The 55,775-nt window shown below is 58.6% G+C and carries 57 protein-coding genes, 4 tRNA genes, 1 pseudogene and 1 riboswitch (2 of these 63 only partly in view); of the genes and pseudogenes, 29 read left to right on the plus strand and 33 right to left on the minus strand.

Features of this window, described 5'->3' with window-relative positions; translation table 11 throughout:
• Positions 1–900 carry the 5' portion of a chemotaxis protein CheV gene (locus D109_RS0104455; RefSeq protein WP_017475858.1) on the minus strand. It extends 33 nt beyond the left edge of the window, so only the first 900 of its 933 coding nucleotides appear in the window; the start codon lies at positions 898–900; its stop codon lies off the left edge, out of view.
• An 80-nt stretch (positions 901–980) separates the two neighbouring features.
• Between D109_RS0104455 and flgA the strand changes: the two genes are divergently transcribed.
• The 4 genes from flgA (at position 981) to D109_RS0104475 (ending at position 3,572) form a co-directional block, all read left to right on the plus strand.
• On the plus strand, positions 981–1,745 hold the full coding sequence (gene flgA / locus D109_RS0104460) for a flagellar basal body P-ring formation chaperone FlgA (protein ID WP_032868211.1): 765 nt from the start codon (positions 981–983) through the stop codon (positions 1,743–1,745).
• A 142-nt stretch (positions 1,746–1,887) separates the two neighbouring features.
• On the plus strand, positions 1,888–2,211 hold the full coding sequence (gene flgM / locus D109_RS0104465; protein ID WP_003214254.1) for a flagellar biosynthesis anti-sigma factor FlgM: 324 nt from the start codon (positions 1,888–1,890) through the stop codon (positions 2,209–2,211).
• A gap of 48 nt (positions 2,212–2,259) precedes the next feature.
• Positions 2,260–2,727 (plus strand): flagella synthesis protein FlgN, encoded by a 468-nt coding sequence (locus D109_RS0104470; protein WP_017475860.1) that lies wholly within the window; start codon positions 2,260–2,262, stop codon positions 2,725–2,727.
• A gap of 95 nt (positions 2,728–2,822) precedes the next feature.
• Positions 2,823–3,572: a flagellar brake protein gene (locus D109_RS0104475; RefSeq protein ID WP_017475861.1), complete on the plus strand. Its 750-nt coding sequence runs from the start codon at positions 2,823–2,825 to the stop codon at positions 3,570–3,572.
• 61 nt (positions 3,573–3,633) lie between these two features.
• Here D109_RS0104475 and D109_RS0104480 read toward each other — a convergent pair whose 3' ends face one another.
• On the minus strand, positions 3,634–5,019 hold the full coding sequence (locus tag D109_RS0104480; protein WP_017475862.1) for an MFS transporter: 1,386 nt from the start codon (positions 5,017–5,019) through the stop codon (positions 3,634–3,636).
• 512 nt (positions 5,020–5,531) lie between these two features.
• Between D109_RS0104480 and D109_RS0104485 the strand changes: the two genes are divergently transcribed.
• On the plus strand, positions 5,532–6,743 hold the full coding sequence (locus D109_RS0104485; protein ID WP_017475863.1) for a site-specific integrase: 1,212 nt from the start codon (positions 5,532–5,534) through the stop codon (positions 6,741–6,743).
• Here D109_RS0104485 and D109_RS0104490 read toward each other — a convergent pair.
• The gene (locus D109_RS0104490; protein ID WP_017475864.1) at positions 6,736–7,275 is read right to left on the minus strand and encodes a hypothetical protein; all 540 of its coding nucleotides are present in this window, start codon (positions 7,273–7,275) and stop codon (positions 6,736–6,738) included. The two genes, D109_RS0104485 and D109_RS0104490, sit on opposite strands and share 8 nt — an antisense overlap.
• Positions 7,276–7,391: 116 nt before the next feature.
• Here D109_RS0104490 and D109_RS0104495 point away from each other — a divergent pair, with 116 nt between their 5' ends.
• From D109_RS0104495 to D109_RS0104510, 4 genes are all read left to right on the plus strand, one after another.
• The gene (locus tag D109_RS0104495; RefSeq protein ID WP_017475865.1) at positions 7,392–7,598 is read left to right on the plus strand and encodes a helix-turn-helix domain-containing protein; all 207 of its coding nucleotides are present in this window, start codon (positions 7,392–7,394) and stop codon (positions 7,596–7,598) included.
• A gap of 95 nt (positions 7,599–7,693) precedes the next feature.
• Complete coding sequence (locus D109_RS0104500) at positions 7,694–7,966, plus strand: hypothetical protein (protein WP_017475866.1); 273 nt, start codon at positions 7,694–7,696, stop codon at positions 7,964–7,966.
• A gap of 62 nt (positions 7,967–8,028) precedes the next feature.
• The gene (locus D109_RS01000000131700; protein ID WP_032868238.1) at positions 8,029–8,229 is read left to right on the plus strand and encodes a helix-turn-helix domain-containing protein; all 201 of its coding nucleotides are present in this window, start codon (positions 8,029–8,031) and stop codon (positions 8,227–8,229) included.
• A 63-nt stretch (positions 8,230–8,292) separates the two neighbouring features.
• Positions 8,293–8,697, plus strand: a complete 405-nt coding sequence (locus D109_RS0104510; RefSeq protein ID WP_017475868.1) for a hypothetical protein — start codon at positions 8,293–8,295, stop codon at positions 8,695–8,697.
• Between the two features lie 468 nt (positions 8,698–9,165).
• Here the strand turns inward: D109_RS0104510 and D109_RS0104515 are convergent, their stop codons facing one another.
• The 5 genes from D109_RS0104515 to D109_RS0104535 all read right to left on the minus strand — a co-directional run bounded on the left by D109_RS0104515 (position 9,166) and on the right by D109_RS0104535 (position 10,732).
• Positions 9,166–9,495 (minus strand): hypothetical protein, encoded by a 330-nt coding sequence (locus tag D109_RS0104515; RefSeq protein WP_017475869.1) that lies wholly within the window; start codon positions 9,493–9,495, stop codon positions 9,166–9,168.
• Entirely contained in the window at positions 9,492–9,779 is a 288-nt protein-coding gene (locus tag D109_RS0104520; RefSeq protein WP_017475870.1) for a hypothetical protein, read from the minus strand. The genes D109_RS0104515 and D109_RS0104520 overlap by 4 nt, the downstream gene beginning before the upstream one ends.
• A complete protein-coding gene (locus D109_RS0104525) occupies positions 9,776–9,961 on the minus strand; it encodes a hypothetical protein (RefSeq protein ID WP_017475871.1) in 186 nt (61 codons plus the stop codon). The genes D109_RS0104520 and D109_RS0104525 overlap by 4 nt, the downstream gene beginning before the upstream one ends.
• Before the next feature lie 121 nt (positions 9,962–10,082).
• Complete coding sequence (locus D109_RS0104530) at positions 10,083–10,307, minus strand: hypothetical protein (RefSeq protein WP_017475872.1); 225 nt, start codon at positions 10,305–10,307, stop codon at positions 10,083–10,085.
• 221 nt (positions 10,308–10,528) lie between these two features.
• Positions 10,529–10,732 (minus strand): hypothetical protein, encoded by a 204-nt coding sequence (locus D109_RS0104535; RefSeq protein ID WP_017475873.1) that lies wholly within the window; start codon positions 10,730–10,732, stop codon positions 10,529–10,531.
• A gap of 348 nt (positions 10,733–11,080) precedes the next feature.
• Between D109_RS0104535 and D109_RS0104540 the strand changes: the two genes are divergently transcribed.
• The 9 genes from D109_RS0104540 to D109_RS0104580 all read left to right on the plus strand — a co-directional run bounded on the left by D109_RS0104540 (position 11,081) and on the right by D109_RS0104580 (position 16,073).
• Positions 11,081–11,533, plus strand: a complete 453-nt coding sequence (locus tag D109_RS0104540; protein ID WP_017475874.1) for a DUF2280 domain-containing protein — start codon at positions 11,081–11,083, stop codon at positions 11,531–11,533.
• 603 nt (positions 11,534–12,136) lie between these two features.
• Positions 12,137–12,553, plus strand: a complete 417-nt coding sequence (locus tag D109_RS0104545; protein WP_017138405.1) for a DUF5681 domain-containing protein — start codon at positions 12,137–12,139, stop codon at positions 12,551–12,553.
• The gene (locus D109_RS0104550) at positions 12,550–12,981 is read left to right on the plus strand and encodes a hypothetical protein (protein ID WP_017475875.1); all 432 of its coding nucleotides are present in this window, start codon (positions 12,550–12,552) and stop codon (positions 12,979–12,981) included. Before D109_RS0104545 ends, D109_RS0104550 begins: the two co-directional genes overlap by 4 nt.
• Positions 12,968–13,186: a hypothetical protein gene (locus D109_RS0104555; protein ID WP_017475876.1), complete on the plus strand. Its 219-nt coding sequence runs from the start codon at positions 12,968–12,970 to the stop codon at positions 13,184–13,186. Before D109_RS0104550 ends, D109_RS0104555 begins: the two co-directional genes overlap by 14 nt.
• Positions 13,183–14,016, plus strand: a complete 834-nt coding sequence (locus tag D109_RS0104560; protein ID WP_017475877.1) for a hypothetical protein — start codon at positions 13,183–13,185, stop codon at positions 14,014–14,016. The genes D109_RS0104555 and D109_RS0104560 overlap by 4 nt, the downstream gene beginning before the upstream one ends.
• A 69-nt stretch (positions 14,017–14,085) precedes the next feature.
• Complete coding sequence (locus D109_RS0104565) at positions 14,086–14,430, plus strand: hypothetical protein (RefSeq protein WP_017475878.1); 345 nt, start codon at positions 14,086–14,088, stop codon at positions 14,428–14,430.
• Positions 14,431–14,438: 8 nt separating this feature from the next.
• Positions 14,439–15,017 carry a tail assembly protein gene (locus tag D109_RS0104570; protein WP_017475879.1) on the plus strand — a complete coding sequence of 193 codons (579 nt, stop codon included), beginning with the start codon at positions 14,439–14,441 and terminating at the stop codon, positions 15,015–15,017.
• On the plus strand, positions 15,014–15,598 hold the full coding sequence (locus D109_RS0104575) for a tail assembly protein (RefSeq protein ID WP_017475880.1): 585 nt from the start codon (positions 15,014–15,016) through the stop codon (positions 15,596–15,598). Before D109_RS0104570 ends, D109_RS0104575 begins: the two co-directional genes overlap by 4 nt.
• 43 nt (positions 15,599–15,641) lie before the next feature.
• Positions 15,642–16,073, plus strand: coding sequence for a hypothetical protein (locus D109_RS0104580; protein WP_017475881.1), 432 nt, complete (start codon positions 15,642–15,644; stop codon positions 16,071–16,073).
• 108 nt (positions 16,074–16,181) lie between these two features.
• Here the strand turns inward: D109_RS0104580 and D109_RS0104585 are convergent, their stop codons facing one another.
• Positions 16,182–17,300 carry a TIR domain-containing protein gene (locus D109_RS0104585; RefSeq protein WP_017475882.1) on the minus strand — a complete coding sequence of 373 codons (1,119 nt, stop codon included), beginning with the start codon at positions 17,298–17,300 and terminating at the stop codon, positions 16,182–16,184.
• Between the two features lie 199 nt (positions 17,301–17,499).
• On the opposite strand from D109_RS0104585, the gene D109_RS0104590 reads away from it, so the two are divergent.
• Positions 17,500–18,117, plus strand: a complete 618-nt coding sequence (locus D109_RS0104590; protein ID WP_017475883.1) for a recombinase family protein — start codon at positions 17,500–17,502, stop codon at positions 18,115–18,117.
• Here the strand turns inward: D109_RS0104590 and D109_RS0104595 are convergent.
• Together D109_RS0104595 and D109_RS0104600 are read right to left on the minus strand one after the other, a co-directional pair.
• Positions 18,107–18,946 carry a hypothetical protein gene (locus D109_RS0104595; RefSeq protein WP_026077781.1) on the minus strand — a complete coding sequence of 280 codons (840 nt, stop codon included), beginning with the start codon at positions 18,944–18,946 and terminating at the stop codon, positions 18,107–18,109. The genes D109_RS0104590 and D109_RS0104595 overlap by 11 nt on opposite strands.
• A gap of 138 nt (positions 18,947–19,084) precedes the next feature.
• Positions 19,085–19,161 (minus strand) — tRNA-Arg (locus tag D109_RS0104600).
• A 337-nt stretch (positions 19,162–19,498) separates the two neighbouring features.
• Between D109_RS0104600 and D109_RS0104605 the strand changes: the two genes are divergently transcribed.
• The 3 genes from D109_RS0104605 (at position 19,499) to D109_RS0104615 (ending at position 20,691) form a co-directional block, all read left to right on the plus strand.
• Positions 19,499–19,726 (plus strand): hypothetical protein, encoded by a 228-nt coding sequence (locus tag D109_RS0104605; RefSeq protein ID WP_026077782.1) that lies wholly within the window; start codon positions 19,499–19,501, stop codon positions 19,724–19,726.
• Between the two features lie 20 nt (positions 19,727–19,746).
• The gene (locus D109_RS0104610) at positions 19,747–19,926 is read left to right on the plus strand and encodes a PA3371 family protein (protein ID WP_017475886.1); all 180 of its coding nucleotides are present in this window, start codon (positions 19,747–19,749) and stop codon (positions 19,924–19,926) included.
• A 438-nt stretch (positions 19,927–20,364) separates the two neighbouring features.
• Complete coding sequence (locus D109_RS0104615; protein ID WP_003175643.1) at positions 20,365–20,691, plus strand: Arc family DNA-binding protein; 327 nt, start codon at positions 20,365–20,367, stop codon at positions 20,689–20,691.
• A gap of 109 nt (positions 20,692–20,800) precedes the next feature.
• Here the strand turns inward: D109_RS0104615 and mgtE are convergent, their stop codons facing one another.
• The 8 genes from mgtE to ltaE all read right to left on the minus strand — a co-directional run bounded on the left by mgtE (position 20,801) and on the right by ltaE (position 28,550).
• On the minus strand, positions 20,801–22,243 hold the full coding sequence (mgtE, locus tag D109_RS0104620; RefSeq protein ID WP_017475887.1) for a magnesium transporter: 1,443 nt from the start codon (positions 22,241–22,243) through the stop codon (positions 20,801–20,803).
• 339 nt (positions 22,244–22,582) lie between these two features.
• Positions 22,583–22,659: transfer RNA gene (locus D109_RS0104625), tRNA-Arg, on the minus strand.
• 72 nt (positions 22,660–22,731) lie between these two features.
• Positions 22,732–22,808 (minus strand) — tRNA-Arg (locus D109_RS0104630).
• A 108-nt stretch (positions 22,809–22,916) separates the two neighbouring features.
• Positions 22,917–23,007, minus strand: a tRNA-Ser gene (locus D109_RS0104635).
• A 62-nt stretch (positions 23,008–23,069) separates the two neighbouring features.
• Positions 23,070–23,258, minus strand: a complete 189-nt coding sequence (gene csrA, locus D109_RS0104640; protein ID WP_002554426.1) for a carbon storage regulator CsrA — start codon at positions 23,256–23,258, stop codon at positions 23,070–23,072.
• Positions 23,259–23,443: 185 nt separating this feature from the next.
• Complete coding sequence (locus D109_RS0104645; RefSeq protein WP_003214308.1) at positions 23,444–24,685, minus strand: aspartate kinase; 1,242 nt, start codon at positions 24,683–24,685, stop codon at positions 23,444–23,446.
• Positions 24,686–24,780: 95 nt separating this feature from the next.
• Entirely contained in the window at positions 24,781–27,399 is a 2,619-nt protein-coding gene (gene alaS, locus D109_RS0104650) for an alanine--tRNA ligase (protein ID WP_017475888.1), read from the minus strand.
• A 146-nt stretch (positions 27,400–27,545) separates the two neighbouring features.
• The gene (gene ltaE, locus D109_RS0104655) at positions 27,546–28,550 is read right to left on the minus strand and encodes a low-specificity L-threonine aldolase (RefSeq protein WP_017475889.1); all 1,005 of its coding nucleotides are present in this window, start codon (positions 28,548–28,550) and stop codon (positions 27,546–27,548) included.
• A gap of 190 nt (positions 28,551–28,740) precedes the next feature.
• A riboswitch (FMN riboswitch) is annotated at positions 28,741–28,910 on the plus strand.
• A 111-nt stretch (positions 28,911–29,021) separates the two neighbouring features.
• Here ltaE and D109_RS0104660 point away from each other — a divergent pair.
• A complete protein-coding gene (locus tag D109_RS0104660; protein ID WP_017475890.1) occupies positions 29,022–29,531 on the plus strand; it encodes a 6,7-dimethyl-8-ribityllumazine synthase in 510 nt (169 codons plus the stop codon).
• Between the two features lie 130 nt (positions 29,532–29,661).
• Here the strand turns inward: D109_RS0104660 and astE are convergent, their stop codons facing one another.
• The 7 genes from astE to D109_RS0104695 form a co-directional block, all read right to left on the minus strand.
• Positions 29,662–30,666 carry a succinylglutamate desuccinylase gene (astE, locus tag D109_RS0104665; RefSeq protein WP_017475891.1) on the minus strand — a complete coding sequence of 335 codons (1,005 nt, stop codon included), beginning with the start codon at positions 30,664–30,666 and terminating at the stop codon, positions 29,662–29,664.
• 11 nt (positions 30,667–30,677) lie between these two features.
• Positions 30,678–30,968 (minus strand): hypothetical protein, encoded by a 291-nt coding sequence (locus tag D109_RS0104670; protein WP_003214319.1) that lies wholly within the window; start codon positions 30,966–30,968, stop codon positions 30,678–30,680.
• Between the two features lie 23 nt (positions 30,969–30,991).
• The gene (gene astB / locus D109_RS0104675) at positions 30,992–32,338 is read right to left on the minus strand and encodes an N-succinylarginine dihydrolase (protein ID WP_017475892.1); all 1,347 of its coding nucleotides are present in this window, start codon (positions 32,336–32,338) and stop codon (positions 30,992–30,994) included.
• Between the two features lie 158 nt (positions 32,339–32,496).
• Entirely contained in the window at positions 32,497–33,966 is a 1,470-nt protein-coding gene (gene astD / locus D109_RS0104680) for a succinylglutamate-semialdehyde dehydrogenase (protein WP_177325500.1), read from the minus strand.
• Positions 33,963–34,988, minus strand: a complete 1,026-nt coding sequence (gene astA / locus D109_RS0104685; protein WP_003214325.1) for an arginine N-succinyltransferase — start codon at positions 34,986–34,988, stop codon at positions 33,963–33,965. Before astA ends, astD begins: the two co-directional genes overlap by 4 nt.
• A 49-nt stretch (positions 34,989–35,037) precedes the next feature.
• Complete coding sequence (gene aruF / locus D109_RS0104690; RefSeq protein WP_017475894.1) at positions 35,038–36,057, minus strand: arginine/ornithine succinyltransferase subunit alpha; 1,020 nt, start codon at positions 36,055–36,057, stop codon at positions 35,038–35,040.
• A gap of 245 nt (positions 36,058–36,302) precedes the next feature.
• Complete coding sequence (locus D109_RS0104695; protein WP_017475895.1) at positions 36,303–37,523, minus strand: aspartate aminotransferase family protein; 1,221 nt, start codon at positions 37,521–37,523, stop codon at positions 36,303–36,305.
• A 292-nt stretch (positions 37,524–37,815) separates the two neighbouring features.
• On the opposite strand from D109_RS0104695, the gene D109_RS0104700 reads away from it, so the two are divergent.
• A complete protein-coding gene (locus tag D109_RS0104700) occupies positions 37,816–42,780 on the plus strand; it encodes a leucine-rich repeat domain-containing protein (RefSeq protein ID WP_017475896.1) in 4,965 nt (1,654 codons plus the stop codon).
• Here the strand turns inward: D109_RS0104700 and D109_RS0104705 are convergent.
• The 7 genes from D109_RS0104705 to acs all read right to left on the minus strand — a co-directional run bounded on the left by D109_RS0104705 (position 42,777) and on the right by acs (position 50,796).
• The gene (locus D109_RS0104705; RefSeq protein ID WP_003214334.1) at positions 42,777–43,757 is read right to left on the minus strand and encodes a GlxA family transcriptional regulator; all 981 of its coding nucleotides are present in this window, start codon (positions 43,755–43,757) and stop codon (positions 42,777–42,779) included. The genes D109_RS0104700 and D109_RS0104705 overlap by 4 nt on opposite strands.
• A 248-nt stretch (positions 43,758–44,005) precedes the next feature.
• Positions 44,006–44,770, minus strand: a complete 765-nt coding sequence (locus D109_RS0104710) for an ABC transporter ATP-binding protein (protein ID WP_003214336.1) — start codon at positions 44,768–44,770, stop codon at positions 44,006–44,008.
• A gap of 27 nt (positions 44,771–44,797) precedes the next feature.
• Positions 44,798–45,910: a succinylglutamate desuccinylase/aspartoacylase family protein gene (locus tag D109_RS0104715; RefSeq protein ID WP_017475897.1), complete on the minus strand. Its 1,113-nt coding sequence runs from the start codon at positions 45,908–45,910 to the stop codon at positions 44,798–44,800.
• A gap of 1 nt (position 45,911) precedes the next feature.
• Positions 45,912–46,610, minus strand: coding sequence for an ABC transporter permease (locus tag D109_RS0104720; RefSeq protein ID WP_017475898.1), 699 nt, complete (start codon positions 46,608–46,610; stop codon positions 45,912–45,914).
• On the minus strand, positions 46,607–47,296 hold the full coding sequence (locus tag D109_RS0104725; RefSeq protein WP_003214341.1) for an ABC transporter permease: 690 nt from the start codon (positions 47,294–47,296) through the stop codon (positions 46,607–46,609). Before D109_RS0104725 ends, D109_RS0104720 begins: the two co-directional genes overlap by 4 nt.
• Positions 47,297–47,387: 91 nt before the next feature.
• Positions 47,388–48,173: an ABC transporter substrate-binding protein gene (locus D109_RS0104730; RefSeq protein WP_017475899.1), complete on the minus strand. Its 786-nt coding sequence runs from the start codon at positions 48,171–48,173 to the stop codon at positions 47,388–47,390.
• 667 nt (positions 48,174–48,840) lie between these two features.
• The gene (gene acs, locus D109_RS0104735) at positions 48,841–50,796 is read right to left on the minus strand and encodes an acetate--CoA ligase (protein WP_003214346.1); all 1,956 of its coding nucleotides are present in this window, start codon (positions 50,794–50,796) and stop codon (positions 48,841–48,843) included.
• A gap of 394 nt (positions 50,797–51,190) precedes the next feature.
• On the opposite strand from acs, the gene D109_RS0104740 reads away from it, so the two are divergent.
• The 5 genes and pseudogenes from D109_RS0104740 to D109_RS0104765 all read left to right on the plus strand — a co-directional run.
• The gene (locus D109_RS0104740) at positions 51,191–51,460 is read left to right on the plus strand and encodes a DUF2790 domain-containing protein (protein ID WP_026077783.1); all 270 of its coding nucleotides are present in this window, start codon (positions 51,191–51,193) and stop codon (positions 51,458–51,460) included.
• Positions 51,461–52,205: 745 nt separating this feature from the next.
• A pseudogene (locus D109_RS01000000131705) lies at positions 52,206–53,181 on the plus strand (ribonucleotide-diphosphate reductase subunit beta).
• A 172-nt stretch (positions 53,182–53,353) separates the two neighbouring features.
• Positions 53,354–54,337 (plus strand): ParA family protein, encoded by a 984-nt coding sequence (locus tag D109_RS1000000132545; RefSeq protein WP_081585317.1) that lies wholly within the window; start codon positions 53,354–53,356, stop codon positions 54,335–54,337.
• The gene (locus D109_RS0104755) at positions 54,337–55,023 is read left to right on the plus strand and encodes a hypothetical protein (protein ID WP_017475902.1); all 687 of its coding nucleotides are present in this window, start codon (positions 54,337–54,339) and stop codon (positions 55,021–55,023) included. The genes D109_RS1000000132545 and D109_RS0104755 overlap by 1 nt, the downstream gene beginning before the upstream one ends.
• Before the next feature lie 378 nt (positions 55,024–55,401).
• A protein-coding gene (locus tag D109_RS0104765) for a Bro-N domain-containing protein (RefSeq protein WP_017475904.1) crosses the window boundary here: on the plus strand, positions 55,402–55,775 show its 5' portion. The gene runs 157 nt beyond the window's last position; only the first 374 of its 531 coding nucleotides appear in the window; its start codon is at positions 55,402–55,404; its stop codon lies beyond the right edge, outside the window.

Consider the following 55,775-nt stretch of genomic DNA (forward strand, 5'->3'; position numbering starts at 1 on the left):
TACCCGGGATGCCAGGTCATCAGGGCGGAATTTGGCCAGGAAGTCATCGGCACCGACCTTCTTGACCATCGCCTGATTGAATACACCCGACAACGAAGTATGCAGGATGATATGTAGTTTTTGCATGCGTGGGTCGTTGCGTATCTCGGCCGTAAGGGTGTAGCCGTCCATTTCCGGCATCTCGATGTCGGAAATCATCATCAGGAATTCTTCTTCCGGCTTCTTGCCCTCATCCACCAGCTTGCGCAGGTAATCCAGGGCCTGTCGACCGTCATTGAGCGCCACCACTTCAACGCCAACCGTCTGCAGGCAACGGGACACCTGTTTGCGCGCCACCGAGGAGTCGTCCACCGTCAGCACCCGCAGCGAGATCGCCTTGTGCGCGGTTTCGGCGTCTACCACACCCACCGATATCGACTCCGAGGTCGGAGCCACTTCGGCGAGGATTTTCTCCACGTCGATGATTTCCACCAACTGGTTGTCGACCCGCGTCACTGCCGTGAGGTAGTGATCGCGGCCGGTGCCTTTGGGCGGCGGATGGATCTCTTCCCAGTTCATGTTGACGATGCGTTCCACCGAGCGCACCAGGAAGCCCTGGGTCTTGGTGTTGTACTCGGTGATGATCACGAACGGACTCTCGCGATCCTGCAAACCCGACGAACCGGTGGCCATGGCCAGGTCAAGAATCGGGATGGTCGCGCCACGGATATTGGCCACACCGCAAACCACCGGGCTGGACTTGGGCATGATTGTCAGCTTGGGACACTGCAGTACTTCTCGAACCTTGAAGACGTTAATCCCGTAGAGCTGCTTGCCGTCCAGACGGAACAGCAGCAACTCCAGGCGATTCTGCCCCACCAGCTGTGTGCGCTGGTTCACTGAATCCATTACACCGGCCATGCACAGACTCCTACGCTAAAACTTAGGGGTACGACGCGTACCCAACACTAAACGGCACGAGCTTTGCTTTTTTATTGGCCATGGACATCAAAACGACAGTTTCCCGACGCCTCCGATCCCCACAGTACCGCAGATTGCTCTGCGTCTCGATGGCGTTGCTTGCCTTGGCTACGGGCCAGCCGGCCCGCGCCGATAACGTCACCTTGCCTGATCTACTTATCGGCGTCACTCAAGGCTTTCTTGAGTTCACTGTAGAAGATTATCTGGCGACGACGCAGACACCGGGCCGCTATGAAATCCAGGTCAACCAGTTGGATCCCCGCTTGCGCATGCCCATGTGTGACAGAGAATTGACAGCTTCCCTGGAAAGCCCCGCCCAGCCCATCGGGCGCGTGACCGTGAAGGTGCGCTGCGAAGGCGCCTCGCCCTGGACAGTGTTTGTGCCGGCCCAGGTCAAATTGTTCCGCGACGTCGTGGTGGTGACACGCCCGCTGAAACGCACCGGAATCATTGGTGATGGGGACATAGCGATGCGCGAACGGGACATCAGCCTGATCAATCAGGGCTATCTCACCTCCCTGGATCAGGCGCTTGGGCAGAAACTTACCCGACCAATGGTCACCGACCAGGTGATTACCCTGGTCCATCTTGAACAGGCCGAAGTGGTGCGCAAAGGTGACCAGGTGGTGATCTCCGCCAGCAGCGGCGGCCTGAATGTAAAAATGCCGGGGGAAGCCCTCTCCAATGGCGGCATGAGTGAACAGATTCGCGTGAAGAACCTCAACTCCAACCGTGTGATCAAGGCCCGAGTGACAGCACCGGGGCAAGTTGAGGTGGCTTTATAGATCACTGGCATCGGACGCCGGCTTTTCCTACACTGTGCGCAAAGCGGCATCGCGTATAGGTTTATTGTCAATCGAGCCTAAAGTTTGTCCGGGTATGGCCGAAAACATGGCAAGCGTCCAAATACCCAGAGGTTTTTTTAACATGGTCATCGATTTCAGTCGTTTGAATAACGCCCTGCCAACGCCCGGCTCTTCGCGCACCAACGGTGCCAAAGACAGCGTTGAAGCCAAGTCCCAGCCTCTGCCTGCCAAGACAGAACAGGCCGGTGCGAGCCAAAGCGGGGAATCGGTACACCTGAGCAATGAGGCTCAACAGTTGCAGAAGGTCACTGACTCGCTGAGCGATCAGCCAGTTGTCAATAAAGCCCGCGTGGCTGAATTGAAGCAGGCGATTGCGGATGGCAGCTATAAGGTCGACAGCAACCGTGTAGCCAGCAAGCTGCTTAACTTCGAAGCCGAGCGCTAGGCAAAGGCCTGCGCCAGGCTTTTGGACGCTTAAAACCCAAGGCCAGCCATGCACGACGAAAACTTGCTACAACTGATCATTGAAGACCTGCCTCCCGCACAGCAGTTGCTGGAGCTACTTCGAGAAGAGTCCCTGGCCCTGTTCGGGCGGGACATGCGCATGCTGGAAGAAATCCTGGCGCGCAAGCAATCGCTGATCGTCCTGCTGGAGCAGCACGGCAAGAAGCGCAGCCAGATTCTCGTCAGCCTGGGCCTCCCGGCCGACCACAAAGGCCTGGAACAACTCGCCAGCCACTCCACGGTGGGCGACCAGTTACTGGCCCAAAGCAAAGAACTCAACCAATTGCTGACCCTGTGCCAGGAAACCAACCTCGTCAACGGCCAGGCGATCCAGCTGCAACAAGCCACCACCGCCAATCAGTTGCGTATCCTCCACGGCGGCGAGCCTCCGGCCCTCTACAACGCTCAAGGCTCCACTTCACGCCTGGCCAAGCCAAGCACCCGCAGCCAAGCCTGAAACCAGCTCACGCGCGCCCTATCCAAGGCGCGCTACATGCTGGCAAAATGAAAGCACTTGCGTGTAGTCGTATTTTGTCTGGAGATGGAAGAACCGTGTTCAACGCCCCTAACGCGGAAGATGCTCCGCAGCCACCCAAGGTACTCACCACGCCGCTGGAAATCGCGGGCACCTTGCGGATGCTACAAGAGAGCCATGATCCGCTGATCATCACCTTCCACGAACGCAACCAACGCTTTCAAAGCTACCTGGTGGAAATCGACCGCGACAGCAAGACGCTGGCCCTGGACGAAATGATCCCGCGGGACGGCGAACGCTACCTTGAGAATGGCGAAGCTTTCCGCATCGAAGGTTTCCACGATGGCGTGCGAGTGGCCTGGGAAAGCAACGGCACCCTGACCATCGACGAAGCTGGCGGCCACCGCATCTACCGCGGCAGCATGCCCGACGAAGTGATCTACCATCAGCGTCGCAACGCCTTCCGCGCCGCCCTGAAGCTGGCGCAACTGGTCAGCGTCGAACTGGGTGGCGAGAAACTCAAGGCCCCCATCAGTGGCAAGTTGCTGGACATTTCCGCCACCGGCTGCAAATTGCGTTTCGAAGGGGACATCTCCGAGCGCCTGCAACTGGGCCAGGTCTACGACCGCTTTATCGCCGCCCTGCCCTTTGGCAGCATGACCACCTCGGTGGAACTGCGTTACCTGCACTTCGAAGAAAGGATCAACACCACCTTCGCCGGCGTACGCTTTCATAACATGAGCGGGCTGGTGCAGCGTCAGGTCGAGCGGTTTGTGTACCAACTGCAGCGTGAAGCTCGCCGCTTCGACAAGGACGATGATTTTTAAACCCTAAAGATCGCAATAAAAAAACGGGCAGTTCCTCAAGGGAACTGCCCGTTTTTTGCTGTCAGGGGCGCGCCCTGCTCAGGTCATGGGGGTGCTCATCCGGGTCCGGATGCTCCGGGGGCTCGGTGACCGGTGATGGCTCCTCCACCTCGGGATCGACTTCAGGCTCAGGGCCCTCCGGAACGGCGGTCTGCATCTGCTCCTGCACCACCTGCTCGTCCACTCGTGGGTCGAGACACGCCACCAGCGGCGAGCTGGACATGCTGTCAGGCATCGCCACGTGATGCAGCGGTGCATCGTCCACCTGATGCAGGTTGGTGACGGCCTTGGGCCGGATGCGCCACACCAGGATCAGCGCACACAGGCTGAAAAACGCATACAGCATGTGGCTGCCGAACAGCTTCATCACCACACCGGCCAACAGCGGGCCTACGCTGGCGCCGACACCGTAGGTCACCAGCAACATCGCGGTAAGCGACACCCGGCGATCACCCTCGACGTGGTCGTTGGAAAACGCCACGGCCAGCGGGTAAAGGCAGAACTGCACCAGGGAACAGAGAAAGCCTGCGACAAACAGCACTTCCAACGGCACCTGGGTCATGATCGCCAACGGCAACGCAGCCACCGCCAGGCACAAGGCGAAGCAGCGAATCAACAGCGCGCGGTCATACCGATCAGACAGCCAGCCCAACGGCCACTGCACCAGCAGCCCGGCAAAAATACAGCTGCCCATGAACAGACCGACCTGCTCGGTAGTCAGCCCCTGCTGAGAGGCGTACAGCGGCGCCAAACCATAGAAGGAACCCACAATCAGCCCGGCCCCCAACACCGTACTGAGGGACTGCGGCACCCGCTTGATGAAGAAGCGCGGTTCCATCGGCGCCGGATGCAGGGGGGCCGGGTGAATACGGCGAGTCATGGCCACCGGCACCAGGCACAGCGCAAAACACAGCGCGACCAGCATCAGCAACTCAAGGCCCAACTCAGGGTGCATCACAAGGATCAGTTGGCCCAGCACCAGGCCCAGGTACGAAGCAATCATATAGCCGCTGAACACCGCCCCGCGTTGCTTGGCTTCAGCCTGCTCGTTAAGCCAGCTCTCGATGACCATGTACTGACACATCATGCCCAGGCCGACAATCATCCGCAGCACAATCCAGGCTGGCAGCCAGTTGATCAGCCCGTGGCCCAACACCGCCGCACCGACGATCCCGGCACAGGTGGCGTAGGCCCGGATATGCCCGACGCGGCCAATCAGGCGGTGACCGATCTTGCCCCCCAATACCAGGCCAAAATAGTTGGCGGCCATCAGCGCACCCACCCACAGGCTGTCGACGTGATCTGCCGCCAGGCGCAAGGCCAGGTAAGTACTGAGCAGGCCGGAGCCGATCAGCATCATCAGGGAAGCAAAATAAAGGGCTCGAAAAGGTTTCCAGATCTGGCGCATCGGCGTTCCGAGCGGCTCCTTGCTGTGGGTGTCAGGACTACCGGAATGATAGTCCCGGGTCGTCGGGTCCGGACAGCCAAAACACGCGGTTGCCGGGGAATATTTTGCTCATGCCAATTGGCTACGTGTCAGACGCTCGACAGTGACCTGCGAGGTACACGATGTAGACGAATACTTGCTCCGCCCCGCCCAAGCCTCCCGTGTGAACCTCAAACGCGGGCAAGGTTCGGTTGGTGTTTGAAAAGACTGCCGCACTCAAACGCCCGGGCACAAAAAAGCCCCGCCAGATAAATCTGATCGGGGCTTGCTGACGTATCGGCCGCGGGGGCAGGAACGATTATGTGGTGTCCCAGGGCCGGTTCGAACGGCCAACCTTCCCCTTAGGAGGGTCAAAAGACAGCCAGCAAACAAAGGACGGCACCAGTAAATCAGGGGCTTTACGTTCCGTTGAGTACAGCGGAACACAACGGTATAGTGTTTTTTGCTGTCACCCTGCTGTCACGGTCGAGACCTTGAAAACCAAAATCACTCAAAAGCTGATCGGCAGCCTGGCCGCCGATCCGAAAGCATACCGCGTGCATGACACTGTGCAACCAGGTTTCTTCATCCGCGTGCTGCCCAGCGGGCACAAGTCCTACATGGTCACCTGGGGGCGCAACAAGAACGCCACCCTGGGGCGCGTTGGCGTTCTCACGCTCGATCAGGCCAGAACCGAGGCCGCCCAGTACTTGGCCGACGCGCACGCCCACGGCGAGCCCCTGGCAGTCGCCCAAGGCCGAAAGGGCATAGCCCTCCCCTCTCTGCGTGAATTCATCGACGACACCTATATGCCGTGGTTCAAGGCCCACCACAAAGGCCATGAAAAGACCCTGCACACGCTCAACAACAACTTCGACGCGATCATGCACCGGCGCCTCGGCGACATCACTGGTCGCGACCTTGAGCAGATCCGCACCGGATGGATGCAGGCCGGAAACAAACCTTCAACGGTGAACCGCAAAATGGGCTCTATCAGCGGCGTATTCAGTCGCGCGGCAGAGTGGGACTACATCGCGGATCACCCTCTGGCCAAGCTGAAACAGCTCAAGGTCGACTCCAACGGAGTTATCCGATACCTGAGCACGGAGGAAGCCAAGCGCCTGCGGGAAGCACTGGACGCCCGCCAGGATGAGGCGCGCGCAGAGCGCGAGACGGCGAACAAGTGGCGCGCAGATCGGGGCAAAAAGCAGTTGGCCAGCCTGCTGCAGATGCCATACACGGATCATCTGAAGCCAATGGTGCTGGTGTCCCTGAATACGGGCATGAGGCGCGGCGAGCTGTTTGATCTGAAATGGCCGGCCGTGAACTTCGACACAAGGACAATTACGGTCGCCGGAGACACCACCAAAACAAGCGACACGCGACACATCCCGATGAACAAGGAGGTGTTTGGAGTGCTGGACGAGTGGAAAAAGCAGAGTGGGGATTCCCAGTATGTGTTCCCAGGGCAGGACGGCGGCCGCTTTGAGGATGTGAAAAGCGCCTGGCTCAAGCTGCTGGAGCGGGCACAGATCGAGGCGTTCCGCTGGCACGATATGCGGCACGACTTCGCATCGCGCCTGGTGATGGCCGGCGTGCCCCTCAACACAGTGCGGGACCTGCTGGGGCACGCCGATATCAAAATGACTCTGCGCTACGCCCACTTGGCGCCCGGCACAAAGGCTGCAGCAGTCGAGCTTATTTAGCCTTCGACTGCTGGTGCATCCTTTTGTAGTCCTCATAGGAAGGCTCGAAGGGCTTGTTGCTTTCAATGAAGCTGACGTAACCCTCGATCAAGGGCCATTCCGACCTGACCTTTTCCAAGTCCAAGAAGTAGTTGTATTCAGCTTTATAGCCCCACTTCTCACTGAGCCCGTTCAAATCCCCATATAGGTCATCAGCGCCTTTGAAATAGTGGTCACCAGTGACAACCATTGCTTGGCGCCAAGCAGTCTCCCCTGCGTACTGAGGGCCGAGCACACCAGCCCTCAGTTTATAAACGACCTCATCGTCGCTCCATATGGCCGTAAATACATTCATGAAGCTGGTTTTTTCTGCCTCACCACCTTTCGGCAGGAATGGATTCACCACATAAAAATCGTGCATACCGTTTTCAAGAAACGTCTCCAGTAACTTCACGATCTTCTCTTTTTGCGAAGCCGCCAATAGCTCCAGAGCCGCCTTCAGGTAAGGGTCAACTCTGGCCGACAGAACGACCTTGTTTGAGCGGTTTGCCATCTAAAGACTCCTCGCGTCTACAAACTTTTTGCTTGCAGATCGTGTTACTTACAAATACGATGTTTACGTTCCATTCAGTATCATACAGACCAACGGAACGATCAAGGGGAAACACAATGAATGCAGCGCTACAGTTTGACCCGTCTCAAATTTCCATCGGGGTTGATGAGGCGGCACGAATCACGGATTGCACCCGGACCGGCATCTATAAGGCCATCGCCGCCGGCGACCTGAAGGCTTTCAAGATCGGTCGTCGTCGCCTGATTCTGGTGTCGGAGCTAAAGGCTTTTGTTGAGCGCGCCGCTAAGGCTGGTGCTCGGTGAAGGCTCGGCCTGGGATGGCCTTAGAAGGGGTTGTCGAACCGGTGCTACCAACACCGGCCCGACGTATCGCATCGGAATGCTTTGGGAAGCCACAGATGAGACTGATCAATTCTACTGCCAGCGCCGCCAATAGCGCCAGCGAGGCACACAACCTGATCAGCGGCCGACGCGCGCTGATCCTGACTCCGGAACGCGCCAACCTGATTGGGCGATCCGGCATCCTGCTACACGCCGACGGCGACTACTGGCTGATGGTGGTCGAGGGCAAGCGGTACCGCGTCCTCACTCGCAGCCTCATGCAATTGCCTGATGACTTCACGCCGCCGCCAAAGGCTGCAGCATTGTGGAGGGCTGCCAAATGCGCGTAGAGCCAATCGAACCCGGACAGCCAGACCCGGACAGCCACTCAACAGAGGCGCAAGCCCTGAGGATGATTCAGGCCCTCAAAGTCGGGCCGGTGTCCTCCATCGACGCGGCACGCTCCCTTGATATTGTTCACCCGCCCTCCACGATCCGACACCTGAGGCGCAAAGGCTGGGCAATCATGACGGAGTGGTGCTACCAGACCGCCGCACCAGGCAGGCGCCCGCACCGGGTTGGCCTGTACGTCCTTACCAAGGAAAGCCAGTAAACGAGCCGCGTAGACGCCCTCATTCCCGAGGGCGTCGCTGCGCGCCTGCCTGCGAGTTGCCGAATGGCCAGAAAGACTAAATACAAGGTCGACTTCGGCGGTGGTCGAGTATTGGCCTTGCCCTATCGACTGCTGATCAGTGACGCCTTCGACAATCTGTCGACAAAAGCCGTGACCGTGCTGATCAAGCTGGCCAGGAACTACAACGGCCGCAACAACGGCGACCTGTCATGCACTGCCTCAATGATGGCAAAGGGGAAGCCCATGGACGCCAAGACGCTTTCCTCTGCCTTGGCCGAGCTGATGGACGCCGGGTTGATCATTCGCACCAGGGAGAACCGCAAGGGAGGCAGGGAGCAGGGAATGGCTCGTTGCGCGCTGTACGCGATCACCTGGGCAGCGATAGACGACTGTCCTGGCAAGGATCTGGAAGTAGGGCCTGGCCCGCCACGATTCAGGTTCGTGTAATTCGAGTTTTTCGGTGGGAATTTTTCCGTCGAGTAGTGGGATTTTTTCCCAGTCATCGACCTTTAGCTGTCCCGTTGCGTCCCGTTAGTTTTCTTGAGTGGCGGGGTACTGGGATTTTTTCCCACTACCTTTCAATAAAACCGGGGTCTCCAGCGGTGTAGCTGGAAGGAAAATATCCCACCCTTATTAAATTACCACCACCAGGGGTTTATAAGATGGGACCACAGACGTACCAACAGGCCCGATGCACCCATGGGTATGCAGGGAAATGTAAGCGTATCGGAGGCTTCACTTTCCTTGTTATCGACTGGTTGCCTTGGACAAAGATCGGAATGTGCAGACCGTGTGCCGAGGAAGTGAGGAAGGACCTTATCTACCTCGCGGAGAAGGCACCCACCGCCAACAAATGAAAAAGGGCACCACCCTGTGACGGGGTAGTGCCCTCGATAACGCGAAAGTTTCGTTGTTTCAGGCTTGGTCGGACAGCAGCCTGTATTGCGTCATGTAGGTCTCGTCGTCGATCAAGCCGCAGTTGAGTAGCGCCGATAAGTTCCCCTGTGCGATCCCGTACTTAGAATCGGCGAGTGGGCCTCTTGCTTTGGCGGCCTTGATCGCATCATCCACCGCCTTCTCCACCAGCCGCTTTCCAGTCCAGTACACATCAAACTTTGAAGCGTCAGTGAAGTCGATCAGGCCCGCACCCAGGGCGCGGTACCGAAGTCCAAGCAGGGCCAGCTCGGCGATCCGCTCACTGTCCAGCCCTTGCAGCGCTTGGTGATTGGCAAATGAGACAGTCATTGGTCACCCCCAACGTCTACAGCAGCGTGCACAGCGCCAGAGTAACGATGCTGGTAGAGAAAGTTACGGCTGGCGAGAGTGACAGTTTCGAGACGGCGCTCGATCTCAGTGGCGACCGGGTTATCGAAACCGCCAAGTGCCGGGATCACATGACCCATGAGTATTGCGCGCAGCTCTTTGAAAGTGGCGCGAGCCTCATTCATGCGCGCCATTTCTTCGGAGCTGATGAACACGTCGCGCAGGACCTCGCCTTCAAGCACCAAAACAGCCGGGAGGTTGTTCATACGACACCCCCTAAGCAGATCCCGCGTGATGGGGCGGCGCCCGGCAGAACCTTGAAGCTGATGTCGCCCAGGATCTTCAACGGGGCCAGCTCGGTGAGCTTGATGTTGGCCGGCAGCGCCATGATGGCGATGATTTGGCCGCGCGCATCCAGAATTTGGATGGTATTCTGTTTAAATTGCATGACGTGTACCTTCAAGTTGTGTCGTGCGATAGCCGGGCCACTGTTCGCGCAGCGGCCTGGCACCTCTTCTGCGATGGCTCAAATACGAGCCATCGATCCAATCGGCGAAACATTCCGCCGGTTACTGCTTACCCTTCTCGCTGATCCAGCCCGCCGCCCAGCTCAAGGGGTCTTTCGACTCCATCGGCTTGAGTGGCTTCCCGTCGCGTGCTGCCTGCTTACCCTCCTGCTCCGTCTCTTCGTGAATCCACACGGCTGTGAGCTTGTAGCCGGCCGCGCGTTGGCGTTCTTTGTAGTCCCGCTGCCTGGCGGCTGCTGAGCGCGGGGGCTTGGCTTGATCTGTCATCTGTCCTCCCTGTTACTAGTTACGATGGAGTAAAGGTATATCACCGTTACTAGTCACGCAATAGGTGGGGGGTGCAAAATAATTGCAGCCCCCAAATCTGGGGCGAGTGCACGACCGAGATATCCCGAAATTTTGGGGCATCTACCGGAATCCCGGTAGTTTCGCGAGCAAGTCGTAAAAGGGGTCTCGTTCCTGGAAACGACTCCCTCAATCTGAGGAAGTTACAGCCGCATTTGCCGGATGACCTGGCGAGGATCGGCGCCGGCGGATATCGCTGAAATTGCGTCCTTGGTCAACTGGTCCAGGGCCTGCTGTTCGAACGCCTCGGCCATGGATGCAGCCTTGCGTACTATCAGCAGCGCCAGTTCTGGCGGGAATGCGGTCTTGGATGGGTCGGGCAGGTAATCGCAGTCGATGACTGACATAGGGGTTCCAGAGATGTCCTGACTTCTCAGGGTATCTCGACACAGCGCCAGGTGAAAACTCTACATAAACGCGAAAAGGCAGGGGATTATCGTGCTGTGTGACGATTTGGTCTCACTGAGACGGTTTGGTCTATCTGGCAGATCGGGAGTGGTTCCGATTTTCTCGGTACTCAGCCCAGGCGTTGCGAGACAGACCATATGAGCCGAATCGGACCGTATGGCCTGACTGGTCGGTAACGCTACTAACGTTACTTTACCGTTACCTAACGTGCGCTCACCGGCATTGCCTTTGCGTGCCGCCTGGGCAAGCATGAGGATTCTTGACAGACCCTAGACAGATTCCAGCCCATGGCCGCGCTCAGCAACGAAATCAAAGCCTTTATCGTCCAGTCCCTGGCGTGCTTCGACTCGCCCTCACAGGTTGCGACCGCCGTTAAGGATGGCTTCGGCGTGGTCGTGTCGCGCCAGCAGGTCGAGACCCACGACCCGACACGCAAGAGCAGCAAGGGCCTGGCAAAGCGCTGGGTGACGCTGTTCGAAGACACCAGGGCCGGTTTCCGGTCTGAGGTGGTCAAGGAGCCGATCGCCAACCGATCCATGAGGTTGCGCGCGCTTGGGCGGATGCTTGAAGAGGCCGAGGCGCGCGGGCACCTGGTGATGGCGATGAAACTGATGGAGCAGGCAGCCAAGGAATGCGGCGACATCTACATCAGTCGCAGGGCCAGGACTGACGCCGGCAAAACCGAGCCGGCAGACCGCGTGGCGGTTGAATTCGTCCTGGCGCCGCAAAAGGACGCCTGACAGCAGGTCGGAGCAGGTATTCCACCACTGGTGGGGAACATATCGACGACCATTCGACGACTGCTCGACGACCGCTCAGCGAATACCGAGATGCGTCCAAAGCTGGACACATCAAATCCGCGCCACGTTTTCAAATCTCGCAAAACGTGGCGCGGAACCTGACCTCCCGAAATGGTATGTCAGCCCTCCCCGCTCCATCCTCAATCTGAGTTCGGACTGAGCCGGAAACCCGGCCATGTATCATTTTGGCTGCTGCCGACTTAATGCAACAAAATCCCCCTCTCCAATCCTGCCAAAGCCAACTATTTCAGTCCCATTCAATCCCGTTCTGTGTAGCACCTGAGGTGCACCTAAAAAGCACTGGATAAATGATCAGATCATGCCTAATGTGAGTTTTTGAGCCACTCAAAACCCATTCGAGGCAGCACCTATGAACACAGCTAAGCCCGCCCGAGGACGCCAGCACAAACCTACTCGCTCCGAAGTTGCTGCCGCCTGGGGCCGCCTTCGCGAAGCCGCAGCAGACGGAAGCGTTCAAGCATCCGCCCTGCTGATAGCGCTCGCTGAAAACAAACCGGTCATCGCTATGGAATCGCCCACCGCATGACTGATCGCGATAAAGCCGGCAAATGGAAGCCGGGGCAGTCAGGTAATCCCGGTGGTCGCTCTGGCCAAACGCAGGAGCTGCGCGCCCGGCTCGCAGAAGGTGCGGACGCCGTGACAAAAAAGGTTCTGACAGCAGCCAAGAAGGGCGATATGCAGGCTTGCCGACTGATCCTTGAACGCCTGGTGCCGCCAATCAAGCCAACTGCCGAGACAGTGTGCTTCGAGCTCGACGATACCGACCTACCCAGCGCAGCCAAATCAATCCTCCGCGCAGTTGCCGCCGGCGAGCTGCCGCCCGACCAGGGCAAAGCATTAATCGAAGGGCTGGGCGCTGTTGCCCGGGTTATCGAAGTTGCAGAGCTACAGAAGGCCGTCGAAGAACTCCGCGAACAGATGGAGGGAATGCGGCAATGAGCATTAAGTGGATGCGGGCCGAGCTCAAGCGAATTGCAGAGAAGATCGGCACCGACGACGAAGAGACAGTTCTCGTTATGTTGACGGTGGTGGACTGCCGGGTTGACGCGGTTGAGGACGAGATGGACTACCCCAAGACAGTGGGCCATTCGTTCAACTATCCCGTCTTGGGCGTACAGACGGTGATGCACTTCCCACTGTGCACCATGAACAGCAATGACGCGGCCAATCTGGCAGAGGCGTTCATTCTCCACGTCCGCGCAATTGAAAGCCTCCGCCGTCCCGCTCCGGTAGGTGTGATGGATATGCGGCCATTCCCAAGTCCTGGTGCCTGGATCTTCCCGCCACTGGCTGCTGGGCAAGACATCAAAGATCACGTCGCAAAACAGTATCAACTGATCATCGAGGCCCGCCATGAACATCCGTAGCCAGGTGGCTAAGTTGCGCCAGCAATCCGGTCTCACCCAGTTCAATCGCGACGTGCGAGAGATAAGCGCCCTTATGGACGAGTTGCACGCAGCAGCAGCCGGCGGCGGCACCCAAGAGAGCGTGTCCCTATTCGAGATCCTGAGCGAAGCCTCAGACCAAAAAACGGTCGAACCACGGCCAGACAATCAAAAGGTAACCCAATGAAAATCGGCAAACGATCCGTCCTCAAAGTTGGCTTGGCCAACCTCCATTACTCCGAATACGAGCACTCCCAGGTAGAGGCAAGAACATTCAATATTCAGCGACCCGATGGCACCAAAGGCACCTGGCAGGCCGGTGGCTTGCTGAAGTCTGTCCGCCATTTGCAGGGCTTGTCGCTGGAGGCGTTCAAGGACCTCGGAGAAGAAATCCTCTCGATTCGCGAGAACAAGGACCTCAACGCCGCTGCCATTGAGCGCAAGGGCAAGGAGCAGATTGATGGAATCATCCCCGCCCTGATGCCGGCGATGGAGAAGGCGGCAAAAGATATGCTCACGTTGGCCCAAACAGTGGCCAGTGGATTTGCAGCGGTCACGCCCCGCGCTAGCTCGGACGTTGTTGGTTTCCTGGCTGATCAGGAGCTGCGATCCATCGTGCGAGGCCTCAAGCCTGAAGAGCGTCAGCGACTAGTCGCTGAGGCGCGAGCAGGCAGCCACCCCGACGTTGTAGAGGCGGTGCTCAGGGCAAACCCAATGCTCTCCGGGCTATCACCAGAGGCGGCTGACAGCCTCTCTCGTGCAGGCATTGCCGCGTCGCGCGCTGAAGACATCGAAGGGCTCAAGCAGATGCTAGCGATCTACGATGACGTGCTGGCCACCGCCTCCAATGCCGGTGTTGCACTGAGCGGCATGGTTGCCAATTCGAATGGTTACACGGGCCGATTTGAGAAGTGGCGATCGGGCTGCGAGGGCTCCGAAGCGCTTCGCGAATGGCTGGCGAAAATGCCCACTCGCACCTCTGCAAAAGCGACCCCTGATCAATCCGAAGCGGCCTAACTGCCCATACGTGCGCTGCGCAAGTATTGGTAGCGCCGATCAGCCGGCTGATTCTTTGAGTAAGAAGACATGACGTTTCAAGAGCGCTTTACCGAGGCGTGCAAAACGCAGAAATTCAAACCCTACGAACTGATCCAGGGGCCGAACGCCGGCTACACAGTGTGGGAGGTGCAGCACGTCAGTGGTGGGCAGCAAGTGACCATCGACGGCCCCTTCTTCACCGAGGACGAGGCCAGGGTTTCGGCCGACCTGCTGAGGGGCACATTCCGAGGCGCCCGGGCCAGCGAGGCTATCTACAGCCGGGTGTGGAACTACGACCCGCGCCAGGAGCAATTGACCATCGATCAGGCGCGTATGTCGCGCGCAGTGCTCGCCATTCGCCTTGGGCTTCCTGCCCCTTCCACCAATCCATAGGAGGCCCCATGGCCGCTACAGCATTCGATAACTCCCCTATGACCACCGTCAAACTCTACGGCCAGCTCCGGCAGTTCGGCCGGTCCTACGACCTTGCCGTGCGGACGCCGGCGGAAGCCTTGAAAGCACTGTGTGTGCAGATTCCCGGCCTGGAGCGCTTTATCTCAAACGCCAGGTCGCGCGGGTTGGTGTTCGCCGTTTTTCGGGGCAAGAAAAACATTGGGGAGAGTGAGCTCAACTACCAAGGCCAGGGCGACATCATCATCGCTCCCGTGATCGTTGGCAGTAAGCGTGCGGGCATCTTGCAGACGATCATAGGGGCTGTACTGATCGTTATGAGCCCTTTCACAAGCGGTGCAACTCTTGCGCCGGGCATCGCCTTGGCTGCCGGCGGCGTGATTCAAATGCTGAGCCCTCAAGCCCAGGGGTTGAAGTCCAGCGCCGCGCCCGAGAACACACCCGGCTACGCCTTCGGCAGTGCGAAAAATACTGTGGCATCGGGCTTGCCCGTACCTCTCTGTATCGGCCACCGTCGCTGGGGTGGCGCCATCATCAGCGCTGCTATTTACGCTGAGGATCGGGTATGACTGCCATCGAATATTCACCGCGCACAACCATTCTGCTCAGTGGCTCACTGGCCAAAAAATATGGCCGTCGACATACCTATGCCCTGTCCGCTCATGGCGATACAAGGGAGGCTTTAAGGGCAATCGATGTGAATCACCCGGGCTTCCTGAGCGACATCGCGCGAGCAAGGTCTATCGGCCTGGAGTTCGCAATTTTCCGCAACAGGAAGAACGTAGGCGAATCCGAGTTGACTCTCGGCGGGGCCAGGGAAATAAGGGTGGTTCCAGTGATCACCGGGAGCAAGCGCGCCGGGATACTTCAGACCATCGTCGGCATCGTGCTGATCGTAGCCAGCGCATTTACAAGCGGCGCAACGCTTGCTCCAGGGATTGCGCTCGTGGCCGGCGGCGTAATCCAAATGCTCAGCCCCCAGGCCGGCGGTCTAAAGACCAGCGCAGCCCCCGAGAACACGCCCGGCTACGCCTTCGGCAGCGCCAAGAACACCACTGCATCAGGCAACCCGGTACCGCTCTGCTACGGCAAGCGGCGGGTAGGAGGCGCGATTATCAGTGCCGCGATCTACGCCGAAGACCAGATGTAGCCGGACTGGTATAAAGTCCCCCATCAACCCACGAGGAAGAAATATGCACAGGATTTTGCTCACTGCCGCAGCCCTGTTGCTGGCCGGCTGTTCTAGCACACCGGTAGAGCCAGGTTCGGCCAAGCGCGTCCCAACTGATCGGGTCTACGCCTACCAGTCCGCCGTCCCTGGTGGTGCGACGCTGGTGGTAAGCCGAGATAACGGCTTTTGGGCGTCTGGCGGCTGCCTGGCCACCGTGCTCATCGATGGCAAAAAGGTCGCCAGAATCAACACCGGCGAAGTGGTGAAATTCCAAGTCAAGCCAGGCCGACATATCGTCGGCATCGCCGGCGACGACGAGGGCAACGGCCTTTGCGCAATGCAGATTGGCCAGCCAATGAAAGAGACGGCCTCAGAGGTGGCGGCGGGCGAGGTTCAGAAGTACCGAATCTCTGGCACGCAGAACGGCACGGATATTCGCCCCAGCTCGCTTTGACCCGCCACCGCGTCGAAAACAACACAGTGTGTTGAAACCTACACACTATGGCGCCCACCCCGCTCTAGCTGGTCTTTTGCACCCGTTTATTTAGAAAAAAAAAATAGTTCAAGGCTCAATGATTTTTTCGCGCTCAAGTACCTGGCGGATCTCCTCAAACTTGGCTTTGATGTTGCCTTTGGGGAATCGGATCTGCCCTAGTCCCTGGATATTCGAAAATTCTTCGCACCCCTCTTCCAGAAGCACAATCGCTCGAGTGAATCCAAGGCGACCTTGAAAAAGTCCGACCTCATGTATTACGTTCGTTCGAGCTTCCATCTTACCGTCTGCCTGTTCATCTTCAGCGGTCATGACGATGAAAGCGACTGCTGCTGAATCAAGCATTTCCGCAAGTCGTGCAATGTTTGTAATACCTGCTACAGGGACACGGTTAAATTCATCAAAGGGCAGTTTCAGTCGCTCAGTGACAAAATCCTTTAAGTCACGCCACACGTGGGAGCGGCCATGACCGATGAAAATATTTGTTCCCACTAGAGCCTCCTTAGCCTGAGTTTTTTCAAATCTTGATAGGTACGAGTACGCCTTTTTGATCACAGGAAGCAGACGACTTATAGCTTCGTAGGGGGCCCTGTACACAAAGCAGTCAGACATAACTTTTATATGTGGGGGCGTCAAAAAACCTTGACTGAGGGCTAGAGAATCACGGGTCATGACCTGCCCTTTGGGTTGTAAAAGGCCTAGAAAAAGCGCACGAGTCCCGACCTTCTTACCTGAAACGTCCTCGAGTAACTGAGATGCGTAAGAATCTCCTGTATCTCTAACAAATATCCGCAACACAACTTCGAGTTCATCGATAACACTTGCAAATAGTGCCTCGCCCTGCTCGCGATATGCATCAGCATCGGCGAGATCCGGGTTGCCGGCCATTTCATAAATTGCATTCACTACGTCGTCAAACGCGCACTCATGCCAATCGCCATAAGTACCTTGACCGAAATGCTCCTGCATGCCCCACTCTTTGCTGAAGTTGTGCCCGGCAAGTGGGGGACGAAAATCTCTGTAATAGACTCTTGAATGATATCCCAACCAAGAGCCCCCGAAGGACCGCGAGACATCTTCTGCGACTGCTCGGATAGCCTCCGCAGCGCGTAGCTTTTCCTCTGCCCCCTGCTGGTATGCCTCCAGTTTTTTTATGGCAAGCCCTATCTCGTCGATTGCGCTACTCATAACCCCTTCCCCTGAAAATGAGCCGCTTGTAGCAAGCCGCTTGTCCGTTCAATCGAGTATGCCTTACCCAAATCGCCCCAAAAAGGTATGCCTATCCAGATACAGGCTTATTTCGCCTTTTTCGTGCTTTTCGCTTGATAAGTGACACCCATAGTGCAACAGTATTAGTAGAACGCCCTAACTGATACAGGCACCCATCATGTTCATCCGCGCATACCTCCGAGCATCCACCGAAGAGCAAGACGCCGGCCGCGCCCGCGCCTCGCTCGAGCAGTTCGCCAGCGACCATAACAAGGTCATCGCCAGCGTGTACCTGGAGAACGCCAGCGGCGCCACCGCCGACCGGCCGGAGCTGCTGCGCCTGCTGAAAGATGCGCGCAAGGGTGACGTGCTGCTGGTGGAATCCATCGACCGGCTATCCCGTCTCCCGGTAGAGGATTGGCAAAAGCTCAAGACCGCTATCGACTCCAAGGGCCTGCGTATCGTCGCGCTCGATCTGCCGACCAGCCATCAGGGAATGCAGGACACGAAGGGCGACGAGTTCACCGGTCGGATGCTGGGGGCCATCAACTCAATGCTGGTGGAAATGATGGCAGCCATCGCCCGCAAGGATTACGAGCAGCGCCGTGACCGACAGGCCCAGGGCATCGAGAAGGCCAAGGCCGCCGGCAAGTACCAGGGGCGGCCGGTGGACGCCGATCTGCACAAGCGTGTCACCGAGCTGCTCGGCGCCGGCCTGGGGATTCGCGCGACCGCCCGTCACGCCAACTGCTCGACCACCACCGTGCTGAGGATAAGGGAGCTTACTACGCCTTAGATATGGTGGCGGCAGAAATCATTTGCTCCATTCTCTCGGCTTGCTTGAGGGCCGCGTCGCTGAAATTTTGCCCTGTCAGAAGGGTGTCAATAGCTGTGAAAAACAGAGTGTCAAAGTTCTGCTGCAGCCATTTAAAACGAGCGCTCCCCAATCCCACAAACTCCTCAGCCTTTTCTGGCCCAAGAGCAGAGCTCACGAAATCCCGCACTATTTGATCCTCAAACCAAATCACCTTCGCGGGTGCGCGACTTCCTTCTGAAAGCAGGTACAGGGCACGAGTGAGGAGGGATCGGTGTGTCGAATATACAGCCCAGGTGTATTCACCAAGATGAGGCCGAACAGCCTGAACATCCTTGAAACCAGTTTGGAAAAAGGCAAAGTGATCTAGCATCCGAAGCTTCTCCGCGAGCTTCGCGAATCCTTCATCTGTATACACCCGGGCCAGTTCCTTATCGTAAAGGACGTCAGTGAGCGCTGCGTCGCTTGGAAAGGCGTCACGCGCTTCAACGATGCCTTTCCACAGAACATCTACTGCTTCGATTTTCCGCGCAATGGTTGCTTTTTGCACTTCGGAAAAAGAAGCGGATGCGATCCGAAGCTTCTCGGCCTGGCGATCTAGCTCTGATTTCAATGACGTGAGCTGCGCATCGCCCTGGGCCTTCAGCTCAGCTTTAAGCTTTTCCAACCTGTCATCATATTCATGCCTGATGCCAGCCTTTAGCCTTTCACTTATCCAATTTCTTGATAACCACGCGAGTGCCGCCAGTAGAGCGGTACTCACACCAGCGGAACTGATTACAGTCAAAGCCAAGCTCGTCAAAGTTTCCATACCGTTCCCTGATATGAGTTACGAAAAAGCCCCGCCAGGTGGGCCTGAGCGGGGCTAACTCGAGCGCCATTTGCTGCCACCCTGCTGTCACGGGCAAATCAAGCATCAGGCGGAAAAGGCTGAGAGCCTTGAATAATATGGTGTCCCAGGGCCGGTTCGAACGGCCAACCTTCCCCTTAGGAGGGGGATGCTCTATCCAATTGAGCTACTGGGACTAATGACAGCCAACCGGCAAGGAGCACGGCGACGGACGGCGTGCATGTTAACGGCGCAGGTCAATTTTGTCATGTCGTCCGTAGGCTTTTTGAGTGTAGGCCTACGCCCATGACTTTAACGCGTATTCCACTCAACGATTACGGGCAGCTGGCCGCCATCGTGCAAAATGCACTCCCCCAAAATGCCATCATTGCAAATTGCAACATCACGGCAATGCGGAACATATATAACTATTTGATTTAAAAGGATTTATTGTCAAATAAAGACTGGCACGGCCCCTGCAATCCTTTATCCTACAAATACAGTCCGGCCCAGCCACCTGCGGAGAACATGCCCATGAACAGCGCACTTCTACTAGCCCTCAATACCATTGCATTGGCTGCGCTGGTGATGTTCCATTTTCAATCCACCACCGCTGATGATGCCGCACAGGTCAGCCAGGCGATTCCCCATCACCTGCAGCAACGTCCGCAGCTGGCAGTCATGAAGCCGAACATGCAATCACCGCTGCAACTGACCCAGGGCACTCAGGCCGCTCCCGCCACTGAACACTGGGTTTTCTGAACCGTTTACCGGAGTATTCCATGACCAAGTCCGCCTGGCTGTTTCTGACCCTGGCCCTGGCCGCCGTCGGCCTCGGCTTGAACGTATTGTCGCAAGATGTGCAGACCGTCGCTTTCGTCGCCGCAGCTGTATTCGGTAGCCTGTGGTTATTGGCAATCATCATAGGCCGCCGCATCAAATTCGATCCTGTACTGCGCTGAATCCTCCCCGCTCGTCGCCCTCTCTGCACAAGGCAGTCAACCTCAGGCTCACCCGTCCGAACGACTGACCATATGTCGCTCCGCCCTCGTAAATTGGCAATTTGCCACTAATCTTAAAGTTAAGGGCAAAAGGCCATATTGCTATAGGATGTGCGCCCGAAAAGCCTTTTGCGCCTAGGGCCTGCGGCCTCGACACCTATTTGGGTGCAACCGTGGAAAAGTTTTCCAACCAGTCCGCAAATTTTGAAATGAGTACTGGCATAAAGCCGGTAGCCGGTTCAATATTTGTCACAGAATTGACGCCAAGGAACTGGCAAAACTGAGGCATGATGCGGCCTCTTTGCAATTCAGGTTGAACATTTGGCAGCAAGCCTTGTCCTAACATGCATCTTGCGGCCAATTCCAAAAACCGCTCCCCTGAACTAACCGGTTAAATATATGCGCCCATTGAAACAGGCAATTTATTCCAGCCGTACGGCTGACAAGTTCGTCGTACGTCTGCCAGACGGAATGCGGGAACGCATTGCCGAGGTGGCTCGCAATCATCACCGCAGCATGAACTCTGAAATCATCGCACGCCTGGAACAAAGCCTGATTCAGGAAGGTGCGCTGGGCGACGAGCTGAGCATGCGCCTGGACAGCCCCGAGCTGTCACTGCACGAACGCGAACTGCTGCAGCGTTTTCGTCAGCTCTCCCACCGCCAGCAAAATGCTCTCGTCTCGCTTATCGCTCACGACGTTGAGGCAGCTGCCGAAGCCAACTGATTGGCAACCGAAAGCTGAAAGCCAGCCATGGGCTGGCTTTTTTTTGCCTGGGATTTGGTAAAGAAAAGAGAGGATCAAGGGGCATAAGCCCCCTGACCTATAGAAGGGATCAAAGCAGGAAGATGGTTGCCAGGCCCAGGAAGATGAAGAAGCCGCCACTGTCGGTCATGGCGGTGATCATCACACTGGCACCCATGGCCGGATCTCGCCCAAGGCGCACCAGGGTCATTGGAATCAGAACCCCCATCAAGGCCGCCAGCAACAGGTTGAGCGTCATCGCCGCCGTCATGACCACACCGAGCGACCAACTGCCATACAGCAGGTAAGCCACGATACCGATGACGCCACCCCACACCAGGCCGTTGATCAGCGCGACCGCAAGCTCCTTGCGCATCAAACGCTTACCGTGCCCGGTACCCACCTGATCCAGCGCCATGGCACGCACGATCATGGTGATGGTCTGGTTACCCGAGTTACCGCCAATCCCGGCCACGATCGGCATCAGGGCGGCCAAGGCCACCAGCTTCTCGATGGAGCCTTCAAACAGGCCAATCACCCGTGACGCAATAAACGCGGTAATCAAATTGACTGCCAGCCAGGCCCAACGGTTACGCAGGGACTTCCAGACCGACGCAAAAATATCTTCTTCTTCTCGCAGACCGGCCATGTTGAGGACTTCGCTTTCGCTCTCCTCACGAATCAGGTCGACCATTTCATCAATGGTCAGACGGCCGATCAGCTTGCCGTTCTTGTCGACCACCGGGGCCGAGATCAAGTCATAACGCTCGAACGCCTGGGCAGCGTCGTAAGCGTCTTCGTCCGGATGGAAACTCACAGGGTCACTGGCCATGACGTCCGCGACTTTCTTCTCCGGGTCATTGACCAGCAGACGCTTGATCGGCAGCACGCCCTTGAGAATGCCTTCGTAATCGACCACGAACAGTTTGTCGGTGTGGCCTGGCAGCTCCTTGAGGCGGCGCAGGTAACGCAAAACCACTTCCAGGCTGACGTCTTCGCGGATGGTGACCATCTCGAAGTCCATCAACGCACCGACCTGCTCCTCGTCGTAGGACAGCGCCGAGCGCACACGCTCACGCTGTTGGGCGTCGAGGGTTTCCATCAGCTCATGGACGACGTCACGCGGCAGCTCGGAAGCCAGGTCAGCGAGTTCGTCGGCATCCATGTCCTTGGCGGCAGCCAGGAGCTCGTGATCGTCCATGTCGGCGATCAGGGTTTCACGGACCGAGTCGGATACTTCGAGGAGGATGTCGCCGTCGCGATCAGCCTTGACCAACTGCCAAAGCGTCAGGCGGTCATTAAGCGGCAAGGCTTCGAGGATGTAGGCAACGTCGGCAGAGTGCAGGTCATCGAGCTTGCGCTGCAGCTCGACAAGGTTTTGCCGGTGGACCAGGTTCTCGACCCGGTCATGATTCGCGCCCTCCTGGCGATGGGTCAGGTCTTCGACCACACGCTGGCGCTGCAGCAGCTCGACGACTTGAGCCAGGCGATCCTGCAGGCTTTCTTGTGTTTTCTTTACTTCAACTTCGGTCATAGGCGAACTCCACTCCCAGCAGCGGGGCACGCCGGAAGGATCAATCAGTCAATTCATGATTGGTAAAACGGGGTACTGAGTAACTACTGGGTAAGTCCATGGAGGTGTTCCACAAGCCCCGGCGGGGCTGACGGGCGCAATGATACACCGGGCGGCCGCTTTTAACGTCAAAAAACTGGAAAGAACAAGCGCTTGCGACACAAAGCTGAACATTGGCCACACATATGAACTGCGACGACGCCGCTTGAAAGGAAAACACATGGGCGGGAGAAAAAGGCGCCACGGCAAATAAAAATCCAAGACGGCAAAAAGCCCGCACTAGGCGGGCTTTTTGTTGTTTGGTGCACTCGACAGGATTCGAACCTGTGACCGCTCGGTTCGTAGCCGAGTACTCTATCCAGCTGAGCTACGAGTGCAGATTGTGTTTTTAGACCAGATCACAACTGGTTGAAGCCAAGTTACCTGCATTGCTGCAACTAACTCTTAAATGGTGCACTCGACAGGATTCGAACCTGTGACCGCTCGGTTCGTAGCCGAGTACTCTATCCAGCTGAGCTACGAGTGCATTTGTTGCCGCGCATTATAGGCCGTTCAATCTCTATGTAAAGCTATTTTTTCGTTTAATTTCAACAACTTAGCGAAAAAACCAGATTGCAACGTACTAAGCAAATAATGGCGGAGAACGGGGGATTCGAACCCCCGACACCCTTTTGAGGTGTACTCCCTTAGCAGGGGAGCGCCTTCGGCCACTCGGCCAGCTCTCCGCAACACGGGGCGTATATTAACCAGCTTCATCCCCGTTTGCAAACATAAAAAACGATAAAAATTAATGGCTTGGTTCTTCGTCCTTCTCTTTCTTGATCCGCAGGTAGATTTCCTCGCGGTGGACAGCCACCTCTTTCGGAGCGTTAACCCCGATACGCACTTGATTGCCTTTGACGCCGAGCACGGTCACGGTGATTTCGCCATCACCAATAATCAGGCTTTCTGCGCATCGACGAGTCAGAATCAACATACCTTTCTCCTCACGCATTTCATTTCGGGAACAACAGTCTGCAAAAAAAAGGCATTCGACCTACAACCAGATGGCCGTAGCCCTACCGCCTAAGTATTGTCGAGCGCAGGCAAAAGAACAGGTCTTCACCACGCGCCCGGCAAAAAAATGAAAGGCGCGGATAACCGCGCCTTCCTGGCAACGCATCACTCGCCCTGTCGGGCCGGAGCGTCGAGCTCAAACGCGGTATGCAATGCGCGTACAGCCAGCTCCAGGTACTTCTCTTCGATCACCACCGACACCTTGATTTCCGAGGTGGAAATCATCTGGATGTTGATGCTTTCCTTGGCCAGGGCTTCGAACATGCGGCTGGCAACGCCCGCATGGGAGCGCATGCCCACACCCACGATCGACACCTTGGCAATCTTGGTATCGCCGACCACTTCACGGGCGCCGATTTCCTTCGCGGTGTTCTGCAGGATCCGCTCCGCCGCATCGTACTCGTTGCGGTGCACGGTGAAGGTGAAATCGGTGGTGTTATCGTGCGAAACGTTCTGCACGATCATGTCGACTTCGATGTTCGCGCCACTGATAGGGCCCAGAATCTTGAAAGCCACGCCCGGGGTGTCTGGCACGCCACGGATAGTCAGCTTGGCTTCATCACGGTTGAAAGCGATACCGGAAATGATCGGCTGTTCCATGGATTCCTCTTCATCAATAGTAATGAGGGTGCCCGGACCCTCCTTGAAGCTGTGCAGTACGCGCAGCGGAACGTTGTACTTGCCGGCAAACTCAACGGCACGGATCTGCAATACCTTGGAACCGAGGCTGGCCATTTCCAGCATCTCTTCGAAGGTGATCTTGTCCAGGCGCTGGGCCACGGACACAACCCGCGGGTCGGTGGTGTAGACGCCATCCACATCGGTGTAGATCTGGCACTCGTCAGCCTTCAGGGCTGCCGCCAGGGCCACGCCGGTGGTGTCGGAGCCGCCACGACCGAGGGTGGTGATGTTGCCGTGCTCGTCGACGCCCTGGAAACCGGCGACAACCACCACACGACCGGCCTTCAGGTCAGCGCGAATCTTCTGGTCATCAATCTGCAGGATGCGTGCTTTAGTGTGCGCGCTATCCGTAAGAATGCGGACCTGGTTGCCAGTGTAGGACACCGCCGGCACCCCACGCTTGTTCAGCGCCATGGCCAGCAACGCGATGGTCACCTGCTCACCAGTGGAAATGATCACGTCCAGCTCACGGGGAACCGGTTGCTGATCGCCACTGATTTGCTTGGCCAGATCGATCAGGCGATTGGTCTCGCCGCTCATGGCCGACAGCACCACCACCAGGTCATCGCCGGCATCGCGGAATTTCTTAACCTTGTCGGCGACCTGCTCGATTCTTTCGACAGAGCCGACCGAGGTGCCTCCAAATTTCTGTACGATCAAAGCCATTTCTAAGCCGCCTCAGCCCGTAAAGGGGCGCCTGTTATTCAATCAACCCGCACTGACTGAGCCCGCGACTAGACCACGGGCTCATTAACAGCGTCTTAAATACCTGCCTCGACAAACGGCACGGTCAGGGCCAGGGCCGCGTCCAGGGCGCCGGCGTCAACACCACCGCCTTGCGCCATGTCCGGACGACCACCGCCCTTCCCGCCCACTGCCGCAGCGGCTTGCTTCATCAAATCACCGGCCTTGAGTTGGCCAGTCAGGTCTTTGGTTACACCGGCAACCAGAACAACCTTCTCCTCATGGACACTGCCGAGCAGGATCACTGCGCGGCCGAGCTTGTTCTTCAACTGATCGACCAAGGCCAACAGCGCCTTGCCGTCCTGACCGTCCAGGCGCACGGCCAGTACTTTCACACCCTTGATGTCCAGGGCGGAAGCCGACAGATCGTCGCCCGCCGCGCTGGCCGCCTTGGCCTGCAACTGCTCCAGCTGTTTCTCCAGCTGACGGTTGCGCTCCAGTACGCCGGAGAGCTTGTCGATCAGGTTGTCGCGGCTGCCCTTGACCAGGCCGGCCGCTTCCTTGAGTTGTTCTTCTGCCGCATTGAGGTAAGCCAGGGCCGCAGCACCGGTGATCGCTTCAATACGACGCACGCCGGAAGCCACACCGCCTTCGCTGATGATCTTCAGCAGGCCGATGTCGCCGGTACGGCTGGCGTGGATACCGCCACACAGCTCCACCGAGAAGCTGCCGCCCATGCTCAGTACGCGCACTTCGTCGCCGTACTTCTCGCCGAACAACGCCATGGCGCCTTTTTGCTTGGCGGTCTCAATGTCAGTTTCTTCGGTTTCCACCAGAGTGTTCTTGCGAATCTCGGCGTTGACGATGTCTTCCAGGGCCTTCAACTGCTCAGGCTTGATCGCCTCGAAATGACTGAAGTCAAAACGCAGGCGCTGGCTATCCACCAACGAACCCTTCTGCTGCACATGCTCACCCAGCACCTGACGCAACGCGGCGTGCAGCAAGTGAGTGGCCGAGTGGTTCAAAGCGGTTGCATGCCGTACGTCGGCATCTACCTGAGTGTCCACCGGCGCACCGACGGTCAGGTTACCCAGTACCAGCATGCCGTGATGCAGGAAAGCACCGCCGGTCTTGGTGGTGTCGCGCACTTCAAAGCGACCGGACGTCGAGCTGAGGAAACCGCAGTCACCCACCTGGCCACCGGATTCAGCGTAGAACGGGGTCTGGTCGAGGACTACAACGCCCTCATCACCTTCGTTCAGCACGTCCACCGACTTGCCGTCCTTATAGATAGCCACGATCTTGGCCGAGCCAACGGTGGCCTCATAACCAATGAACGAAGTCGCTACATCAACCTTTACCAGGGTGTTGTAGTCCAGGCCAAAGGAGCTGGCGGAACGGGCACGTACACGCTGGGCTTCCATCTCACGCTCAAACCCGGCTTCGTCGATGGTCAGCTCGCGTTCGCGGGCGATGTCGGCGGTCAGGTCCATCGGGAAACCGTAGGTGTCGTACAGCTTGAACACCACGTCGCCCGGCACCACGGTGCCTTTGAGCTCGGCCAGGTCCTGCTCGAGGATCTTCAGGCCGTGCTCCAGGGTCTTGGAGAACTGCTCTTCTTCAGCCTTCAGCACGCGCTCGATGTTGGCTTGCTGCTGCTTGAGTTCCGGGAAGGCATCGCCCATCTCGGCCACCAGCGCGGCAACGATCTTGTAGAAGAAGCTGCCGGTGGCGCCCAGCTTGTTACCGTGACGGCAGGCGCGACGGATGATGCGGCGCAGCACATAGCCACGGCCTTCGTTCGACGGCAGCACGCCGTCGGCGATCAGGAAGCCGCAGGAGCGGATGTGGTCCGACACCACCTTGAGCGACGACTGATTGTCGTTGGCACAGCCAATGGCCGCGGCCGAAGCGCTCAGCAAGTTGGTGAACAGATCAATCTCGTAGTTGGAGTGAACGTGCTGCATCACCGCACTGATCCGCTCCAGGCCCATGCCGGTGTCCACCGACGGCGCTGGCAACGGATGCAACACGCCATCGGCGGTGCGGTTGAACTGCATGAACACGTTGTTCCAGATTTCGATGTAGCGGTCGCCGTCTTCTTCCGGCGAGCCCGGTGGGCCGCCCCAGATGTCGGCGCCGTGATCGTAGAAAATCTCGGTGCACGGGCCGCACGGGCCAGTGTCGCCCATGGTCCAGAAGTTGTCGGAGGCGTAAGGCGCGCCCTTGTTGTCGCCGATGCGAATCATGCGCTCGACCGGCACACCGATTTGCTGGGTCCAGATGTCGTAGGCTTCGTCATCGGTGGCGTAGACGGTGACCCAGAGTTTTTCCTTCGGCAGCTTCAGCACGCCGGTCAGGAAGGTCCAGGCGAAGGTGATCGCATCTTTCTTGAAATAGTCGCCGAAGCTGAAGTTGCCCAGCATCTCGAAGAATGTGTGGTGGCGGGCGGTGTAGCCCACGTTTTCCAGGTCGCTGTTCTTGCCGCCGGCGCGTACGCACTTCTGGCTGCTGGTGGCGCGGGTGTAGGCGCGCTTTTCCTGGCCCAGGAAGCAGTCCTTGAACTGGTTCATCCCCGCGTTAGTGAACAGCAGGGTTGGGTCATTGCCTGGGATCAAGGAGCTGGAGGCGACACGGGTGTGACCTTGCTCTTCGAAGAAGCGAAGGAAGGCTTCACGGATTTCTGCGCTTTTCATTAGGTTCTTCCACGGAGGCTGCGGCCAAAGGCCAGTGCTAAACGTCATCAGACGGAGCGACGGCAAAGGGCCGCATTATATCGGCCCTTTGCCCGTGGTACAGCGTGTTTATGTGATAGAAACAGTCAATTAGACGGTCTGCACTGTCATTTCCGGGAAAACTCGACAAATGTCGCGAGCACTTGCTCGATCTGTGCCCGGCTGACGTCCAGGTGAGTGACCATGCGCAGACGCGGCGCGGCGCTCAACTTGATCCCGCGCTCGGCAGCAAACGCCTTCAAGGCCTGGGCCCGATCACCGATATCCACGTAGACCATATTGGTCTGCACCGGCTCCACCGTATAACCCGCCTTGCGCAGCTCATCCCCCAGCCATTGGGCGTTGGCGTGGTCGTCGGCCAGGCGCTGCACCTGGTGATCCAGGGCGTACAGCCCCGCCGCCGCCAGCGAACCGGCCTGACGCATGCCGCCCCCGACCATTTTGCGCAAACGGCGGGCCTTGGCGATCAATGCCGTGGAGCCGCACAACACCGAGCCGATCGGCGCGCCCAGGCCTTTGGACAGGCACACCGACACCGAATCGAAGTGCTGGGCAATCTCCCGCGCATCCACACCCAGCTTGACCGCCGCGTTGTAGAGCCGCGCGCCGTCCAGGTGCAAGGCCAAGCCGTGCTCCCGGGTAAACGCCCGCGCGGCTGCCAGGTACTCAAGGGGCAGGACTTTGCCCTGCATGGTGTTTTCCAGCGCCAGCAAGCGGGTGCGGGCGAAGTGGAAGTCGTCCGGCTTGATCGCCGCCAGCACGTGCTCCAGGTTCAGGGAACCGTCGGCCTGCACTTCCAGGGGTTGTGGCTGGATCGAGCCGAGAACCGCCGCGCCGCCGCCTTCGTATTTGTAGGTGTGGGCCTGCTGGCCGACGATGTATTCCTCGCCACGCTCACAGTGCGCCATCAACGCCAGCAGGTTGCTCATGGTGCCGGTGGGCACGAACAACGCGGCGGCAAAACCCAGGCGCTTGGCCAGTTCGGCTTCCAGGCGATTGACGCTCGGGTCTTCGCCGTAAACGTCGTCGCCACTGGCAGCCGTTGCCATCGCCTCGAGCATGCCTGGGGTCGGTTGGGTCACTGTGTCGCTGCGCAGGTCAATCACGGTCATCAAACTAGCCTCTAGCGGATTGGAGCGTTTCTTGTATTAACGATTACTGCGGGCAAACCCGCGGAATATCAAGCCCCGCGCTTGCACAATCGAATACCAACCAAACAAACCGATATAGGCTATCGATAAACCAACCGTGCAGTTTCTGAAAAACCATGATAAAAACTCTCCGCCGCCAGGGTTCTGGCGGCAACGTTCTCAGGGCGGGGTGTAATTCCCCACCGGCGGTAATTGCACGCAATGTGCATAGCCCGCGAGCGCTTGGCGCCTCGAACTGCCTCGGCAGGACGGCGACAAGGTCAGCAGACCCGGTGTGATCCCGGGGCCGACGGTCATAGTCCGGATGAAGAGAGAACGGGATTGGCACCTAAGGGCCGCGCTGACGTCATGGTTACATGAGCCAGCTGTGCGTACCCTTAAATCCCATTCGATTCATAACGCCCTGTTTTTTTCTTAAACAGGAGTCAGAACATGCAACCCACCGCAATCGACAGCAAAAGCAAAAACCATCACGGCGAGCGCGTCGCGTTTATCCAGGCCTGCTGGCACAAGGATATTGTCGATCAGAGCCGTAAAGGTTTCCTCGCCGAAATGATCGCCCAGGGCTACCAGGAATCGGACATCGATTTCTTCGAAGTCGGCGGCGCCTTTGAATTGCCCCTGCACGCCAAGCTGCTGGCCAAGTCCGGCCGTTATGCCGGTATCGTCGCGGCCGCCCTGGTGGTGGACGGCGGGATCTACCGTCACGAGTTCGTGGCCCAGTCCGTGGTCAGCGGCCTGATGCAGGTCCAGCTGGAAACCGAAGTGCCGGTGTTCTCGGTATCCCTGACCCCGCACCACTTCCACGCGGGCAGCGAGCACCACACGTTCTTTTATGAGCACTTCGTGCACAAGGGCCAGGAAGCGGCACGCACCTGCGCCGACACCCTGCACAAGGTTCGCGCACTGCGTCGCAATGAGCCACGGGCGGTAGCGGTTTAAGCAACACCACCAAGCAAATGTGGGAGCGGGCTTGCTCGCGAAAGCGGAGTGTCAGTCAATACATGTCTGACTGATACACCGCCTTCGCGAGCAAGCCCGCTCCCACATTTGACCGAGTCAGTCTCGGGAGTCAGGCCAGGCCAGCATCCGTGGTCGGCACAATCAGTATCCCTGCGCGCAAGCCATTCTTGACCTTCGGGTTCGGGAAGATGATGCGTGCGCCCTCCTCTTCGATTACCCAGCGGGTCTTGGCAATGTCCTCGGCCAGCAGGTAACCCTTCTCCAACTCCGAAAAGTTTTCCACGTCCGCCGGCAAATGCAGGACGAAGGTATCGCTGTGCTTGATCACTTCCCGGGAGACGCTGAACAGCTTCAAGCCGTCCAGGCTCTCGGTGGCCGGCTCGTTGCCTTCGATGATCTGCTTGAGGCGGGTTTCCAGGCGCGATACGTCCACGCCCTGGTTCTGCCCGAACGGCCGGGCCTTGCCCAGCTCCAGGGTGAAGGACTCGGCCTCAAGCTGCTCGTAGGTAAACGCGGTGAAGGTGATCGAGGTCTTGTTCTGCAGCAGCACCGCTTCCATGCCGGCGGCTCGCAGGCGCGCCAGTTCACGGCGCGAATGCTGACGACCGTCTTTCCAGGGATACAGCGCGAACTGCTCGATCTTCGAGCCACGGATGGCGGTGTGCAGGTCGTAGTGCAAACGGCTACGCCCCGGCACACTGAAGAAGGTGCGGGCCAACTGCTCAAGCTCGGCGGCGCGCATGGCTTCGGGGCCGATGCTTTGTTCATGACGGCCGTTGAACAGCCGGTTGACGTCCAGTTCAAGGTAACGCTCGCCGCGGCGCATGGCCTCGGGGTTACCGAACAGGAACAGAATACGGGTGCGGGGCTTGATCTCCCCACGGGCAATGCCTTGCAGCAAGCGGTCGGCCAATTCGATTGGCGCGGTTTCGTTGCCATGGATGCCAGACGACAGCAGCACGTCGCCGCCGTTGTCCCGCGCTTCAGGAGGCCGCACTTCCAGCGCGCCCTCACTGAGCCAGCGCAGTTGCACGCCATCGACAGTCAGTTGAATTTTTTGCGCCGGTTCACGACCGGCGAGGGTCAGTTCAAGCAGTTTGCCGAGGGCGAGCATAAGCAGCTTCCTTAGTGGTTGCAGCCAGGACCGTGGACGTGATCGTCGTCATCACCTTCAACGTCGGCCGGTTCCATTTCCAGTTGCAGGCTCATCAGGTTGGTGGCCAATGGGCGCATCAGCAGGTTGGCGTATTCCGCGTCGCCCTCTTCCACGTCAACGCCGATCAACAGTTGGCCACGGCCGTCGTGCTGGATCCAGATCTCCTTGCCCTGCCACACCACGGCGACGCGGGTGCAGGAGGTTTCCAGCTGGGTGCCGTCGGTGTCTTCAAGGATCAGTTTCAGGGTGTCGGTGGTCATAAATAGTTCTCAGCCGTGCGGCATTAATTGATCTGGAAAGGATAAACCGAGCCCAGTTTAAGGATTTGCGTCAGTTCATCCAGTGCCGTCCGGCACTCAAGCAGCAATTGCGGGTCAGCCAGGTCAGTTTCCCGCAGGCTGTCGCGGTAGTGCTTGTCGACCCATTGGGTCAGCGTGTCGTACAACGGCGCCGTCATGATAACCCCTGGGTTGACCGCCGCCAGTTCGGTTTCATTCAGCGCGACGCGCAAGCGCAGGCACGCCGGGCCACCGCCGTTCTGCATGCTTTGCTTGAGGTCGAAGACCTTGACTTCGCGGATCAGCCCTCCCGAGGATGTCAGGCCTTGCAGGTACTGCCAGACGCGTTCGTTGGCGCGGCATTCTTCCGGCACGATCAGCAGCATCGAACCGTCGGCGCGGCTCAGCAACTGGCTGTTGAACAGGTAGGAACGCACCGCATCTTCAACGCCGACCTGGGCACGGGGCACGCAGATCGACTGGAAATTGCCACCGAGCTTGCCGAGTTTGCCCTGCAGCTCGCCGAGCATCTGTTCGGTGTTGAGGAACGCATCCTCGTGATAGAACAGCACCTCGCCATTGCCCACCGCGATCACGTCGTTGTGGAACACACCGGCATCGATCACCGCCGGGTTCTGCTGGGCGTAGACCACGCCGTCATCCCGCAGGCCGTGCAGGCGAGCGACTGCCTGGGAGGCCTCGAGGGTCTGGCGCGCCGGGTACTTTTGCGGCGCCGGGTAGCGGGTGTCGAACGCACTGCGGCCGAACACGAAAAACTCTACGCCCGCCTCGCCATAGTCGCGGCAGAAACGCGTGTGGTTGGCCGCGCCTTCGTCGCCGAACTGCGCCACGGCCGGCAAGGCGGCGTGGTGGGCGAAGTGCCTCTGGTCAGCGAACATCGCCCCCAGCACGCGGCTGGTGGTCGGGTGCTCGATGCTGCGGTGGTATTTGCAGTTGAGGTTGGCGGCCGTGAAATGCACGCGGCCATCGGCTGTGTCTGCGCTCGGGCTGACGGTGGCGGCGTTGGCCACCCACATGCTCGACGCCGAGCAACTGGCAACCAACAACGGCATGGCTTGTTTGGCGGCTTGCTGGATGACCTGAGCGTCGGTGCCGGCAAAACCGAGGCTGCGTAAGGCGGCCACATCCGGACGTTCCTGGGGCGCCAGCACACCTTGCACAAAGCCCATTTCCATCAGCGCTTTCATCTTCGCCAGGCCTTGCAGCGCCGCTTCCTTCGGGTTGGAGGACTGCTGGCTGTTGCTCTGGGACGCGACGTTGCCGTAGGACAAACCGCCGTAGTTATGGGTCGGCCCCACGAGACCGTCAAAATTGACTTCACAGGATTTCATCGGCGAGGCTCCACGAACATCTGTATTTTTATAGGCATCAAATTACTTGAACACACCACAAATCAAGTGTGGGAGCGGGCTTGCTCGCGAAAGCGGTGGTTCAGTCGCCTGAAATGTTGAATGACACACCGCCTTCGCGAGCAAGCCCGCTCCCACATTTAGATCAGCGTCACACCCGGGGTTAACGTCACCGGTAGCACCAGGCTCGGGGTCTCAAGGGAGGCCACCGGGTACGCACAATAATCCGCCGCGTAATAGGCGCTGGCGCGATGGTTGCCCGAAGCCCCTACCCCGCCAAACGGTGCGCTGCTCGCAGCCCCCGTCAGCTGTTTGTTCCAGTTGACGATCCCGGCACGGCTCTCCAGCCAGAACTGCTGGTAACGCGCTTCGGAATCCGACAGCAACCCGGCCGCCAAGCCGTATTGAGTGTTGTTGGCCTCGGCAATCGCCGCCTCGAAATCGGTGTAGCGGATCACTTGCAGCAGCGGGCCGAACAGCTCTTCGTCAGCGCGATCCGTCACCTCGCTCACATCGATAATCCCCGGTGTCAGCAGCGCAGCCTGGGCCTGGGGTTGGGTCATTTCCAACAGCGCCACGGCGCCATTGGCCAGCAGCAATTCCTGGGCATCCATCAACGCCTTGGCGGCACCGAGGGAAATCACCGAGCCCATGAACGGCGCCGGTTGTTGGTCAAACGCGCCGACTTCAATGGTCGAACTCACTGCCACCAGGCGAGCGAGCAACGCATCACCCCACGCGCCTTGCGGCACCAGCAGGCGACGGGCACAGGTGCAACGCTGGCCGGCCGAGATAAACGCCGACTGGATAATGGTGTACACCGCCGCGTCCACATCGGCCACTTCGTCCACCACCAGCGGGTTGTTGCCGCCCATTTCCAGCGCGAGGATCTTGTCCGGGCGCCCGGCGAATTGCTGGTGCAGATGGTTGCCGGTACGGCTGGAGCCGGTGAAGAACAGACCGTCGATACCCGGGTTGGCCGCCAGGGCGATCCCGGTTTCCCGCGCGCCTTGCAGCAGGTTCAACACGCCCGCCGGCAGGCCGGAGTCGATCCAGCATTGCACGGTCAGCTCGGCGACTTTCGGAGTCAGCTCGCTCGGCTTGAACAGTACGCTGTTACCCGCCAGCAAGGCCGGCACGATGTGGCCGTTAGGCAGGTGACCCGGGAAGTTGTAAGGGCCAAACACCGCCACCACACCGTGGGGCTTGTGGCGCAGCACGGCGGTGGCGTCGCCCAGTGGGCCGCTCTTCTCGCCGGTACGTTCGCGGTAGCTTTGCACCGAGATCGCGACCTTGTTGACCATGCTGGTGACTTCGGTCGCCGATTCCCACAAAGGCTTGCCGGTTTCCTCACCGATGCAGCGGGCGAGTTCGTCGGCACGGCTTTTCAGGTTGGCGGCGAAGGCTTCCAGCACGCTCAGGCGCTCTTCCAGGGAGCGCTTGGCCCAGGCTGGAAATGCCTGGCGTGCGGCCTGAACGGCGGATTCGACCTGCTCGGCAGTCGCGCTGTTACCCGACCACACCACCTGCTGGGTCACCGGGTTCAGGGATTCAACGACTTCACCCTGGCCAGCCAACCAGCTACCTGCGATATACAACGAATTCATTATTTCGACTCCCGGGCAGCGGACAACGGTACGGCACGCACTTGATCACCGGCGATCAGTTGCAGGCGCTTGGCAGTCTGTTGATCGACCACCAGGGTGCCCGCAGCCAACCGTGCCGGTGCGGCGGTGATGCGGCAATCTTCGCGTTTGCGGTTATGGATCAGGAACGGCGTGGCGTCGTCGCCCGGCGTGCCAATCGCCAGCACCAGCGCTTCGCTGTCACGTACCGCGCGGATCTTGGTGGTTTCACACTCCACCGCCGGGCCCGCGTCGAAGATGTCGACGTAGCCCTGGTAGCTGAAGCCTTCGCTCTTGAGCATGCTCAGGGCCGGCTCGGTGTCGGTGTGGACCTTGCCGATCACGTTGCGCGCGTCTTCAGACAGGAAGCAGGTGTACAACGGAAACTTCGGCATCAGCTCGGCGATAAACGCCTTGTTGCCCACGCCGGTGAGGTAGTCGGCCTGGCTGAACTCCATCTTGAAGAAGTGCCGACCCAGGCTTTCCCAGAACGGCGAGCGCCCGGCTTCGTCGGACATGCCGCGCATCTCGGCGATGATCTTGTTGCCGAACAACTGCGGGAATTCCGCGATAAACAGCATGCGCGCCTTGGCCAGCATGCGACCGTTAAGGCCGTTGCGGTAATCGGCGTGCAGGAACAACGAGCACAACTCGGAGTTGCCGGTCAGGTCGTTGGCCAGGAACAGCGTCGGGATTTCACGGTAAATGTTCAGCTCCTGAGAGGCGCTGACCGTCAGGCCGACCCGGAAGTTGTACCAAGGCTCACGCAGGCCGACGGCACCGGCGATGGCGGAAATCCCCACCACGCGGCCTTCGTCGTTTTCCAGCACGAACAGGTAGTCCGCATCACCGCGCCCGGCTTCGCCGCGAAAGGTCTTTTCAGCCCAGCCGACCCGATGGGTCAGGCGCTCTTCGTTGGCCGGCAAGGTGGTGAGGCCGGTGCCGGTGCTGCGCGCCAGATCAATCAGGGCCGGTAAATCGCTGCTGCGTACGGGACGAACGATCATGCTATCTCCTCAAACGGGCCGCCTTGCAGGCCACCCGCGAAACTCATTCTTAAACCGCTACCAGTCGAACGCTGGCACCCTCGCCGACGCCCAGGGCTTCGGCGGTTTCCAGGTCCAGGGTCACTGGCTTGCCCGGTGCGTAGTCCAGTTCCAGCATCACCGCGCGGTAATCCTGCAACTGGCCGTTGCTCACCAGGTACTGGCGGCCGACACCCTTGACCATCTCACCAATCTTCACCGGCACCACACGGCTCTGCGCGATCGAGCGAATGCCCGAGACCCGTGCGTGCAGGGTTGGGCCGCCGTCGAAGATGTCGATGTAATGGTCAGTCTCGAAGCCTTCGCGCATGAGGATGTCGAAGGTGATCTGCGCCCGCGGGTGCACCTGGCCCATGGCTTCCTGGGCGGCGTCCGGCAACAGCGGCACGTAGATCGGGTAATGCGGCATCAGTTCGGCCAGGAAGGTCCGGCTCTTCAACCCGCACAGGCGCTCGGCGGCGGCGTAGTTGAGGTCGAAGAAGTTGCGGCCGATGGCGTCCCAGAACGGCGAATCACCGTTCTCGTCGCTGTAGCCCACAATCTCGGTCACCACCGAATCCGCGAAGCGCTCCGGGTGACCGGCCACGAACAACAGGCGGCCACGGGAGTTGAGTTCCGACCACGGCGAGCCTACCAGTTCCGGCACCACGTAGAAGCTGGTCAGCAGGCTGTTGCCGGTGAGGTCATGGCACTGCGAGAGCACGTGGATCTTGTTGTGGATCTTCAGCTCGCGGGACGCGTGCACAAAGGTCTCGTTACGGAAGCTGTAGAACGGTTCCGAGTAGCCCGCCGAGGCAACGATGGCCGAGCAGCCCACCAGCTTGCCGGCGTCGGAGTCTTCAAGCACGAAGAAATAGCTTTCTTCGCCGTTGAAGCTGACCTCGGCGGCGAAGGACGCTTCGCTCGCGGCGATCTTGTCGCTCAGGCGCTCGACATCATCCGGCAAGGAAGTGACACCAATCGGGCTGTCCGCAGCCAGACGCTGTACCTCGCCCAGATCAGCCATTTGCGCGGGGCGCATCACCAGCATGGTGTCACTCCTTAACTCGAAAAACTCACAGGAAAAAATGCCGGACACGATCTTGAAATCAGTGAGGTCAAGTGTGGGAGCGGGCTTGCTCGCGAAAGCGGTGTGTCATTCAACATTTCAGGTGACTGAGCCACTGCATTCGCGAGCAAGCCCGCTCCCACATTTGATCTTCACAGCTTCAACTAAAGAGTCCGGCATACAAAATTTGTGTTGGATACCCGACTCGCCGGGCACCCAACGGTCTATCAGGCTTGCGTCAGTTTTTTCACAGCACGTTCGAAGCGGTCCAGGCCTTCCTGGATATCGGCATCTTCCACCACCAGGCTCGGGGCGAAACGCACCACATCCGGGCCGGCTTGCAGGATCATCAGGCCTTCACGCTCAGCGGCGTTGAAGATGTCCTTGGCCTTGCCTTTCCAGGCATCGCTCAGCACGCAACCGAGCAGCAGGCCCAGGCCACGCACTTCGGTGAAGATGCCGTATTGCTGGCCGATCTTCTCAAGACGGGAGACGAACAGGTCGTGCTTGGCGTTAACACCCGCCAGTACTTCCGGCGTGTTGATCACGTCGATCACCGCTTCCGCCACCGCGCACGCCAGCGGGTTGCCGCCGTAGGTGGTGCCGTGGGTGCCGACCACCAAATGCTTGGCCAGGTCTTCGCGGGTCAGCATGGCTGCGATCGGGAAACCGCCGCCCAGGCTCTTGGCGCTGGTGAGGATGTCGGGCACGACGCCGTAATGCTGATAGGCGAACAACTCGCCACTGCGGCCCATGCCGGTTTGCACTTCGTCGAACACCAGCAGCGCGTTGTTCGCGTCGCACAGGTCGCGGGCGCCTTGCAGGTAAGCCAGCTCAGCCGGCAATACGCCGCCTTCGCCCTGGATCGGCTCCAGCACCACGGCGCAGGTCTTGTCCGAAATGGCCGCTTTCAGCGCATCCAGATCGTTGTAAGGCACATGGGTGATGCCGACGATCTTCGGACCGAAGCCGTCGGAATACTTCGACTGGCCACCCACGTTCACGGTGAACAGGGTACGGCCGTGGAAGCTGTTCAGCGCGGCGATGATTTCGTATTTCTCGGTACCGAAGCGATCGAACGCGACGCGACGGGCCAGCTTGAAGGCGGCCTCGTTGGCTTCGGCGCCGGAGTTGCAGAAGAACACACGCTCGGCAAACGTGGCGTCGATCAGCTTGTGGGCCAGGCGCAGGGCCGGCTCATTGGTGAAGACGTTGGACACGTGCCACAGCTTGTTGGCCTGTTCGGTCAGTGCACCGACCAGCGCCGGGTGGGCGTGGCCCAATACGTTGACCGCGATGCCGCCGGCAAAGTCGATCAGCTCTCGGCCCGCCTGGTCCCATACGCGGGAACCTGCGCCACGCACGGGGATGAAAGCGGCAGGTGCGTAGTTGGGAACCATGACCTGGTCGAAATCGGCACGTTGCACCGGGGCTTGCTCAACGGACATCGGAGTCTCCTGAAGAGGAACGCCTGCCTGAAACTGGCGGGCGATGCAGGGATTGTAAGGACAGTTTTCAGCGCGGCCTTGCCGCCAAGCGACAACTTCTTATAGCGCCAACCCGCGATTTTCGCGGGTTTACGCCAATGCGACAAATAGCATCGCAATGGCGCAGTTTAAACCGCGCGGCCCTCTGTGCGGCAGGGGCACGCGCAATTGATTTATGCGCAACTATCTACTGCCAATCCCCCTCGCCGCCCTGTTGTGCTGTCGGCTTACTCCGCGCAACAGGAAAAGCGCCATGCCCGACACCTTGAACCCTGCCGATGCCCAGCATCCCGACAGCCATTATCAACCACTGCAACAGGCTATCGCGCCTTGGCTGCTGGCCGCCACGGCCGCCCGGCGCGAGGCCTTGAGCGCCAGTTCGCCCCATGTCAAACCCTGGTACCGCAGCACCACGGCCGAGCAACGCCAACAATGGCGCGCGCTCAACGCCAGCCACTGGCATGCACAAAACCAGGTCGATCAACGCCTGACGGCGCTGCAGGATGTGCAGGCGTTCGCCGAGCCGTTACTGAAAGCAGCCCTGAAAGATCAGTTCGGGTTGGAGCTGAACGTGAAGACCACGTTCCTGCGCCTGTACATCCCGGCCACCATCCCCTGGTTCCCGATCAAGAGCGGCGCCGCACGCACCTGGACCCTGTCGTTGCTGGAGGCGGCGCTGCATAACTTCGAAGCCGACGAGCGCTTTGAAGCGTCCTCCGACTACATCAGCCAACCCGACGCCCAAGGCCAGTCAACGCCGCTGCCCGGCATCCAGGCCACACTACCGATCCAGCGCTTCACCCAGCTGTGCCGCACGCTGGATATCGGCGCCCGCTACCAGCGCTACCTCGAAGAGAACCTGGGCCTGAGCGACGCCGTCGTTGCTGCCGTGCTCCAGACGCAGGTCAGCGCCAGCCAACGGGCCGCCCTGGACACCGCGCTGCAACTGGCGTTGATGAAAAACGATATCCCCCCCGCCGCGCACCAGGCGCTGCAACGGTTGCTCGATGGCCAACCCGGCGCGAGCCTGGGCGGCAAACCGCTGCGTGGCCATGACGTGCGGATGATGAACGCCCAACTGACCGGTCCCGTGCTGTTCGCGCCGGACCTTGAACGCCAGCAGGCCATCGTCCCGGTGATCGCTTACGTGCCGGACGACCCCGAGCATCCGATCAAGCACTACCCTTCCAGCGCCGCGTTCATGACAGAACTGACCCGGCAACTGCGCAGCCACGACTATCAGCAATTTTTCAGCCGCTTCGTAAACCACGAGGATCGCGGGCATTTTTTCGCCAACCTCAACAGCCGCCTGAGCCACATCACCTGGCACCCTCATACGCCCGGCGACCCGCTGCCCAGTTGGCGCGACACACCCAGGGACCGCCCCAACCTGCAGCTCAGCGCCGTGGCGATCCCCGGCGCACTGGCCAACCATCGCTACCAACGGGCGCTCGACAAAATCCTCAATGACGCAAAGGTGATCGCCGTGTCCACCGCCCGCGTCGACCAGAAAGCCCGCTGGGCGCTGTGGGATTCATTGCAGCAGATCGCCTCGACCCTGCTCAACATCGCCGCGATGGTGGTCGCGCCCTTCGTGCCGGTACTGGGGGAAGCGATGCTGGCTTATATGGCCTACCAGTTGCTGGATGAAACCTTCGAAGGGGTGGTTGATTGGGCACAGGGCCGCACCCGCGAGGCGTTCGAGCACCTGATGGGCACGGTCCAGGCGCTGATTCAACTGGGTACTTTCGGGGCCGGCGGTACGATTGCCGCCAGCGAACTTCGGGCACTGATGGCGCCCCCCGCGAAAACCTTTATCGACGGCTTCAAGCCAGTCCCGATGGCTGACGGCAAAACCCGGTATTGGCAGCCCGACCTGCGCCCCTACCAACGCCAGGCAGCCCTGCCGGAGCAGTCAAAAGCGGATGAGCAAGGCATCTACCACCATCAGGACCAGGCCGTGATCACGGTCGACCGGCAGCCGTTCACCCTGAATAAGGCGCCCGGTCGCGAGCACTACAGCTTGCTTCACCCCACCCGCCCCGAGGCCTACCAGCCACGGGTCTGGCATAACGGCACGGGGGCCTGGCATACCGAGCTGGACCAACCGTTGTATTGGGACGCCACCACCTTGATGCGCCGCCTCGGCCACAGCGTGGAGGGCTTCAGCCCGACACGGCTGGAACAGATCCGCAGCGTCAGCCATATCCCGGAAAACACCCTGCGCCAGTTGCATGTACAGCGCCAGCCCACCCCGGCCGTGCTGGCCGATACCGTGCAACGCTTTCGGATTGATGAGGAGCTGGCGACCTTTATCCGCCAGATGAACAGCGACGACCCGGGCCAATACGGCAAGGCCGATGCCCTTACCCAATTGCAGTTGCTTGGCCGCCCCGAGCTGTGGCCCGACACCAAGGCCCTGCAAGTGGTCGATAGCCAGGGCCAGGTCTTTTGGCAATACGCCAGCCAGGACGCGCTGCCGGCGGTGCGCATCAGCCAGGCCCAACTGAACAATGGCGAACTGCTGGAGACTGCCCTGCGGGCATTGGAGGAAGACGAAATCAAGCCGATGCTGGGGGAGGAATTCGGCCAGCCGCCCAAGGCGTTTGCTCCGCGGCTGCACACCCTGCGCAAAAAAATTGCGGCGGCGGCCCAGGCACGGCGCAGTAACCTGTTCGACACGCGCTATCAATCGCTCAACCGCCCGCAGACCGCTGATGGCCAGCGCCTGATGGACGAGCACAAGGCATTGCCGGGGTGCGTCGCCGATGAACTGACCCGCCAGGCCACGGCCCAGGAACGCCGCGAACTGAACGCTGGCAAACTGCCCAGGAGCCTGGAGGACCTGGCCCGCTGGACCGCCCAGGAAGTCCGCCTGAACCGCGCCTATGAAGGCCTGTACCTGGAATCGAGCGACAACCCCGACACCCGCACCCTGGCCCTGCATTCCCTGCCCAGGCTGCCCGGCTGGTCCGGCAGGGTGCGCCTGGAAGTGCATGAGCATGCATTCAACGGCACCGTCAGCCAGCGCATCGGCACCGGCAACGGCAATGCCCTCAAGGTACTGGTGCACGAAGACGGCCTCTATCAGGCCTATGACAGCCAGGGCCGGCACCTGCATGGCGAAACCGACCTCTACACCGCCATCCTGCAAGCCCTGCCGGATACCGAGCGCAACCGGCTCAACCTGCACATCCGCCAAGGCACGCAGTTGCGCGAAGCCCTCAGCCAGGTGGCGCTGCCTGGCGAGCGACTGTTGCCGGTCCTGGAGCACTTTCCACGCCGGCGCCCCACCTCTGGCAAACAACCACGCCTGCTCGACGGCATGGACGGCTACCCACTGCCCGACCATCCGGCACCTGTGCCAGGCACACCGCCGACCGTGCTGCAGCGCACCCAGGCGCTGTACCCCGGCTTCACTCACGCGCAGAACGTGGCGCTGCTGCGCCAGCTCAACCAATTGCCCGGCGGCGCCTTGCCAGGCCTGGCAAGGCTGGAGCAAGAGTACGCGCAGTTGGAGACGCAACTGCTGCAGTGGCACATCCAGACACCTTACTTGCACCCGCAAACGGGTGTGCAATTGACAGTGCAAGCGTTCAGCGAACAATTGCAGAACCGCCTCGACCTGAGCAACGAAATCAAACGCTGCTGGCGCCGGGAAACCCCGATGGACACGCATTATGGCGATGAGCGTGACGGCTACATCCTGGCCAATGACAACCCGATCATGGGCCACCTGCCCCGCCTGGAGGCAGATTTCTCCCATGTCTCGGCCCTGTCACTGACAGGCGATGAGAGCACCCTGGGCGCCCACGCGTTCTGTGCCAGCTTTCGCAATGTGCGTCACCTGGAGTTGCGCAACATCCCCCTCGGTACGTTGCCCGAAGGGCTGGAGAGCATGCCGCGCCTGACCGAGCTGGTATTGAGCAACGCCAACATACGCCTGAGCGCCGAGAGCCTGGCAACCCTCACATCGCTGTCGCGCCTGGAATCCCTGGACCTTTATGCCAACCCGCTGGGCCTGGTGCCCAACGTCGAAGGAATGCCGGACCTGCGCTACCTCGACCTGGCGGCCACCGGCATCGAGCACTTGCCGGCGGGCGTACTCACCCGCCCGCACCTGCAAACCGCCGTGCTCAATAACAATCGCATTACCGCGTTGCCCGACGCGCTTTTCGCGCTGCCAGACCTGACCAGCGAAGCCTTCGACTTCGGGAACAATCCTTTCCCGGAAGCCGTGATCAACCGTATAAAAAGCCACTTTCAGCGCACAGGTGAACGCTGGGATGCCTCAGCTCCGAGCGTTGATATCGAGCGACTCAAGGCGCTGTACCCCACCTTTACCACCCCGGAATGCAACCGCTTCCTCTATGGCATGCCGGGTAGCCTGCAAGAGAGCCGGGTGGAATTGACGCGCATGGAAGCCGAGTACGAAAAACTCCAGGCGGACCTCGAGGAGTGGCGCATTGATGCCCCCCACCGACACCCGACCCAGAACACCCTCTTGAGCCAGCAGCAACGCGCTGAAGAACAGGCCAGGCGGTTTGGTTTCAAAAACCTGATGGAGCAGTGCTGGCGCCGGGAAACCCCGATCGATAGCTTCGACGACGGCCCCACCGCTGCCCACGAACTGCGCTATGAGGTGACCCTGCTGGGCGACCTGCCTGCGCTCACGGCCAATTTCGACCATGTGTCAATGCTCTCGCTTTACGCTCAAAACGCCACGTCAAAAATAGAACCCTTCCTCGAGCGCTTCCGCCGACTGCGAAGCCTCTCCGTCCAGGGCTACCCGTTGGGCAACGTTCCGGAGCCGATCTTCCGCATGCCTCGGCTCAAAGAACTGATCCTGCCCCAATGCACTCTCCGGCTGACGGCCAGCACAGCGGAGCAGCTCGCCGGCCTTGAACAGCTGACCTACCTGGACCTGAGCGATAACCCGCTGGGCATCACACCGCGACTCACCAACATGCGGCACTTGAAGATCCTCGACCTGCAAAACACCGGCATCCGCCACGTGCCCCCCGGGCTGTTCAGCTTGCGCGAACTGACCATCGCAGACTTGAGCAACAACGCTATCCGCCATATCGGTACCGGCATTTTTGAAGTGCCTGCGGATATCTTCCACGCACTGGACTGGGGCGGTAACCCGCTGTCGCCGCAGAGCAGCTCCCTCCTCAGGCGCTATCGGCAACGCATGGGTGTGCAGATAGAAAGTTAACCGCGCTCGGACGGCACCGACGACAACTCGAACGGGCTGCTGCTGCGCCGCTGGTTGCGGTCTTCACGAGGAGTGGCGCCAAAGAAGTTGCGGTAGGCGCTGGAGAAGTGCGGCCCCGAGGAGAAGCCGCAGGACAGGCCGATCTGGATGATCGACTTGCTGGTTTGCATGAGCATCTGGCGGGCCTTGTTCAGGCGCAGTTCCAGGTAGTACTGGCTGGGGACGCGATTGAGGTATTGCTTGAAGATCCGCTCGAGCTGTCGTCGGGATACGCACACATGCTGGGCGATTTCGTCGGTGGTCAGCGGCTCTTCGATGTTGGCTTCCATCAGCAACACGGCCTGGGTCAGCTTTGGATGGCTGGAACCCAGGCGATTTTGCAACGGGATGCGCTGGCGCTCGCCGCCTTCGCGGATGCGCTCTACCACCAGTTCTTCCGAGACGGCGCCGGCCAGCTCAGCGCCGTGGTCACGGGCCAGTACTGCCAGCAGCAGGTCGAGTACCGACATGCCACCGCAGGCGGTCAGGCGGTCACGGTCCCAGTCGAACAAATGACTGGTGGCGATGACCTTGGGGAAACGCTCGGCGAAATCGTCCTGCCAGCGCCAGTGCACGGCAGCGCGATAGCCGTCGAGCAGACCGAGTTGGGCCAGCGGGTACACGCCGGCCGACAGACCGCCAATCACGCAACCGGCGCGCACCAGTTGCTTGAGGGCGGTGCTGAGCTGGGAGGCGATGACGGTCGGTGGCTCATCTGCCAGCAGGAACAACTTTTGAAAGCCTTCCAGCTTGCCGGCCCAGGGTTCACCCGGCAGCTGCCAGGCACCGTCGATTGGCGGTTCGGCCTGCAAAAACGAGAGTTCGTACACCACGTCCGGATGCACCCGCTGAGCAACGCGCAAGGCCTCCTCAGCCAGCGCAAGCGTCAGTGCTTTAGTGCTGGGCCAAATCAGGAAACCAATTCGATGGGCAGTCATGGAGTGCTATCCGAAGCGAGTAACAGTAATGAAGACAAAGGCCAATGCTAGCCCGTAAACCGACACAAATCTCTAAAGCTGGTGAAGATCCAAATGTGGGAGCGGGCTTGCTCGCGAATGCGGTGGATCAGTCACCGAATGTATCAACTGATACACCGCATTCGCGAGCAAGCCCGCTCCCACAGGGGATTGGGGCAACCTCAGGATTGTGAAGCTTGCACTAATTCAGTGCATAAAAGCAGTCCTGATTACTTCAAGCTGCCGGAAAGAAACTGCTGCAAACGCTCGGACTGTGGGTTGACCAGCACTTCGCGCGGGTTGCCACGTTCTTCAACGATGCCTTTGTGCAGAAACACCAGTTGGTTGGAGACTTCACGGGCAAAGCCCATTTCGTGGGTCACCACCACCATGGTCCGGCCTTCCTGGGCCAGGTCCTGCATCACCTTGAGCACTTCGCCCACCAGCTCCGGGTCCAGCGCCGAGGTGGGTTCGTCGAACAGCATCACTTCAGGCTCCATCGCCAGGGCCCGGGCAATCGCCACGCGCTGCTGCTCGCCACCGGACATGTGGCCAGGGAACGCATCCTTACGATGGCCCACACCCACTTTAGCCAGGTAGTGCTCGGCCTTTTCCCGGGCGTCTTTTTTCGACATGCCCAGCACGTGCACCGGCGCTTCCATGACGTTTTCCAGCGCGGTCATGTGGGACCACAGGTTGAAGTGCTGGAACACCATCGACAGTCGCGAACGCATGCGTTGCAGCTGTTTCGGGTCTGCAGCCTTCATGGCGCCGTCTTTGTTGGCCACCAGTTTCAGCTCTTCGTTATTGAGCAGAATCTTGCCGGCGTGGGGTTGCTCCAGCAGGTTGATGCAGCGCAAAAAGGTACTTTTGCCCGAGCCACTGGACCCGATGATGCTGATCACATCACCGGCCGCGGCGGCCAGGGACACACCTTTGAGCACTTCATGACTGCCATAGCGTTTATGCAGGTCTTGGACTTCAAGTTTGTACATGCGGTCGGTTCTCACAAAAACAGTTGGTCAGTCGTTGAGCAAGCGCCCGTGCCGCAGCGCTTCGCGCCCCGCCACCTTGGCCAGCCAGAAACCCGCTTGGGCATAACGTAGCCGTTCAACGGCAAACAACACCCCAGGCGTGCCCGCGCAAACAATGCTCACGCAGTCGGACAAGGGATCGATCACTTCAAATATCGGGTCGCCGGCTTCCACCACATCCCCGGCTTTACGCAGGTAACTGATCACGCCGGCGTGAGGCGCGAACAACAACTCGGTGCCTTCAAAGGGCAGGCCTTCGCAGGGTTCGTGCTGCGGCGCGGGCCATTCACCACGGATCAGGCCTTGCTCGGCGAGGAACGCCAGGATGCCTTCGGCGTGGAAAATCGCTTCGTCACGGCCGGTATCGGCCTGGCCGCCCAACTCCAATGTCGTCGCCAGGCACGCCAATGGAATCTGCGCCTCGGGGAACGCCCGGGACAGACGCAGCCACGGCAGCGAACAGGCTTCGTCAAACGAACTGCCGCCGGAATCTTCCGCCAGCAGGCCGACCTTCACATTCAGGTGCGCCGACAGCGAACGCCACTGCGGCCAGTGTTGCGGCAGCGCGTACATGTGCAGCGCGGCCTCGGCATCGCAATGCAGGTCGAGGACCACGTCGGCGGTGCAGGCATGGCTCAGCAACACCCGCTGCATGCCTTGCAGCTGGCTGCTCGGCGCGGGCAAGGCGTTGAGCGCATCGGTCATGGCCTGGCGGATCATGCGCACGTTGGCGTGGGGATCATCCCCCAGCTTGCCATTGAGCAACTCGGCAACCGGCTCGCTCAACTCGACGAAATCACGGTTGAAATTCTTGCCGCTGCCGATCTCGAAACGGCCCTGGTGACTGCCTTGCAGCAACTGCCCCAGGCCCATCGGATTGGCGACGGGAACCAGCTCGATCACGCCGTTGAGGGCGCCTTGCTGTTCCAGTTCCGTCAGGCGCTTTTTCAGCTCCCAGGCGGCGCGCATGCCGGGCAATTCATCAGCGTGGAGGCTGGCCTGGATATAAGCCTTGCGCTCGCCGCTGCCGAAACGGAACACCGTCAGTTGGCGTTCGCAGCCCAGGTGACCCCAGGGCAACAGGTGATCGATACGTTCCATATCAATGCTTCCGTGGAGCCAGGTAGCTCAACCAGCGGCCTTCGGCCAACTTGAACAGGCGCACCAGGATGAAGGTCAGGCACAGGTAGAACGCACCCGCCGTGATATAGGCTTCGAACGGCAAGTAGTACTGGGCGTTCACCGTGCGTGCGGCACCGGTGATGTCGATCAGGGTGACGATGGAGGCCAGGCTCGTGGTCTGCAGCATCATGATCACTTCGTTGCTGTACTGCGGCAGCGCCCGGCGCAGGGCCGATGGCAGCAGGATCCGGCGATACAGCTTGTAGCGCGACATGCCCATGGCCTTGGCCGCTTCGATCTCGCCATGGGGCGTAGCCTTGAGGCTGCCGGCGATGATTTCGGCGGTGTAGGCGCTGGTGTTGACGGCAAACGCCAGGCAGGCGCAGAAGGTCGCGCTGGACAGCAGCGGCCATAGGAAGCTTTCCCGCACCGCTTCAAACTGGGCCAGCCCGTAGTAGATCAAGAACAGCTGCACCAGCATCGGCGTGCCGCGAATCACATAGGTGTACAGCCAGGCCACACCGTTGGCGATCGGCTGCTTGGACACGCGCATCAGGCCCAGGGGCAAGGCCGCGAGCAAGCCGAAGAACAGCGAAATGGCCAGCAGTTTCAGGGTGGTCAGCAAGCCGCCGAGGTACAGCGGCATGGCCTCCCAGATGACGTTGTAGTCGAAGATCATAGATCAGCCGCCTTTACGCCTACCGAGTAGCGCTTCTCAAGATGACGCAGGGCCAGCAACGACACGCTGGTGATCACCAGGTACATCGCCGCCACTGCGAGGAAGAAGGTAAAAGGTTCGCGGGTGGCGTCTGCCGCCTGCTTGGCCTTGAACATCATGTCTTGCAGGCCCACCACCGAAATCAGTGCGGTGGCCTTGGTCAGTACCAGCCAGTTGTTGGTAAACCCGGGGATCGCCAGCCGAATCATCTGCGGCACCATCACCCGGAAAAACACCTGGAACGGGCTCATGCCATACGCCAGGCCGGCTTCGGCCTGGCCCTTGGGAATGGCCATGAAGGCGCCACGGAAGGTTTCCGAAAGGTAGGCGCCAAAGATGAAACCCAGGGTGCCGATACCGGCGGCCAAGGGGTTCAAGTCAATGTAGTCGTTGTAGCCGAGCAACGGCGCAACGCGGTTAAGCAGGTCCTGACCGCCGTAGAAAATCAGCAGGATCAGCACCAGGTCGGGGATCCCGCGGATCACCGTGGAGTACAGGTCGCCCAGCCAGGCCAACCAGCGCACCGGCGAGAGGCGCAACGCGACCCCGATCAGACCCAGAACAATGGCCAAGGCCATGGACGACAAGGCGAGCTGAAGCGTCAACCATGCGCCATCGAGGATGACAGCCCCGTAGCCTTTCAACATGATTCAGGTCCTCGAAAAGGGGGATGAAAAAATGGCGCAAACTTCAGAGATCCTGGTGCTTGCGCCATTCTGGACAGACAGCTGCGACGGTTTACTTGGCTTCTGGGCCGTAAATGTCGAAGTTGAAGTACTTGTCCTGGATTGCCTTGTACTTGCCGTTGGCACGGATCGCGGCGATTGCAGCGTTGATGCGGTCCAGGTTTTCCTTGTCGCCTTTACGTACCGCGATGCCGATGCCGTCGCCGAAGTACTTGGCGTCGGTGAAAGCCGGGCCGGTGAACGCGTAGCCTTTACCGGCTGGCGTGTCGAGGAAGCCTTCCTGCAACAGGGTAGCGTCGGCCACGGTGCCATCAAGGCGACCGGCTTCTACGTCCAGGTAGATTTCGTTCTGCGAGCTGTAAGGAACAATGGTGGCGCCTTTGGGAGCCAGCACTTCCTTGGCGAAACGGTCGTGGATCGAACCGCGCTGCACGCCGATTTTCTTGCCTTTCAGTTCGTCCAGGCTGTCGCTGACGGCAGTGCCTTCCTTCAATACCAGACGAGCTGGGGTCAGGTAGTAGCGGTTGGTGAAGTCCACGGACTTCTTGCGGTCTTCAGTGATGGACATCGAGGACAGGATGGCGTCGATCTTGCGCACTTTCAGCGCCGGGATCAGGCCGTCGAATTCCTGCTCGACCCAGGTGCACTTGACCTGCATCTGCTCGCACAGGGCGTTGCCGATGTCGTAGTCGAAACCGACGATGCTGCCGTCCGGTGCCTTGGAGGCGAACGGAGGGTAAGCCGCTTCAATACCAATCTTCAGTGGCTTGCCTTCGGCGAAAGCCTGCATGGACAGCACGGACAGCGCCAGGGCGCCCAACAGCACGAGTTTCTTCATCTTGGGACTCCATCGGTATAGGGCAAAACAGCAGTATGAGCCAGGGCCCACGATGCGAATGAGTGAAACCGAATAGCGGTGCTGCGTCCTGCGCCAGTTCAGCATCGGCGACGACGAGCGAGTGATCGGCATTCTAACGACAGGCCGGAAGCCGATATTTCCTCAATGCGACAACAATTTACAGAAGCACCGAGAAAGCGGTTCCAGCACATTGACAGCCTCTGGATTTTATGCAGAGGCAAAAGATATTAAACCTGTTAACGCTGCAAGTTGCGGGCCTATTATTCGCAAACCCTTCTAGCACGGCAAGTGTAGCGTTTGATCTAATTTTTCAGGGCGTCTAAAACGCGGGTTTTCGGGGCAACGGCGTAGCACTTTGCCTCATGTTTGGGCGTGGGGTTACACATTTACGGTGCTCGGTAACATTCAGAAACTTCCTACGAGCAAAACCGATATTTATTGGTCTCGTGGAAGGAACCCGATCACCTGTGGGAGCTGGCTTGCCTGCGATAGCGCTTTATCAGTGCCAAGCAGGTTGACTGGCCCACCGCCATCGCAGGCAAGCCAGCTCCCACATTAATCCGGTCTTGGCAGTGACATTTGTGGCGCCTCACAAAAAAGCCCCACCCGGCTTATGCCGAATGGGGCTTTGTCCCACAAACCCGCCTTACGCGACGTTCATGGTCTTGTGCGTCTCGATCAGATGCGCCACCACACTCGGATCCGCCAGGGTGGAGATATCCCCCAACCCGTCGTATTCAGCGGTGGCAATCTTGCGCAGGATCCGGCGCATGATTTTCCCCGAACGGGTCTTCGGCAAGCCCGGTGCCCACTGGATCACATCGGGTGAAGCAATCGGCCCGATCTCTTTACGCACCCAGTTTTTCAGTTCCAGGCGCAACGCTTCATTCGGCTCTTCGCCGTTTTTCAGCGTGACATACACATAGATGCCCTGGCCCTTGATGTCGTGGGGCACACCCACCACTGCCGCTTCCGCGACTTTCGGGTGGGCAACCATGGCGCTTTCAATCTCGGCGGTGCCCATACGGTGGCCGGACACGTTCAACACGTCGTCCACCCGACCAGTGATCCAGTAGTAGCCATCCTCGTCACGACGCGCACCGTCGCCGGTGAAGTACATGCCACGGAAGGTCTTGAAGTAGGTGTCCACAAAGCGGTCATGGTCGCCATACAGGGTACGTGCCTGGCCCGGCCACGAATCCAGAATCACCAGGTTACCCTCGGCCACGCCTTCAATCAGGTTGCCCAGGTTATCCACCAGCGCCGGCACCACGCCAAAGAACGGGCGTGCCGCCGAACCTGGTTTGAGCGCATGGGCGCCCGGCAGCGGGCTCATCATGTTGCCGCCGGTTTCGGTCTGCCACCAGGTGTCCACGATCGGGCAACGGGATTGGCCGACGTTCTTGTAGTACCAGTCCCACGCTTCCGGGTTAATCGGCTCACCCACCGAACCCAGCAGGCGCAAGCTGCTGCCATCGGCGCCTTCGCAGGCGGCGGTGCCGGAAGCCATCATGGCGCGGATCGCGGTCGGTGCGGTGTAGAGGATGTTCACTTTGTGCTTGTCGACGATCTTCGCCACCCGGGTAATGTCCGGATAGTTCGGCACGCCTTCGAACATCAGCGTGGTCGCGCCGTTGGCCAGTGGGCCATAGACGATATAGGTGTGGCCGGTGACCCAGCCGACGTCAGCGGTGCACCAGTAGATTTCCCCCGGGCGGTAGTCGAATACGCGCTCGTGGGTCAGGGCTGCGTACAACAGGTAGCCGCCGGTGGTGTGCTGCACACCCTTCGGCTTGCCGGTGGAGCCGGAGGTGTAAAGGATGAACAGGGCTTCTTCGGCGCCCATCTCTTTCGGCGCACACACGGTGCCCGCCACTTTCATCAGGTCTTCGTACCAGATGTCGCGATGCTGGTTCCACTTGATGTTGCCGCCGGTGCGCTTGCACACGATGACTTTCTGGATGCTGCTGGTTTCCGGGTTGGTCAGGGCGTCGTCGACGTTGGCCTTCAGGGAAATTTTCTTGCCTGCACGAATGCCTTCGTCGGCGGTGATCACCACCTTGGATTTGCAGTCGATGATCCGACCGGCCAGGGCCTCTGGCGAGAACCCGCCAAACACCACCGAGTGAATCGCACCGATCCGGGCACAGGCCAGCATGGCGACCGCGGCTTCGGGAATCATCGGCATATAGATAGTCACCACGTCGCCGCGGTGCACATCCTGGCCGCGCAGGGCGTTGGCGAACTTGCAGACTTCTTCGTGCAGCTCGCGGTAGGTGATGGTGCGGCTTTCGGCAGGGTCGTCGCCCTCCCAGATGATTGCTGGCTGGTCGCCACGCTCGGCGAGGTGGCGGTCCAGGCAGTTGTAGGAAACGTTGAGGGTGCCGTCGGCAAACCATTTGATGTCGACATGGTGATCGTCGAAGGAGGTTTGCTTCACCGTGGTGAAAGGCTTGATCCAGTCAAGGCGCTTGGCTTGCTCGCGCCAGAAACCGTCGGGGTTGACCACCGACTGCTGGTACATGGCCTTGTAGGTCGCCTCATCGGTCAGCGTGTTGGCTGCTACTTCGGGGCGAACGGGGTACAGAGAAGCCGCACTCATCTTTCTTACCTCGGTGACATAGTTGTTGTTGTATGGCCCTGTTGTAGCCGGGCCGGCCCTATAGAACCATTCGACGATGGTAGTAACAAGCCCCTACAAATTGCCCACCTATCCCCCGGCGGCGCTCTGGCCCGTGGCCTGTGGCGCTTTGCAGGTTTCTGAAAAAACCTTCATTTCGGGATTGTTACAAAAACCACCAATAGTGTTTATCAAAAGCACGGGTATATGAATATAACTCGGACGCCTAAAATCAACCTCGCCATCAAGGCACTGTGATTAACAACGTAACAGCCCCCACGAAGGCAACGTTAATCCGAACTTCCCAATCAAGTTTCACACGTGGCCTCACAAGGGCCCCGTGACCCCTTTCGACCGCCAAAAGGTAAATAGTCAAATGAAAGCGTTATTAGTTATGGCCCTTAGCAGCTTGTGCGCCACCGCCGCCCTGGCCGACGAAGCCCCGACTGACGTAGCCAGCCAGAGCACCCCGATTGTTGAGGATTACACTTACAGCACCCACCTGGACGTCGCCAAAGTAGTGTCCATGAGTGAAGTCCCGGATGTATGCAACGTTGTCCCGGTAAAAATGGAATATGAAGACTCACAAGGTCAGCGTCATATTCTTCAATATCAGGTCATGGGTAACGGTTGCTCTAACGGATAACAACTTCGTTAGTTTGAACTGAACCTGATCTTATTCGCCGCAAGAAATCGTTCTTGCGGCAAAGAGCCGGCCCGACCATCGCCCCGCTTCACCCCCTCGAAAAAAATCCTACCGCTCGTCCCTCCAGCCAACCCCAACAAACCCGCGCTCTGGCTCGAAAAGCAGGCTTTTTGTCTGCGATCCGTGGCCATCCGCCGCAACACAAAGCCGAATTTTTCCCTATAATGCGCGGGTAAATCGGGCCTGCAATATCCCTTTACACTGGGATGAAGAGCCAGACCTGAGGCCCCCGCTGGAGCTCGCAAGCACTGCTCCGCCCCTCAAGCCTCAAGCAGAACACCCGTAACCCTGATTCCGTTTAATGCGTGCGTTAGCTGCAACAAACGATTCCTTAAGATCCACCGCGGCCTTTGGGCCGTGTGAACACCCCACCATCCGGTTTCACACGGGCACCTTAGAGCCCTCACGCAGGAGACGACACGTCATGCTGAGCTGGGACGAGTTCGACAAAGAAGAAGACGGCGAAGTAGTTGCCAAAGGCGCCAACGCCGGCCACGCCACCGAAGCCAACATGGACCGCCTCGACGGCGCCGGCGCTGCCGCCGCCCTTGAAGCCCGCAATGTGACCGCCAGCGACTCCGCCGCGATCATCCGCGCCAAGGCCGCCCTTGACAAACTCGACGTCGCCGAAGGCCTCGCCGAGCTCGAAGGGTCCGCCGCCCGCGTCGCCGTTGACGAAAAACGCATGATCAACTGCCGCGCCGATCTCAACCAACTCGTGCCTTTCAAGTACGACTGGGCCTGGCAGAAATACCTCGACGGCTGCGCCAACCACTGGATGCCGCAAGAGGTCAACATGACCGCCGACATCGCCTGTGGAAAAACCCGAAGGCCTGACCGACGACGACGTCGCATCGTGATGCGCAACCTCGGCTTCTTCTCCACGCGATCTGGTTGCAACAACCTGGTACTGGCGTTACCGCCTGATCACCAACCCGGAGTGCCGCCAGTACATCCTGCGCCAGGCCTTCGAAGAAGCGATCCACACCCACGCCTACCAGTACTGCATCGAATCGTTGGCCATGGATGAAGGCGAGATCTTCAACATGTACCACGAGATTCCATCGGTCGCCAAAAAGGCTGCCTGGGGCTTGAAGTACACCCGTTCGATCTCCGATCCGAAGTTCGAAACCGGTACCGTCGAGACCGACAAAGAGCTGCTGCGAACCTGGTCGCGTACTACTGCGTCTGGAAGGCATCTTCTTCTACTGCGGCTTCACCCAGATCCTGTCCATGGGCCGTCGCAACAAAATGACCGGCGTGGCCGAGCAGTTCCATACATCCTACGGGATGAGTCGATGCACCTGAACTTCGGTATCGATGTGATCAACCAGATCAAAATCGAAAACCCGCACTTGTGGGATGCCGAGATGAAGGAAGAAGCGACCCAGATGATCCTGCAAGGGACTCAGCTGGAGATCGAATACGCGCGCGACACCATGCCGCGCGGCGTATTGGGCATGAACGCGGCGATGATGGAGGACTACCTCAAGTTCATCGCTAACCGTCGCCTGTCGCAGATTGGGTTGAAGGAAGAGTATCCAGGGACGACTAACCCGTTCCCGTGGATGAGCGAGATCATGGACTTGAAGAAAGAGAAGAATTTCTTTGAGACTCGTGTGATCGAGTATCAGACTGGCGGCGCGCTGAGCTGGGATTGATGATAGCCAAATGACATGATATAAACGCTTACCTACATGGATGTTGGGACGCGTTTAAAAGCCCCGCACATGCGGGGCTTTTCATTTCAAGGAGCTAAAAATTGGCTAGAGCTAAACGACTGTCTAAACCTGAGACGAAGACCCTTACGTTTTACAACAACAAGGGAGGCGTATCCAAAACAACTACGCTTTCAATGTAGGTGCCTACTTATCTAAAACGGGAAAAAAAGTCTTATTTATCGATGCTGATTCCCAGTGCAACCTTACAGAATTATTCTTTGCTAACGATACCGAGTATTTCGACGACCCCTCAAAGAAATTACCCGGCGACTCAATACTTGATGTATTCCGCCCCCGTCTAGACGGTGCCGCTGCGAGAATAAACGTACAAAACGTCAACCTCGCAGAATCCAATATCTACCCAAACCTCTTCCTTATAAGAGGCGATATAGAGTTCAGTGCGCAAGCAGAGCCATATTTTGGCACTTCAATAAATCAAGCAATCACTACAAACATAAATGAAAAAAACACCTACATTAGCTTTCGACGCCTAATAAAAGATCTTGGACAACACCTCGATCTAGACTACATTCTAATTGACTTAGGACCTAGCACAGGTGCCATTACTAGACTGGCATTTCTCGCATCTGATAGATTCATAATCCCCGTAACACCAGATCGATTCTGCTACCTAGGCATCAATACGCTACCAAAGTTGATCGAGGATTGGATTAAGCATGACAAAGTCATACTGAGCACTTTAGAACCATACGGAATAGAGAGCGATTACGGCTCTCCTGAGTTTTGCGGACTAATAAACCAAAACTTTCAAGTCCATAAGTCCTTAATTAAAGAATCATATCAAAAGTGGTCAAAAAAAATAAAAACCGAGATAAAATCTAAACTAATGGGTTCTAGCATAATTCGAATAAAGCAAAATTTAGGCGATCCAATAATTTGTTCTATTGAAAACCTGGGGCAACTGGTACCGGTATCTCAGATGCTTGGAAAAGCAATTTTTGACCTAACTCAAGCAGATTCAGCTTTGGCATCAAAAAGCGGCATACAATTTTACGGAAGTGTATGGGAGCCTTGGGAGAAGAAAATCAAAGCTTACCGCGCGGAAATCCAAAAAATCACAGAGGCTATTGAGTAATGGCCTACTCTTACTTCGCCTTCTTAGATGTTATGGGTTACAGATACTATTTAAAAAAAGACGAACTAGAGGGCACAGAGGTATTTAAAGAGAAGTTAATAACATCCTATAGAGCATTCGAGCAAATAGACCTTGCAACGCTTCACCACAAGAGCATATCAGATTCCATATTCATGAGTTCTGCAACAGACATCGTTGGCTTTCTTAGGGCAACAAAAGATGTTTACCTAAGATTTTTAGAAAATGGCCTCCTGATACGTGGCGGTATAGCGTATAACAAGCACTTTGAAAATCAACATATAACTTATAGTCATGCGCTAACTGATGCATATAATCTCGAATCCTCAAAGTCACTTTTCCCAAGAATATTAATTCACAAATCAGTATTAGAAAAGCTGAAAAACGAAAGCCAAGGAGAAGCTCAAAGCCAAGAGCTCTCCCAACTAATTCAGGACAATCTTATAATAAGATGCGGGGAGCACTACCAGCTTCACATTGTAGACGACCGTAATTGGCCGGAAGTATACGAAAATGCAAAATCGGTTTATAAAGCCAACGAAACAACTATAAATGAAGATCCTAAGCTATTTGAGTATCATATGTGGCTTCACAACTACATCTTCCACTTTAAACCTAAACGCAGTAAAAAACTGAAATACATAGAGCACTTTGAATTCTTAAGCTAAATTGCCAGCATCAAAATTCAAATAACGATAGAACGTGTGTATTGACCATACATCCCGTTCTGCCTATCCTGCTGCCGGTGCCTAAGAAACACCTCACACAGCGGCCTGACCGCACCCGACAGTAGCGGCTTTTTTGTGCCTACGGTTTCCCCGTGGGCATCGAAAATCTCTGTTATGCCGGGAGTGGGCTAATACAAGACCCGAAAGGGGAATATGTCCGGCCCTCTGTGTGGGGTTTCTTAACTCCCGGCACCCAGCCCTAAGAAAGCTGACATCACACAGAGGTAATGGAAATGCCTAGAATTTTCACCTTCCTCGCGAAGGCTATCTACTACGTAAGCGCCACCCTCCAAGCGCCTCCGATCAAGGAGGTGGACCATGCATGATCCTTTCGCTCCTACTGTCTTCATCCGTCAAAACCTCTCTCTGCACGCCCTCCTTCTTGAAAACCAACCATGGTTCTGCGCTCGCGATCTTGGGCGTTTGATGGGGTGGTATCTGGATGAGCGAACGACTCGCAAGCTCGATGAAGATCAACGAAAAACCATAAAACTACTGTTCCACGGTCAGCCGGAAGAAATGCTGATGATCAGCGAGTCCGGTGCTTACGCTTTGCTGGTCTATCACTACACTCCGGGGAATCGCCTACTGCGTAGCTGGCTTACTCATGAAGTCGTTCCGATTTTGCGCGACGACCGCCAACCAAGAACGGTGGAGCGGCCTCTGCAGAGCATGTTGGATTGGCCTGATAT

It is taken from the genome of Pseudomonas sp. PAMC 26793 (assembly GCF_000313235.1).
Classification (GTDB): domain Bacteria; phylum Pseudomonadota; class Gammaproteobacteria; order Pseudomonadales; family Pseudomonadaceae; genus Aquipseudomonas; species Aquipseudomonas yamanorum.

Coding starts and splice junctions, on each gene's coding strand:
- flgA (WP_032868211.1), top strand. CDS start 981: ATGGACATCAAAACGACAGTTTCCCGACGCCTCCGATCCCCACAGTAC.
- D109_RS0104515 (WP_017475869.1), bottom strand. CDS start 9,495: ATGACTGTCTCATTTGCCAATCACCAAGCGCTGCAAGGGCTGGACAGT.
- astB (WP_017475892.1), bottom strand. CDS start 32,338: ATGAAATCCTGTGAAGTCAATTTTGACGGTCTCGTGGGGCCGACCCAT.
- D109_RS0104530 (WP_017475872.1), bottom strand. CDS start 10,307: ATGACAGATCAAGCCAAGCCCCCGCGCTCAGCAGCCGCCAGGCAGCGG.
- D109_RS0104605 (WP_026077782.1), top strand. CDS start 19,499: ATGAACAGCGCACTTCTACTAGCCCTCAATACCATTGCATTGGCTGCG.
- D109_RS0104705 (WP_003214334.1), bottom strand. CDS start 43,757: ATGACTGCCCATCGAATTGGTTTCCTGATTTGGCCCAGCACTAAAGCA.
- alaS (WP_017475888.1), bottom strand. CDS start 27,399: ATGAAAAGCGCAGAAATCCGTGAAGCCTTCCTTCGCTTCTTCGAAGAG.
- D109_RS0104720 (WP_017475898.1), bottom strand. CDS start 46,610: ATGATCTTCGACTACAACGTCATCTGGGAGGCCATGCCGCTGTACCTC.
- D109_RS0104500 (WP_017475866.1), top strand. CDS start 7,694: ATGAGACTGATCAATTCTACTGCCAGCGCCGCCAATAGCGCCAGCGAG.
- D109_RS0104570 (WP_017475879.1), top strand. CDS start 14,439: ATGGCCGCTACAGCATTCGATAACTCCCCTATGACCACCGTCAAACTC.
- D109_RS0104740 (WP_026077783.1), top strand. CDS start 51,191: ATGAAAGCGTTATTAGTTATGGCCCTTAGCAGCTTGTGCGCCACCGCC.
- D109_RS0104590 (WP_017475883.1), top strand. CDS start 17,500: ATGTTCATCCGCGCATACCTCCGAGCATCCACCGAAGAGCAAGACGCC.
- D109_RS0104730 (WP_017475899.1), bottom strand. CDS start 48,173: ATGAAGAAACTCGTGCTGTTGGGCGCCCTGGCGCTGTCCGTGCTGTCC.
- acs (WP_003214346.1), bottom strand. CDS start 50,796: ATGAGTGCGGCTTCTCTGTACCCCGTTCGCCCCGAAGTAGCAGCCAAC.
- D109_RS0104670 (WP_003214319.1), bottom strand. CDS start 30,968: ATGACCACCGACACCCTGAAACTGATCCTTGAAGACACCGACGGCACC.
- D109_RS0104550 (WP_017475875.1), top strand. CDS start 12,550: ATGAGCATTAAGTGGATGCGGGCCGAGCTCAAGCGAATTGCAGAGAAG.
- D109_RS0104610 (WP_017475886.1), top strand. CDS start 19,747: ATGACCAAGTCCGCCTGGCTGTTTCTGACCCTGGCCCTGGCCGCCGTC.
- D109_RS0104480 (WP_017475862.1), bottom strand. CDS start 5,019: ATGCGCCAGATCTGGAAACCTTTTCGAGCCCTTTATTTTGCTTCCCTG.
- D109_RS0104495 (WP_017475865.1), top strand. CDS start 7,392: ATGAATGCAGCGCTACAGTTTGACCCGTCTCAAATTTCCATCGGGGTT.
- D109_RS0104725 (WP_003214341.1), bottom strand. CDS start 47,296: ATGTTGAAAGGCTACGGGGCTGTCATCCTCGATGGCGCATGGTTGACG.
- ltaE (WP_017475889.1), bottom strand. CDS start 28,550: ATGACCGTGATTGACCTGCGCAGCGACACAGTGACCCAACCGACCCCA.
- D109_RS0104540 (WP_017475874.1), top strand. CDS start 11,081: ATGGCCGCGCTCAGCAACGAAATCAAAGCCTTTATCGTCCAGTCCCTG.
- D109_RS0104545 (WP_017138405.1), top strand. CDS start 12,137: ATGACTGATCGCGATAAAGCCGGCAAATGGAAGCCGGGGCAGTCAGGT.
- D109_RS0104710 (WP_003214336.1), bottom strand. CDS start 44,770: ATGTACAAACTTGAAGTCCAAGACCTGCATAAACGCTATGGCAGTCAT.
- D109_RS0104645 (WP_003214308.1), bottom strand. CDS start 24,685: ATGGCTTTGATCGTACAGAAATTTGGAGGCACCTCGGTCGGCTCTGTC.
- aruF (WP_017475894.1), bottom strand. CDS start 36,057: ATGCTGGTGATGCGCCCCGCGCAAATGGCTGATCTGGGCGAGGTACAG.
- mgtE (WP_017475887.1), bottom strand. CDS start 22,243: ATGACCGAAGTTGAAGTAAAGAAAACACAAGAAAGCCTGCAGGATCGC.
- flgM (WP_003214254.1), top strand. CDS start 1,888: ATGGTCATCGATTTCAGTCGTTTGAATAACGCCCTGCCAACGCCCGGC.
- D109_RS0104560 (WP_017475877.1), top strand. CDS start 13,183: ATGAAAATCGGCAAACGATCCGTCCTCAAAGTTGGCTTGGCCAACCTC.
- D109_RS0104715 (WP_017475897.1), bottom strand. CDS start 45,910: ATGGAACGTATCGATCACCTGTTGCCCTGGGGTCACCTGGGCTGCGAA.
- D109_RS0104520 (WP_017475870.1), bottom strand. CDS start 9,779: ATGAACAACCTCCCGGCTGTTTTGGTGCTTGAAGGCGAGGTCCTGCGC.
- D109_RS0104470 (WP_017475860.1), top strand. CDS start 2,260: ATGCACGACGAAAACTTGCTACAACTGATCATTGAAGACCTGCCTCCC.
- astA (WP_003214325.1), bottom strand. CDS start 34,988: ATGATCGTTCGTCCCGTACGCAGCAGCGATTTACCGGCCCTGATTGAT.
- D109_RS0104700 (WP_017475896.1), top strand. CDS start 37,816: ATGCCCGACACCTTGAACCCTGCCGATGCCCAGCATCCCGACAGCCAT.
- D109_RS0104535 (WP_017475873.1), bottom strand. CDS start 10,732: ATGTCAGTCATCGACTGCGATTACCTGCCCGACCCATCCAAGACCGCA.
- D109_RS0104595 (WP_026077781.1), bottom strand. CDS start 18,946: ATGGAAACTTTGACGAGCTTGGCTTTGACTGTAATCAGTTCCGCTGGT.
- csrA (WP_002554426.1), bottom strand. CDS start 23,258: ATGTTGATTCTGACTCGTCGATGCGCAGAAAGCCTGATTATTGGTGAT.
- D109_RS0104580 (WP_017475881.1), top strand. CDS start 15,642: ATGCACAGGATTTTGCTCACTGCCGCAGCCCTGTTGCTGGCCGGCTGT.
- D109_RS0104555 (WP_017475876.1), top strand. CDS start 12,968: ATGAACATCCGTAGCCAGGTGGCTAAGTTGCGCCAGCAATCCGGTCTC.
- D109_RS0104615 (WP_003175643.1), top strand. CDS start 20,365: ATGCGCCCATTGAAACAGGCAATTTATTCCAGCCGTACGGCTGACAAG.
- D109_RS0104695 (WP_017475895.1), bottom strand. CDS start 37,523: ATGTCCGTTGAGCAAGCCCCGGTGCAACGTGCCGATTTCGACCAGGTC.
- D109_RS0104565 (WP_017475878.1), top strand. CDS start 14,086: ATGACGTTTCAAGAGCGCTTTACCGAGGCGTGCAAAACGCAGAAATTC.
- D109_RS0104660 (WP_017475890.1), top strand. CDS start 29,022: ATGCAACCCACCGCAATCGACAGCAAAAGCAAAAACCATCACGGCGAG.
- D109_RS01000000131700 (WP_032868238.1), top strand. CDS start 8,029: ATGATTCAGGCCCTCAAAGTCGGGCCGGTGTCCTCCATCGACGCGGCA.
- astE (WP_017475891.1), bottom strand. CDS start 30,666: ATGCTCGCCCTCGGCAAACTGCTTGAACTGACCCTCGCCGGTCGTGAA.
- D109_RS0104510 (WP_017475868.1), top strand. CDS start 8,293: ATGGCCAGAAAGACTAAATACAAGGTCGACTTCGGCGGTGGTCGAGTA.
- D109_RS0104525 (WP_017475871.1), bottom strand. CDS start 9,961: ATGCAATTTAAACAGAATACCATCCAAATTCTGGATGCGCGCGGCCAA.
- D109_RS0104490 (WP_017475864.1), bottom strand. CDS start 7,275: ATGGCAAACCGCTCAAACAAGGTCGTTCTGTCGGCCAGAGTTGACCCT.
- D109_RS0104755 (WP_017475902.1), top strand. CDS start 54,337: ATGGCCTACTCTTACTTCGCCTTCTTAGATGTTATGGGTTACAGATAC.
- D109_RS0104575 (WP_017475880.1), top strand. CDS start 15,014: ATGACTGCCATCGAATATTCACCGCGCACAACCATTCTGCTCAGTGGC.
- D109_RS0104585 (WP_017475882.1), bottom strand. CDS start 17,300: ATGAGTAGCGCAATCGACGAGATAGGGCTTGCCATAAAAAAACTGGAG.